Genomic DNA, 56,643 nt, shown 5'->3' on the forward strand with positions numbered 1-56,643 from the left:
CTCAGCGGCCGGCGGCCGCCCCGCGCCGGCACGAACGGCGCCGACCGCGCGGACTGGTGGGCCGCGGCGATCCAGTTCGCCGGCACCCTGTGCTTCAACGTGAGCACGTTCGTCGCGCTCCTCGCGGCCATCGCCGACCCGACGCGGCTCGGGGCGGGCTGGCGACCGGACGCGTGGGGCTCGATCGCCTTCCTCGTCTCGAGCGTGCTCGCCGTGGTCGCGACGAAGGACCGGGGCGAGCTCTGGGACGCCGACTCGCGCACCTGGCACGGCACGTGGCTCAACCTGCTCGGCTCGATCGCGTTCGCCGTCTCGGCCGTCGGCGCCTACGTCGACCCGGACACGGAGAGCCTCGTCAGCACCTTCTGGGCGAACCTCGGCACCCTGGTCGGCGCGCTGTGCTTCCTCGCCGCCGCGCTGCTGTCGCGCCGCACGATCGACGCCGAGGCGGATGGCGCGGGCGGACCGATCGGGGCGGATGCCGCGGACCGGTGACCCGCGCGACGCACTCGTTTCGGCCGACCGGGGCGGTTCTGGTAGGATCGTCGTTTGGCTGGGCGCTTCCACCGTCCAGACCGTGGATGGATCCCCCTGTATCTACCGCGCAAGCGGAGGGGCTCGTCTGCAGACAAGTGACCTTGGGAGGGGCCGTCCGGCCCCTCGGTATTGGAGGAAAGACCAATGGCAGCAGTGTGCCAGGTGACCGGAGCCGTCCCCGGCTTCGGACACAACATCTCGCACTCGCACCGCCGGACGAAGCGCCGCTTCGACCCGAACGTGCAGAAGAAGACGTACTACGTGCCCTCGCTTCGTCGCAACGTCACCCTGAACGTGTCCGCCAAGGGCATCAAGGTGATCGACGCCCGCGGCATCGAGGCGGTCGTCCGTGACATCCAGGCTCGTGGGGTGAAGCTCTGATGGCGAAGCAGCAGGACATCCGCCCGATCATCAAGCTCCGTTCGACGGCCGGCACCGGGTACACGTACGTGACCCGCAAGAACCGCCGCAACAACCCCGACCGCCTCGTGCTCAAGAAGTACGACCCCGTGGTGCGCAAGCACGTCGACTTCCGAGAGGAGCGCTAAGACATGGCGAAGAAGAGCAAGATCGCGCGCAACGAGCAGCGCAAGGTGGTCGTCGACCGCTATGCCGCCAAGCGCGCCGAGCTGAAGAAGACGCTCGTCGACCCGAACGCCACCGAGGAGGCCCGCGAGGCCGCCCGCGTCGGCCTGCAGAAGCTGCCCCGCAACGCCTCGCCGGTGCGCGTGCGCTCGCGCGACGCCATCGACGGTCGGCCCCGCGGCAACCTCTCGAAGTTCGGCATCTCGCGCGTTCGCTTCCGCGACATGGCGCACCGTGGCGAGCTGCCCGGCATCACGAAGTCGAGCTGGTAGGCACGCACCCGCTTCCCGAGAGGGGCGTCCCGGATCATCCGGGGCGCCCCTCTCGTCGTCCGTTCCCCCTCGTCGTTCCCGGGGATCGCTTCGCGACATCCGTCAACCCCCACCCGAACCGCCGCCGATACCCCGGAAATCCGCGTGTTTCCGCGGGACTCTGCTACATTCGAGGCGGCCTGAACGGCCACGGGGGCGATCGACAGGTCGACTCCGCGTAACCATACGAAGCTGTAGACACACAGCGGAAGGTCCGAGGAGGACATTCAATGGCTGACAAGTCGCTCAACAAGTCCGAGCTCGTTGCCAAGATCGCTGCGGCGACGAACCAGAGCCAGAGCACCGTCGACTCCGTGCTGAACGGGTTCTTCGACACGCTGGCCGACTCGGTCGGCTCGGGCACCAAGGTCTCCATCCCGGGCTGGCTCGCCGTCGAGCGCACCCACCGCGCCGCCCGCACGGGCCGCAACCCGCAGACGGGCGAGACCATCCAGATCGCGGCCGGCAACTCGGTCAAGGTCACCGCGGGCTCGAAGCTCAAGGCTGCCGCGAAGTAACTCGCCCGCGTCGCACGACGCATCCGAGACTCCTGAAGGGGCGCCCGGTTCCATCCGGTGCGCCCCTTCGGCGTGCCCGGGCCCGAGCGGCCGGGCCGAGCGGATGCCGCGGCGGGGGAGTGCAGGGCGGCCCGCGAGCCGCTTCCCAGCCCGCGAGTCGTAGGCTCGTACGGTGACCCGTTCCGTCCGCGTGCTCGGCCCCGCCGCCCTCGTCGCCGTCGCGCTCGTCGCGATGATCGCGGCGCTGGCGTTCGGCGGGGGAGCGGAGCCGTACCCCATCCAGGACCCGGGTCCGGTCGCGCGCTGGGGCGTCCCCGTCGCGAAGCTGTTCGTGAACCTCGGTGCAGCCGGGATGATCGGCGCGCTCATGCTCGCGATCTGGGCGCTGAGCCCCAAGCAGCGCGAGTTCGACCTCGCGCTCGACGTGGCCGCGGCATCCGCTGCCGTGCTCACCGTGGCGAGCGCCGCCACCGGCGTGCTCACCTTCGTGCTCGTCACCGGCGCGCCCTTCGAGTTCAGCGACCGGTTCGGCGCGCAGCTCGGCCAGTTCGCCACGACGATCGAACTGGGCCGCGCCTGGCTGACGACCACGCTCGTCGCCGCGGCCGTCACGGTGCTGTGCTTCGCGGTGCGCAACCACACGGCGCTCGTGTTCGTCGGCGCGCTCGCGGTGGTCGCGCTCGTGCCGATGGCGCAGCAGGGCCACGCGGCCGGAGCCGCCGGCCACTCCGAGGCGATCACCGCGCTCGGCCTGCACCTCGTGTTCGTGGCGGCGTGGCTGGGCGGGCTCCTCACCCTGGTACTGCTCGAACCGCGGCTCGCCGGCGACCGCCTGCCGGTCGTCCTGGCCCGGTACTCGACGGTCGCGCTCGTGTGCTTCATCGTGGTCGCGATCTCCGGCTACGCGAGCGCGGCGCTGCGCATCGGCACGTGGGAGCAGCTGACGGGCCAGTACGGCCTCCTCGTGATGGCGAAGGTCGGTGCGCTCGTCGTGCTCGGCCTGTTCGGCGCCGCCCAGCGCCGCGTGATGATCGGCCGGATCGGCCGGACGCTGCGCCCGGGCTCGGCGCAGGAGGCCCGGCCCGGGGCATCCGCCGGCCGGACGTTCTGGCTGCTCGTCGTCGTGGAGCTGGCGTTCATGGGCATCGCGTCGGGCGTCGCCGCGGCGCTCGCGCGCACCGCCACGCCGGTCGCCGAGGAGACCTCGGGCGGCCTCGCCCGGACGCCCGCCGAGCTCCTGACGGGCGAGCCGCTCCCGCCGCCGCCGGACGCCGTGCGATACCTCACCGAGTGGAGCCCCGACCTGCTGTGGCTGCTCGCCTGCGGGTTCGGCATCTTCTTCTACGTCGCCGGCGTGCTCCGGCTGCGGCGCCGCGGCGACGCATGGCCCGTCTACCGCACGGTGCTGTGGGTCGCGGGCATGCTGCTGCTCGCGTGGGTCACGAACGGCGGCGTGAGCGCCTACGAGGAGTACCTCTTCTCGGCGCACATGCTCGCGCACATGATCCTCACGATGGGGGTGCCCGTGCTGCTCGTGCCCGGTGCGCCCGTGACGCTCGCCGCGCGCGCCATCCGGCCCCGCAAGGACGGCAGCCGGGGCGGCCGCGAGTGGATCCTCCTCGCGGTCCACTCCAGGTTCGCGGGCATCATCGCGAACCCGATCGTCGCGGCCGTGCTCTTCGCCGGATCGCTCTGGGTGTTCTACTACTCGCCGCTGTTCCGGTGGACCATGGAGGACCACATCGGCCACACCTGGATGGTCGCGCACTTCCTCATCACCGGGTACCTCTTCGTGCAGTCGCTCATCGGCATCGACCCGGTGCCGTACCGGCTGCCCTACCCGTTCCGCCTGGTGCTGCTGCTCGGCACGATGGCGTTCCACGCGTTCTTCGGCCTGTCGATCATGATGAGCTCGGGCCTGCTGCTCGCCGACTGGTACGGCGCGATGGGTTGGGGGGCCGACGCGCTCGCCGACCAGCAGCTCGGCGGCGGCATCGCGTGGTCGATCGGCGAGATCCCCACGGTGGCGCTCGCGATCACGGTCGCCATCCAGTGGGCCCGCAGCGACGCCAAGGAGACCCGGCGCCGCGACCGGCACGCCGACCGCACGGGCGAGGCCGAACTCGAGTCGTACAACGCCCAGCTCGCCGCGCTCGCCGCGCGCGACGGCAGGGGCGAGTGACGGATGCCGCGGACTGAGCATCCGACGCACGGCGGTACGCGCCGCATCGTGGTGATGGGCGTCGCGGGGTCCGGCAAGACGAGCGTGGGCGTCGCGCTCGCCGACCGGCTCGGCCTCGACTTCGTCGACGCCGACGACCTGCATCCTCCGGCGAACGTCGCGAAGATGCGCGCCGGGCGGGCGCTCGCGGACGCCGACCGCATGCCCTGGCTCGACGTCGTGGGCGCGGCGCTCGCCGGGGCCGCCCCTCCCGGGATCGTGGTGGCGTGCTCGTCGCTGCGACGCGCCTACCGCGACCGGCTGCGGGCGGCCGCCCCGGATGCGGTCTTCGTCGCGCTCGAAGGCGACGAGGCGCTGCTCGCCGAGCGCATCGGCGGCCGGGTCGGCCACTTCATGCCGGCGTCGCTGCTCGCGTCGCAGCTCGCCGCGTACGAGGCCCCCGATGCCGACGAGCGCGCGGTGCGGGTCGACGTGACCGACGGGGTCGACGAGATCGCGGCGGTCGCGGCATCCGCCCTCGACCGGCTGGACGAGCCGACGCCTACTTGAGCTGGATCGCGATCGAACCGTCGGGCCGGACGCGCGCGTCGAGGGCGAGCATGAAGCCCTCGTCCTGCTCGAACGTGTAGAGGCTCCCGTCGAACAGCGACTGCGCCTCGAACGTGACCCGGGCGACGCCGGGGGTCGGCGGCATCTCGAACGCCGTCTCGCCCGGCACGAGCGTCACGGCGGGCGACTCGACGATGGTCCAGACCGGCTCGCTCACGACGCGGTCGTCGACGTCGACGCCGAACGGGCAGCCCGCCGGCTTCAGGACGGGCTGCGTGGCGCACTGGTCGTTGAGGTACTCGTCGACCTTGGCCTGCACGCGCTCGACGAACTCCTCGGTCGGCAGGGCCTCGACCGTGGCCTCCGCGGGAGCGCCGGGCGTCGTGACGAGCGTGGTCGGCACGGCCTCGAGCAGGGTGGACTCGTAGCCGACCTCGTAGACCCCGGGCGCGATCGCGAGGTAGGGGGCCTGATGGGTGAAGGCGAGCAGTTCGTCGCCGGTCGTGTTCGCGCGCGTGTCGAGCGTCAGCGAGCCGACCGTGAACAGCGGGTTGTGCGCGGCGGTCACCTGCACCACGGCGAGCGGGCTCGAGGCGAACTCCCACCGGTTGAGGACCCCGTAGAGCGGTTCGATCGGCTCCACCTCGAACGTGGTCTCGACGATCGACGACTCGAGCCGGTAGCTCACCGTCACGGAGTGCGCGCCCCGGTCGCCCGTCGGCCGGTCGTCGAGGACCCGCACGTCCTCCGGTCCGGACCGGAGCACGCCCGATCGGAGCATGGCGGTCGAGGTGTCCTCGGGGAGCCCGGCGCCGGCGAGGTCGGCGGGGTCCAGGCGCACGCCCGGGGTGGCGAGGGCGCTCAGGATGTCGTCGCGTGCGATCGCGTCGAGGTACCGCTCGACGAATGCGGCGGGACCGTAGAGGCTCTGGTTGAGGCCGCCCAGGGCGGCGAGCATGGCGCCGCCGAGCAGCATCGCGAGCGCCGTCCACCCGGCGATCGCCGCGGCGGACAGGCGCCTGCCGACTCCGCTCGCGCTCCCCACGCCGCAAGTCTATGCAGCGAGCCCGCGCGGTCCGCGTCGTCCACAGCGCGACGGGCGGGCGAACGGATGCCGCTCCGGCGGGCGCCGGCCGCGATGCGCCGGTCTACAGTGAAGACGCCGACGCGCCGCGGGGCGCCCGCGACGCGGCATCCGATCACCCACCCGCACTGAAGGACGACCGTTGCAGCCCGTGACCCTGACCGCCGAGCAGCAGGCGGTGTTCCGGGCGATCGAGCACACGCGCGAGCACGTGTTCGTGACGGGTCGCGCGGGCACGGGCAAGTCGACGCTGCTCCACCACCTCAACTGGAACACCTCGAAGCAGATCGTGATCTGCGCGCCGACCGGCGTCGCGGCGCTGAACGTCGGCGGGCAGACCATCCATTCGCTGTTCCGCCTGCCGATCGGCGTGGTCGCCGACGCCGGGATCGACCAGAACGACGCGGTCCGAAAGATCCTCAACGCGATGGACACGCTCGTCGTCGACGAGGTGTCGATGGTGAACGCCGACCTCATGGACGCGATGGACCGATCGCTGCGGCAGGCGCGGCAGCGACCGCACGAGCCGTTCGGCGGGGTGCAGGTCGTGCTGTTCGGCGATCCCTACCAGCTCGCGCCCGTGCCGGGTTCGGGCGACGAGCGCCGCTACTTCGCCGACACCTACCGGTCGATGTGGTTCTTCGACGCGAAGGTCTGGAACGAGGCCGACCTGTGCATCTACGAGCTCGGCGAGATCCACCGGCAGCACGACGACGCGTTCAAGCACATGCTGAACGCGGTGCGGCACGGCCAGGTGACCGCCGAGATCGCGGGCGTGCTGAACGACACGGGCGCGCGGCGTCCGCTGCCCGAGCAGGGCGCGATCACCCTCGCGACGACGAACGAGACCGTGAACCGCATCAACCGCACCGCCCTGCACCGCCTCCCCGGGCACTCGCTCGCGAACGAGGCCGACGTGAACGGCGAGTTCGGCGGGCGCGGCTATCCCGCCGACGAGAGGCTCGAGCTCAAGGTGGGCGCGCAGGTGATGTTCCTCCGCAACGACACCGGGGGCTGGGGCGAGGCGCCGCGGTGGGTCAACGGCACGATCGGCACGGTCACGTCGCTCGACCGCGAGGTGCGCGTCGAGGTCGACGGCGAGGAGCACGAGGTCGAACCCGCCACGTGGGAGAAGTACCGCTATACGTGGGACCCGGTGGCGAAGAAGCTCGAGCGCGAGATCGTGGCCGAGTTCACGCAGTTCCCGCTGCGGCTGGCGTGGGCCGTCACCATCCACAAGTCGCAGGGCGCGAGCTACGACGCCGCGATCGTCGACCTCGGCTCGCGCGTGTTCAGTCCGGGGCAGACCTACGTCGCCCTGTCGCGGCTGACGTCGCTCGAGGGGCTCTACCTGGCACGACCGCTCGTGCCGCGCGACATCATCGTCGACCGCGACGTCGAGCGGTTCATGTCGGGCGCGGCGCGCGACCTCGGCACGGCCGACGAGCTGCCCGGCTGACACGGCCCCCGGCCCGTCACCGCGGGCGGAGCGGGGGAAGCGGCCGGGGGCGTCATCGCCACGCGCCCCCGGCCGCGGTCGAGGCGGGTCAGTGCGCGTGACCCGGGTCGTGGGCGCCGTGCTCGCCGTGCGGCACGGCGAGCTTCCCGGCGTCGGTCGCCGCGAGCGCCGGGGTGGCGATCGCCGAGACGAGTGCGGCGCCGAGGGCGAGCCCCGCGAGCGCGAGGCGGGGGTGCGTCTCGCCGGCTGCAGGTGCCGCGGGCGCGGCCGCCCGGGCGGCGCGGCGACGGCGGAGGTCGAGCGCGGCCGACGACGCGACCGCGCCGATGAAGACGGATGCCGCGGCGAGGGGGGCGGCCGCGACCCCGGCCATGGCGCCGGCGGCGACCGCGGCGCCGCCGGCGAGCAGCGCCCCGGTTGCGATGCCGAGCACGGTACGCGCTGCCACGGGTCGGCCCGCCCGGAGCGACAGGCCGGCCCAGCCGAGCGCGGCGACGCCGAGCCCGGCCAGGACGACCCGCATCGCACCCCCGGCACCGGCGGCGAGGGCCGCGAGCACGAGCCCGGCGCCCAGCGCGCCGAGCATCGGCCAGCTGCGCGTGATCGCCTCCAGTGCCTTCATGGCGGGCTCCCTAGGCCGTCGCCACGCGTGCGGAGCGCTCGGCTCCGAGGCCGACGCCGAGCAGCACGATCGCGCTGGCGAGGTGGAGGAAGTGGTCGGCGGTGTTGAGCGCCAGGATGTTGGCGGCGGTGCCGGCGATGAAGAAGCCGACGACGCCGAGCAGCAGGTACGCGGCGCCGACGGTGGTGTTGGTCGCCTTCGCGGCCGCGACGTTCGTCAGGCCCGCGATGAGCAGTGCGGCCCCGATCGCGAGGTGCGCGATGTTGTGCAGCGGATTGACCGCGAAGATGCCGAGCAGCAGCCCGCCCTCGGTGGCGATGAAGTCGACCCCGCCGGTGACGGCGAAGCCGAGCAGTCCCACGAGGACGTAGACCGCGCCGAAGACGGTCGCGGCGATGCGATTGGGTGAGTTCTTCATGGCGATGCCTCCTTGTCGTCGCGCGGCGTTCGCCGTGCTGGGAGTGGTTCGGCGCAGCGGGGCGGGCGGATTGGCCCGGGCCCCGCGCGGGACCCGCACGCGCGCGGGCCGTTCGGGGGACAGGCACGGAGCGTGCGCCGCGCGGCGTGGCCGAACCGTGACGTGGCGACGATGGCGGCGCGGGGCCCTCGGGTTACAATCGCTGCGGACACACGGCGGGGGGCACGGTGGCTGCAGGAGCAGGTCGCGTTCGGCGGCGGATGGCCGCGGCGATCGCCTCGGCCTGCGCGGCGCTGCTGCTCGCAGGCTGCACGACCCCGTCGCAGGCCATCACCGGCTACGACCAGGTCGAGGCCGAGTTCGCCCCCGAGGTCGTGGAGCGCCTCGACGCGACGCTGCAGGAGGCCGTCCGCCTCAGCGGCTCGAGCGGCGCCGTGGCGGGAGTGTGGGCGCCGTGGGCGGGCGCGTGGACCGCCGGCACGGGCACGGTCGAGTTCGGCGAGGGCGCTGCCGAGGCGACGGCCGACACCCGGTTCCAGCTCTCGACCGCGACGGGTGCGATCACGTGCGCCCTCATGCTGCGCCTCGTCGACGCCGGCGTCGTCGAACTCGACGACCAGGTGGGCACGATGGTGCGCGGCGTCCCCGGTCTCGGCGGCGTGACGCTCGAGCACCTGTGCCGCAACCAGTCCGGCATCGCCGACTACTACCCGACGCTCAGCCGCTTCTTCGTCGGCAACCCCGAGCGCGTGTGGCCCGCCGCCGAGCTCGTGGCGAGCGGGATGGCGGCGAGCCGCCGGTTCGACGCCGGCGCCGGATGGGCCGAGTCCCGCACGGGCATCATGCTCCTCGCGACCGCGCTCGAGCAGCACACCGGCCGCACGTGGGCCGACCTCGCCGAGCAGTACGTCTTCGAGCCGCTCGACCTCGAGGCCACCGGCATCCCGCCCGCGGAGACCACCGAGCACGAGGGGGCCCTGGGCGGCTACGCCGCGGGCGTGCTGCCCGACGGGAAGATGGACTGCGCCGCCGTCGCGGACGTCTCGGACCGGTCGAGCTCGATCGGCGGCACGGCGGCGGGCGCGTACTCGACCCTCGACGAGGCCAAGCGGTTCAGCGAGGCGTACGCGAACGGCACGCTGTTCAGCGAGAACACCGCCCGGCGCGCCTGGACGACGACGCCGATCGGCGGTGATGCGCCGGCCTGGCATTCGCAGGGGATCGGCGCACAGCAGTACGGGCCGATGCGCGGGGTGGCCGGCGTCACCACGGGCGCGCTCACGGCGGTCTTCACCGAGCCCGAGACCGGCCTCACGGTGGTCGTGGCGCTCAACAACTCGTCGTCCGGCGCCGAACTCGTGCGCGAGGCGGCGTTCGCGCTCGCGTCGATCGCGTCGAAGGCGACGGCCTCGGGCGAGGAGACGCCGCCGCTCATCGAGCTGCCCTGGTCGTACGACCAGGCGGTGGAGCGGATGACGGCGTCCGCCACCTGCCCGCTGCCCGCCGAGGAGGCCTCCGCCGACGAGGCCCCCGCCGAGGAGCCCGCGAGCGACGGCTGACCGGCGGCATCCGCGAGGCGGGGACTTTCGGCCCGGTCGCCGCCGCCCCGAGCCCAGCAGACTGGCGCGCAGCGACGCCGGGCGTGGGCCGCGGCGGAGGGAGGGCGCGCTCATGTGCCGATGGCTGGCGTACTCGGGGGAACCGCTGCGGACCTCGGCGGTGCTGCTCGACGCGACGCATTCGCTCGTGGCCCAGTCGCTCGACTCGCCCCTCGGGGCCGAGACGGTCAACGGCGACGGGTTCGGCATCGGCTGGTACCCGCCCGGCGCGGTGGCCGGCAGCATCCCGGCGGTGTTCCACAGCACGGAGCCGGCGTGGAACGACGAGAACGTCCGCGAGCTCGCGCGGGCGATCGAGAGCCCGCTCTTCTTCAGCCACGTGCGCGCCGCGGCCGGGCCGCCGATCCAGCGCACCAACTGCCACCCGTTCCGCTGGGAGAACTGGCTGTTCATGCACAACGGGTTCCTCGCCGAGTTCGACAAGGTCAAGCGCGACCTCGCGTTCGCGATCGACCCGTCGCTCTACCCGCACCTGCACGGCACCACCGATTCCGAGATCGTGTTCCACCTCGCGCTCACCTTCGGACTCGCGGACGACCCGGTCGGGGGGCTCACCGCCGCCGTCGACCACGTGGAGCGCGTCGGGCGCGACAAGGGCATCCTCTTCCCGATGCAGGGCACGATCGCCGTCTCCGACGGGGCCACGATCTGGGCGCTGCGGTACTCCTCGCAGGGGCGGTCGCGGAGCCTGTTCCACTCGGTCGACATCCCCACGATCCGCGAGATGTACCCGGACGCCGAGCGGCTCGCGCAGTTCGGCGATCACGCGCACGTCGTCGTGTCGGAGCCGCTCAACGACCTCCCCGGGGTATTCGTCGAGGTACCCGAGTCGACCATCGCCGTCCTCGACCGAGAGGGATACCACCATGAGCCCTTCCGATCCGCAGCCTGACGCGGCATCCGCCCCGCCGGGCGATGACACCGCGGCCCCCGGCGGCCGGACGTCGTGGACGGTGGTCATCGCCCTCTCGGCTGCGCAGTTCGTGATGGTGCTCGACAGCACCGTCATGAACGTCTCGATCTCGCAGGTCGTCCAGGACCTCGACACGACCGTCTCGGCGATGCAGGCGGCCATCACCTTCTACACGCTCACGATGGCGGCCCTGATGCTGGTCGGCGCGAAGCTCGGCGACGTGTGGGGCCGCCTGCGCGCGTTCGTGATCGGGTCGATCGTCTACGCGCTCGGGTCGCTCACGACGGCGCTCAGTCCGAACATCGTCGTGCTCTTCCTCGGCTGGTCCGTCGTCGAGGGGATGGGTGCGGTGCTCGTGATCCCCGCCATCGCCGCCCTCATCGCCCAGAACTACACGGGCCGTGCGCGCGTCACGGCGTACGCGATGATCGGGGCGGCCTCCGGCGCCGCCGTCGCCGCGGGACCGCTCATCGGCGGCTACCTGACGACCTACGCCTCGTGGCGGTTCGTGTTCATCGGCGAGGTCGTCGTCATGGCCGTCGTGGTGCTGTTCTCGCGCCGCATCGTGGACCGGCAGGAGCCCGTCGCCATGCGGATCGACGTGCTGAGCGTCGTGCTCTCGTCGGCCGGACTGGTCCTGATCGTCCTCGGCCTGCTGCAGAGCAAGACGTGGGGCTGGATCATCCCGCTGAACTCGCCCGAGGTGAACGGGTTCCCGATCCAGCCGTTCGGGATCTCGCTGACCACCTGGCTGATCCTCGCGGGCAGCGTCCTCGTCGCGTGGTTCTTCCGCCGGCAGCGGCGCCTGATCGACGCGGGTCGCCCGCCCCTGCTGGATGTCACGCTCTTCTCGATCGGCCGGCTGCGGAGCGGCCTCGGCGCGTTGGGCGCGCAGTACGCGGTCACCGCCGGCCTGTTCTTCATGATCCCCGTCTACCTGCAGATGACGCTCGGGCTCGACGCGCTCCAGACGGGGCTGCGCATCTTCCCGCTGTCGGTGTCGCTCATCCTGTTCTCGTTCGCGGGAACGCGGCTGTCGACGGTCTGGTCGCCTCGCACGATCGTCCGGATCGGCCAGATCGTGCTCGCGGCATCCGCCGTGGTGCTGCTGGCCGCGGTCGACGTGGAGCTCAAGGTGCCCGCCTTCGGCATCGGCATGTTCACGGCCGGAGCCGCGCTCGGGCTGCTCGCCTCGCAGCTCGGCAACGTCAACATGTCGAGCGTCGGCGTCGAGAAGTCGAGCGAGGTCGGGGGGATGCAGGGCGTCTTCCAGAACCTCGGCTCGTCGCTCGGCACGGCGCTCATCGGCTCGGTCCTCATCGGCGCCCTCGCGACCTCCTTCGCGGGGACCGTCGCGGCCAGCACCCTGCCCGACGACGTCAAGCAGCAGGTCGCCGAGGCGACGGAGGGCGGCGTCGAACTCGTGCCGGCGGCATCCGTGCAGAAGATCGGCGAGGACGCCGGGCTGTCGGACGACGAGGCCGAGGAGCTCCAGCAGGCCTACGGCGACGCGCAGCTCCAGGCACTGCGGATCGCGTTCGTCGGGCTCATCGCGATCGCGCTCGCCGCGCTGCTCTTCTCGAGGGGCATCCCCGCCGAGGCGCCCGAGCGGCGGAAGAGACGCCCGAAGCCCGAACGCGTCGCCGAGACGCAGGAGGTGACCCCGTGACCGATCCGGACACCCGGTTCGACCCGGCCCCGCGCAACGACTTCGCCGCCCGGGCGGAGGCCGGACGGGCCGCCCGGGCGCGCGTCCCGCGCTCGTCCCACGCGGGGTGGTCGCCGCCGTCCGACCGCACGGACCCCGTCGCGCTGCTCGAGGAGCAGGCGGTGACGCGCGTGCCCGAGCTCGTCCCCATCCGCTACGCGCGCATGCTCGTGTCGCCCTTCACCTTCTACCGGGGCGCGGCGCTCATCATGGCCGCCGACCTCGCGGGCACGCCGTCGTCCGGGCTCGAGGTCCAGGTCTGCGGCGACGCGCACCTGTCGAACTTCGGCGTGTTCGCCACGCCCGAGCGGGCCCTGATCTTCGACATCAACGACTTCGACGAGACCCTCCCCGGACCGTGGGAATGGGACGTCAAGCGCCTGGCGGCGAGCTTCGAGGTCGCCGGGCGCCACCGCGGCTTCACGCCCGCCGAGTGCCACCGGGTCGTGCTCGCGGCCGTCGCCGGCTATCGCGAGCGGATGCGGCGCGCAGCGGAGTCCGGCGTGCTCGAGGCCTGGTACGACCGGCTCGACGCGGACCGCATCGAGGAGTGGATCCGCGCGGAGCGCGAGGCGAGCCGGGTCGGGGACAAGCAGGTGAAGCGGACGACCGCCACGCTCGCGAAGGCCCGCACGCGCGACAGCGTGCGCGCGTTCACGAAGCTGGTCGAGGTGGTCGACGGCCGGATGCGGATCCGCTCCGACCCGCCGCTCATCATGGCGGTGGAGGACCTCGACCTCGCGCCCGGTTCGGGGGAGCGGGTCGAGGACTGGATGCAGGGGATGCTGCAGGAGTACCGCTCGACGCTCCCGCTCGAGCGCCACCCGATCGAGGAGTTCCGGTACGTCCACCTCGCCCGCAAGGTCGTCGGCGTGGGCAGCGTCGGCACGCGCGCCTGGATCGTGCTGCTGCGCGGCCGGGACGACGCCGACCCGCTGATCCTGCAGGCGAAGCAGGCCGAGGCGTCGGTGCTCGAGCGGTTCCTGCCCCCCAGCCGGTACGCCAACCACGGCGAGCGCGTGGTCCGGGGCCAGCGGCTCATGCAGGCGGCGAGCGACGTGTTCCTCGGCTGGCAGCGCATCCTCGCCCCGGACGGCGTGGAGCGGGACTTCTACCTCAGGCAGCTCAACGACTGGAAGGGCTCGGCCGACGTCGAGGTCATCCTGCCGCGGGGCGCGGAACTCTACGCACGCGCCTGCGGCGAGACGCTGGCACGCGCGCACGCGAGGGCGGGGGATCGCGTCGCCATCGCCGCCTACCTCGGCGGCTCGGACCGGTTCGACCGTGCGGTCGCCGAGTTCGCGGTCGACTACGCCGACCAGAACGAGCGCGACTACGCGGCGTTCCGGGAGGCCGTGGCATCCGGCCGGCTCGTCGCCGCCGACCGGGGCTGACCGGCGTCGACCCGGCCCGCGGCGCATGGCCCACGACGGCGCCCCGCACAAGACGTCGCGCCGACGGAGCGGGAGCCGTAACGTGTCGGCATGAGCTCGAAGCCCGACACCGACGCCGCCGACGTCCCCGCCTCCGCCCGCGAGGGCCGGCAGGGTCGCCTCCGACGCTTCCACGAGCGGTTCATGGTCGAGGAGCGCTACCTGAGCGCGCGCGGCAAGCGCACGCTCTACCTGGTGGCCGCAGCGCTCATCGTCGCCGGGCTGGTCGGCTTCTTCATCGTGCTCGACTCGATCATCGAGGCCGACGACCTGTCGTTCATCGACGCGCCCGTCGAGGCGTGGCTCGACTCGGGGCGGGCCGACTGGCTGACGACCTTCATGATCATCCTGGCGATCGTGTTCGGCCCCATCGCGATGCCGATCATCATCCTCGTCACGACGGTCACGTGGGGCGTGGTCGCCAAGCACGCCTGGCGGCCCATCCTCCTCGCCGGCGGCATGATCCTGGGCGTGATCATCGTGCAGCTGCTCGCCCCGATCATCGCGCGCGACCGCCCGCCCGCCGACGAGATGCTCCACGGCTACGATCCGACGTCATCGTTCCCGTCGGGGCACGTCATGGGCGTGGCCGACTTCCTCTTCATCGGCACCTACCTCGTCTTCTCCCGCCACCGGCGGCCGCTGGTCACCGTGCTCGCGTTCGCCGCCGCGGTGGCCGTCGTCCTGCTCACCGCCGCGTGCCGGATCTACCTCGGCTACCACTACGCGACCGATGCGCTGGGGTCGATCTTCCTGTCGCTCGTCGTGCTCGGCATCGTCATCGCCGTGGACACGTGGCGAACCGTCCGCGTCGGCACCCGCGAGCAGGTCGAGGCCTCGGATTCGAGGCTCGAGGCGTGGGGTCGCGATGAGCACTGAGCCGCACGGCGAGGAGGTGGCGGGCGCTTCCGCGGGCGCCGCGCCGTCCGGGTCGGAGGAGCCGCGCGACGACCCGACGCACCACGCCCCGGCGCCCGTTCGGGTCAGCCGCCACCCGTGGCTGTGGACGGGCGTGATCGCGCTCGCCGTGGTCGCCGCGCTCGGCATCGTCATCGTGATCAACCAGGCGCGCGAGCCGTTCGAGTTCGAGTCGGCGCTCATGCGCGCGATCGTCGCGGCGCGCACGCCGGGGGTCACCGCGGCCGCGGCCGGCTTCGACTGGCTCGGCAGCGGGCGCGTATCGAGCTTCCTGATCCCCGCGATCGTCGTGGTCGGCCTGCTGCTGTGGCGCCGGCCGTGGGCGGCGGGCTTCTTCGCCTCGGCCGTCGCGGCGAGCGGACTCGTGACGCAGGCCGTGAAGATCAGCGTGGGCCGCGTCCGTCCCGAGGACATCCTCGTGCACCCGGACTTCGGCTCGTTCCCGTCGGGCCACGCCTCGAACGCCGCCGTGATCGCGACGGCGCTCGGCCTGATCTTCCTCCGCACCTGGGTGTGGGTCGCCGGGGCCGCCTACACGCTGCTCATGATGGCGAGCCGCATGTACCTCGGAGCCCACTGGGTGTCCGACGTCGTCGGCGGCATGCTCGTCGGGGCGGGTGCGGCGCTGGTCGTCTGGGCGGCGTTCTCCGAGCGGTTGTACCGCGAGAACCGCCTGCCGCACCCGCCGGTCTGGCAGAAGGTCGAGCGCACGCACGGTGGCTGAGCGGATGCCGCGCTGGGTGCCGCCCGGCATCATGACCGCGCGGCACTACCGCCGGGAGTGGCTGTGGCCCGACGTGCGCGCCGGGATCGTCGTCACGGCGCTGCTCATCCCCGCCGGCATGGGCTATGCGCAGGTCGCGGGGCTGCCGCCCGAGACGGGCCTGTACGCCACCGTCGTGCCGCTCATCGCCTATGCGCTGGTCGGGCCCTCGCGCATCCTCGTGCTCGGCCCGGATTCGGCGCTCGCGCCGGTGATCGCGGCGGCGATCCTGCCGCTCGCGCTGGGCGACGACGATCGCGCGGTCGCGCTCGCGGGCCTGCTCGCCCTCATGGTCGGCGCGATCCTGCTCCTCGGCGGCGTCCTGCGCCTGGGGTTCGTGACCGACCTGCTGTCCAAGCCGATCCGGGTGGGCTACCTCAACGCGGTGGCGCTCATCGTGATCATCTCGCAGCTGCCCACCCTGCTGGGCTTCTCGACCGACGCCGACTCCCCGTACACCGAGGTGCTCGCGATCTGGAACGGCGTGGCGGGCGGCGAGGTGCAGCCCCTGGCGCTCGCCTTCGGCCTCGGCTCGCTCGCGGTCATCGTCCTGCTGGTCGTGGTCAGGTCGCGCGTGCCGGGCGTGCTGGTCGCGGTCGTCGGGGCGATGCTCCTCACCGGCGTCCTGGGCCTCTCCGACGAGCTGCCGGTGGTCGGGGCGCTGCCGCAGGGCCTTCCCGCGCCCGCGCTCGGGGGCCTGCAGTGGTCGGATGTCGCGGCGCTCGCGCTGCCCGCGGCCGGCATCGCGCTCGTCGCGTTCACCGACTCGGCGGTGCTCTCGCGCACCCTCGCGGCGCGTCGCGGCGAGACCGTGAGCGGGAGCCGCGAGATGGCGGCGATCGGCACGGCGAACCTGTCGGCCGGGCTCCTCGGCGGGTTCCCGATCTCGGCCTCCTCGTCGCGGACCCCCGTGGCCGAGCAGGCGGGGTCGAAGTCGCAGCTCACGGGCCTGGTGGGCGCGGCGCTCATCGTGCTGTTCATGCTCCTCACCCCGGGACTCACCGAGCTGCTGCCCTCGGCGACGCTCGCCGCGGTCGTGATCATGGCCGCGTCGCGGCTCATCGACGTCTCGGGGTTCGTGCGCCTGATGCGCATGGACCGGGTCGACGCGGCGCTGTCGGCCGCGGCGTTCGTGGGGGTGTTCGTCTTCGGCGTGCTCGAGGGCATCGCGGTCACGATCGGGCTGTCGCTCCTCGCGTTCGTGAACCAGTCGTGGCGCCCCTACCGCGCCGAGCTCGGCCGGGTCACGGGGCTGCGCGGGTACCACGACCTGTCGCGATACCCCGAGGGCGACCGCATCCCCGGTGTGGTGATCGTGCGCTTCGACGCCCCGCTGTTCTTCGCCAACGGCGGGCTGTTCGACGACTTCGTGCGCTCGCGCGTCGAGGCCGCCGGTCCCGGCATCCGCACGGTGATCCTCGCCGCCGAGCCCATCACCGACATCGACACGACCGCCGCCGACGAGCTCGTGGACCTCGACGACTGGCTCGGCGCCCGCGGCATCCGGCTCGTCATCGCCGAGATGAAGGACCCCGTGCTCGACGTGCTCCGCGACTACGGCCTGACGCGCCGCTTCACGCCCGACCGGTTCGCGCCGACCGTCGGCGCGGCCGTCGACGACGTCACGGGCACGCTGCGCGGCGACCTCGAGGGCACCAAGTGGGAGGGCGAGCCGGGCGATCCCGAGCGGGACGGCGGGTGATCGCCAGGTCTCCCCGGGTTGCGGGTGACGGCGTCGGGTCGAGCCGGCGGCGTCGCACCGGCTCACGGGCCAGGCTCCCCGCCGGGAGGCGCCGGAGGCCGGGTCCTCCGACCGACGGATCCCGCGGCCCGGGTGCGGTGGGGGTGTGCCGGGCCGCCGGATGTGACACGTTGGACGCATGGCCGAGGCGACCACGCACACCGCGCGCTACCGCGAGATCGCGACCGTGCTGCGTCGGCACAGCCTCGGATTCATGGTCGGGCTGCTCGGCATCGGCCGGTTGGTGCCGTTCCGCCGCGGCAACGGCGGGCGGAACGGCGCGCGTACGCGCGCGATCGACACGGGGACCGCGGCGCAGTCGAACGGCGAGACGTCGCCGGAGCACCTGCGGCTCGCCCTCGAGGAGCTGGGGCCGACCTTCATCAAGCTTGGCCAGCTGCTGTCGACGCGGTCCGACCTCCTGCCGCCGGCGTATGTCGAGGAGCTCGCGAAGCTGCAGGATGCCGCGCCGCCGGTGCCCGTCGCCGACATCCGCGCGGTGATCCGACGCGAGCTCGGATCCGAGCCCGAGGAGCTGTTCGCGACGTTCGACGACCGCCCCCTCGCCTCCGCGTCGATCGGCCAGGCCCACGCCGCGACGCTCGACGACGGCACGCCGGTCGTGGTGAAGGTGCGGCGCCCCGGCGCCGTCGCTCGTGTGCTCGAGGACCTCGAGATCCTGCAGAACCTCGCCGCACGCGCGAGCCGTCGCTGGGGGCCGGCGCGCGACATCGACGCGGCCGGCGTCGTCGACGAGTTCGCCCAGACGCTCCGCGCCGAGCTGGACTACCTGCAGGAGGGTCGCAACGCCGAGCGCTTCGCCGAGGACTTCGCGCACGAGGCCGATGTCGTGATCCCCCGCGTGTTCTGGGAGCACACCACCTCGCGCGTGCTGACGCTCGAGCGCATGCGCGGCATGAACGTCGGCGACGCGGTGGCGCTCGACGCGGCCGGCGTCGACCGGAAGCGGGTCGCGCGTCGCGGGGCCGAGATCGTGCTGAAGATGACGTTCGAGGACCGCTTCTTCCACGCCGACCTGCACCCCGGCAACCTGTTCATCCACGACGACGGCACGATCGCGCTCATCGACTTCGGCATGGTCGGCGCGATCGGCGAGGAGCTGCGCGGGCACCTGAGCACCCTGTTCGTGGCATTGGTCCGCGGCAATCCCGCGATGCTCGCCGGCGCGCTCACGAGCCTGTCGGTCGCGGGCAGCTCCGTCGACCGCGAGCTGCTCCGCGAGGACCTCCGGGTGTTCCTGGCCAAGTACCGGCTGCGCTCGCTGCGCGAGACGCCGTTCGCCCGCATGATCGCCGACCTCTTCGCCATCCTGCGCGCCAATCGCCTGCACCTGCCGCGCGAGATGGCTCTCCTCTTCAAGGCGCTGCTGCTCATCGAGGGGCTCGCGCTGCGGCTCGACCCGGAGTTCCGCCTCGGCGAGTCGCTCGAGCCGTACGCCGAGCGCCTCGCGCGCGAGCGCATGAGCGCGTCGGCCATCGCGCGACGCATGGCGCGGGCGAGCGCCGACCTCGGCGAGCTCGCCCTCGAGGCGCCCGGCGTGCTCCGCCGCCTGTTCGACGCGGCCGACGGCAGCGGCTTCGAGGTGCACCTCCGCGCCGCCGAGCTCGAACCCCTCGTGGCGCGGACGGAGCGGATCGGGAACCGACTCGTGGCGGGCATGATCAGCGCCGCGCTGATCTCGGGGGTCGGCGGGATCGTGACGAGCGGGCGCCGGTTCCGCAAGTGGGAGGGGACGCTGCTCGGCACGGGCCTCGGCGTCCTCGGCACGCTCGGCGGCTACCTCGCCTACACGTCGGCGCGACGACGCCGCCGACCGCGCTGAGTCGCGGCTCGCGCCTCGGCGGGCCCTTCGGCCCGGGGCGGGCGGATGCCGCGGCGTAGCCTCGGCGTCGGAGGTGCGACATGGGCGACAGGGGTTCGAACGCCGGCGTGGCGGGCGGCGGCGCGATCTACGGCTTGGGGATCTTCGGAGCCTGGGTGTACTTCTGGCAGCAGGCCGACGCGTTCTGGGAGTACGTCTGGGCGATCTTCCAGGGCCTCTTCTGGCCGGCGTTCATGGTCTACGAGCTGTTCGCCGCACTCGGTGGTTGATCGGCCACGCGGGTCCGTTCATAATACCCCCGGGGTATCCGGTACGATGGGTCCATGACTTCCCAGCGGTACCTCATCATCGGCGGGGTCGCCGGCGGCATGTCCGCCGCGACCCGGCTGCGCCGGCTCGACGAGCACGCCCGCATCACCGTGCTCGAGCGGGGCGGCCACGTCTCGTTCGCCAACTGCGGCCTGCCGTACCACCTCGGCGGCGTCATCGAGGAGCGCTCGAGCCTCCTGCTCCAGACGCCGGAATCGCTCCGCACCCGTTTCGGCCTCGACGTGCGCGTGCGCACCGAGGCGATCGCCGTCGACCGCGCCGCCCGCACCGTCACCGCGCGCGACCTGGCCACCGGCGAGGAGTCGGTGCTGCCCTACGACGCGCTCGTGCTCTCTCCCGGCTCGGTCCCCGTCCGCCCGCCCATGGAAGGCGGCGAGCGGATGCTCACCCTGTGGAACATCGACGACGTCGACGCCGCCATGGAGCGGCTCGAGGTGACGCCGCGCACCGCGCTCGTCATCGGCGCGGGGTTCATCGGCCTCGAGGTGGTCGAGAACCTCGCGCACCGCGGACTCGACGTCACCCTCGTCGAGCTGGGCGAGCAGGTCCTCGCTCCCATCGACCCCGAGATGGCCGGGCCGGTCGCCCGGCGCCTCATCGACGCGGGCGTCGACGTGCGGCTCGGCACGAAGGTCGTCGCGATCGGCGCCGACACCGCGACGCTCGACGACGGCTCCACCGTCGCGGCCGAGTTCGTGCTCGGCTCGGTCGGCGTGCGCCCCGAGACGTCGCTCGCCGCGGCGGCCGGCCTCGAGCTCGGCGAGCGCGGCGGCATCCGCGTCGACGACCGGCTGCGCACCAGCGACCCGCACATCTGGGCGATCGGGGACGCCGTCGAGAAGGTCGACGCGATCACGGGGGAGCACCGCATCGTGGCCCTCGCCGGCCTCGCGAACCGCCACGGCCGACTCGCGGCCGACGCCATCACGGGTCGTGACATCCGCGTGCGCGACGCGCTCGGCACGGCCGTCGTCGGCGTCATGGGGCTCACGGTGGCGACGACCGGATGGAACGAGAAGCTGCTGCGCTCGCGCGGACGCGACATCCGGGTCCTCCACACCCACCCCGCCTCGCACGCCGGCTACTACCCGGGCGCCGAGGGCATGTCGCTGAAGCTCCTCGTCGACGCCGAGACGGACGCGATCCTCGGCGCGCAGGGCGTCGGCGGCGAGGGCGTCGACAAGCGCATCGACGTCATCGCGACCGCGATGGCGGGCGGCCTCACCGCCTCCGAGCTCGCCGAGCTCGAGCTGGCGTACGCCCCGCAGTACTCGTCGGCGAAGGACCCGGTGAACATGCTCGGGTACGTCGCGATGAATGCCGCCGACGGACTCACGCCGTCGATCCAGTGGCACGAGCTCGACTCGGCCGTCGAGGCCGGTGCGACCGTGCTCGACGTCCGCAACCCGGACGAGGTCGCCGACGGCGCGATCCCGGGCTCGCTGCGGATCCCGCTCGACGAGCTCCGCGACCGCCTCCACGAGCTGCCCGGGGGCCGGCTCGTCGTGCACTGCAAGGTCGGCCAGCGCGGCCACACCGCCGTGCGCCTGCTCGCGCAGCACGGCCGAGACGCCGTCAACCTCGACGGCGGCTACCTGACCTGGAGGGCCGCCACCGAGGCGCGCGAGCTGGTCGCCGAGACGGCCGAGCTCGCGGCCTGAGCCCGCCGGTCGAGCAGCGCCGGCGCTGTTCCGGCTCAGGCGCCGATGCGGGAGCGGACCGGCGCGGCCGTCTCCGTCGGGCCGGGGGCGGAGGACGGAGCGAGGGCGACCAGCGCGCCGCGGACCAGGAACGCGCACCAGGCGGCGAACCCGAGCACCTTCGCGCCGTCCTCGACGAGCACCGAGGCGACGGTGGGCGGCGCGGCGAACGCGTCGACGAGCGCGGACGTGCCGAGCGCCAGCATCGCGATCGCGAGGAGCCCGACATCGAGGTTCCGCACGATCTCGACCCGGAACCGCCACAGGAACACGGCGAAGCCCAGGCCGTAGGCGAGGACGACGAGCTTCGACATCCACGCGGTGACCGTGATCGACTCGTGCAGCAGGAGGAGGTCGTCGAGCGCGAGGACGAGCGAGATCCCACCGCCCCAGCCGACGGCGCGCCGCAACCGGTCGCCGCGCGACGGCCCGGCGGCCGCACCGAGCAGGGCCGCCCCGGCTGCGAGCGCCATGGCGAGGATCACGATGTTGGAGACGAGCCCATGCGACGCGTGAGGCGTCCCGCGGAGCACCGCGACCGCCTGGCCGTCCCGCACGAGGTCGGTCGGCGCCACCCAGGGCTGGGTGACGACCGCGATGACCAGGACCGCCGCAGGAACGACCGCGGCGGCGTACACGAGCCGCGGGGTGCGGTCCGCGGCACCGGCGAGCACGCGCGAGAGGCGGCGGGCGGTTCGGACGGCGCCGGAGTACGGCGCGGGATCGGGCTGCACGGCGGATCCTCTCGTCGGGTCGAGCGGTGCGCGGCGGGTCCTCCGGTGCAGGGGGCGGCACCGGAAGGTGTCCAAGTGTATCGGCGTGCTCACCGAGGAGGTCCGTCAGCTGGGTAACCCCCGGGGGTGATTCCGCCGGTGCATCCGATTCTGCTATGAAGGGAGGATTCCCGACCGCCCGATGATTGGACCAGCGTGACGAACCCCGAACGTGACGAGCAGACCGAGACCCCGGCGACCAGCGACTACGACGCGGTCGGCGGCGGACCGGCGATCGCCGGCGTCGTGGACCGGTTCTACGCGCTCGTCCTCGACGACGACCGCCTCCGGGGGTACTTCGAGGGCATCGAGATGGCCCGACTCAAGCGCCACCAGGTGGCACTCGTGTCGCAGGTCATGGGCGGACCCGTCGGCTACGAGGGGCGCGAGCTGCGCGCCGCGCACGCCGGCATGGGCATCTCCGCCGAGGACTTCGGCGCGGTGGCCGGTCACCTCGTGACCGCGCTGACCGAGGCGGGCGTGCCGGCCGAGATCATCGACCGAGTCGTGACCACGATCGCCGGGACCCAGCCCGACATCGTCGAGACCCCCGCGGCGGCCGGGTGACGCGGTGAACACCGCCGCACTGAAGGAGACCTGGGCGCTGGCGGGCAGCCTCGGCGACGAGGTGCCGCTGTTCTTCTACTCGCACCTGTTCCTCTCCCATCCCGAGCTGCGGAGCATGTTCCCCGTCTCGATGGCGACCCAGAGGGACCGGCTGGTCGGGGCGCTCGGACGCATCGTGTCGAACGTCGACCAGCTCGACGAGGTGACCGAGTTCATCCAGCAGCTCGGTCGCGACCACCGGCGCTTCGAGGTCATCTCCGAGCACTACGACGCGGTCGGCGCCTCGCTCCTCGCCACCCTCGAGCACTTCCTTGGCGAGGGGTGGACCGAGGAGGTCGCCTCGAGCTGGGCCGAGGCCTACGGCGTGATCGCCTCGGTCATGGTGCAGGCCGCCGAGGCGTCCGAGCGGACCAGCCCGGCGTCGTGGAACGCGCAGGTGACCGCAGTCGAGCGGCGGGGCCTCGACATCGTGGTCGTCCAGGTGCGACCCGAGCCCCGCCTCGAGTTCGAGCCCGGCCAGTCCGTCGCCGTCGAGATCCCGGCGCGGCCGCGCCTCTGGCGGTACCTCAGCCCGGCGAACGCGCCCCGCGAGGACGGCAGCATCGAATTCCACGTCCAGCTCGTCCCCGGCGGCCAGGTCAGCAGCACGATCGTGCGCGACCTGCGTGCCGGCGAGACGATCCGCCTCGGGGCACCGGTCGGCCAGGAGCTCGTCCTGAACGACGAGGAGCGCCGGCGCGATCTCATCATGGTCGCGGGCGGCACCGGGCTCGCCCCGCTCCGCGCCCACCTCGAGCGCATCGACCAGGGCTGGAAGGCGACCGGGCAGGCCCCGCGCGTCCACCTGCTGCACGGCGCCCGGATGTCGGTGAGCCTCTACGAGCACCGGCTCCTGCAGAACCTCGCCGGGCGGCCGTGGTTCACCTACACCCCCGTGGTCTCCGACGACCCGAGCTACCCCGGCCGGAAGGGCCTCGTCGGCGACGCCGCCGCCGAAGCCGAGCCCCTGCACGGACGACTCGCCCTGGTGTGCGGCTCGCCCGAGATGGTCCGGCACACGGTGTCCCGCCTCCGGGCCGGCGGCATCGCGGCGACGGATGTCCGCTTCGAGCAGTTCGCGACCCTCGACGAGGACAGTCACGACCTGCACCACCACACCCACGACCCGCAGCCATCCGGGCTGCTGCAAAGCGAATAGGGGGACCACGCATGATGCAGAACGGGACCGACCCCGACAGCCTTGCTGCCGCGCCAGTCGCCGTACCGGCCGTCGCACCGGGTGCCGAGCCCGACGCCTCGCCCGGCTCCGCGTCCGACGCCGCCGCCGGCACCCCGACCGAGGCGGTGCCCGGTGCCGGGGCCGACGCCTCGCCCGAGAACGCCCTGTCCGTCGCCGTGAACCACCTGCCCGACACCCGCTCGGTGGACTTCACGATGAAGGTCCGGGGCGGCGCCTACGACCGGCTCGAGGTCGACACGTTCCTCGGCCAGCTGGCGCAGGCGATCACCGAGGTCCGCGCCGCGGCATCCGCTGCCGGCCAGGAGATCGCCACCCTCCGGGCCGAGAACGCGAAGCTGCGCTCATCCGGTCCCGACTCCGAGGACGAGATCACGGCCGGTGCCGTCGGACTGCTCACCCAGGCGCAACTGATCGCCGACAAGGCGATCGCCGACGCCGAGCAGTACGCGCGCGACCTGGTGCTCACCGCCCGCAACCAGTACCGCGAGATCCTCGAACGCGCCGAGAGCACGGCGAGCCAGGCGTCCGCGACGCTGACCACGCCGACGCAGGGACCCCCGGTTCCCGAGATCGAGTACGTGCGGACCTACGCCCAGGTGGCGCAGATCCAGCTCCGATCGGTGCTCGACGCGCTCACCGAGCAGGTCGATCGCCTGGGCAGCCTGCCCCAGCCGGCCGAGGAGGCGGAGCCGTCGGAGGCGGAGCCGGACGCCGAGCCCACGGGCGAGCCCGAGTGGCAGCCCTCGACGTAGGCCGTCTTCCCGGGGGCGCCCACGGTAGGGTCAGGCGCTCGCGGCCGTCTCGGCCAGCGCGCGCTCGAGCAGCGCGCGCAGCACGCCGCGGTCCACGTCGGCCAGCCTCGTGAGGTAGAGGCAGACCTTGCTCGCGCGGTACGCGCCGAGTCCGGCCAGGAGGTCGGGCCAGCGTTCGGAGAAGTCCGCGGGCAGGTAGACGGTGTGGTGCTTCGGCCCGGGCGCGAAGGCGAGCCGGGGAGAACGACCGCTGCGACCGCTGTCGTGGCGGTACTCGTCCTCGCCGAAGCCGATGATGCGGCCGGCCCAGACCACGGGCGGCTCGCCGGTGAGGTCGCTGCAGAGCGCGACCAGCTCGTCGGCCTCGGCGCGGCGCGGGCCGGTGGCGCGGCCCAGCACCTCGTCGACCGGCACGTCGGTCGGGCGCATCGCGGGCGATTCGGCGGCCATGGTGCTCCTCGGGGGTCGTGCCTCCCGCTCAGGGTAGCCCCGGTGCCGCCGCGACGCACCGGGAGCGGTCGGTTCGTCGGATCCAGTCGAGCGCGAGGTTCCCGACCGCCGCCGTCACGTGCGGCCGCCGCTCGAGCGCGCGATCCGCGCATGTCGGTCCGCCCGGCGGATGACCCACGCCGGGCTGCGAGATCAGCGCGGGTCGGATCGCATCCCGGCCGAGCCGAGCACCCGCTCCACGGTCAGCTCGAGCACGACCCGCTCGGGGTTCGGGCGCGGCTGACGATAGCGGGCGGCGTAGAGTTCGACGGCGTACGCCACCGACTCGGCGTCGGAACGCACGCGCACGGGGCCCTCGAAGCTGATCCACCGGGCTCCGTCCACCGTGTTGACGCTCGCGCGCCCGCTCCGCTCGGCGTTCACGAACTTCTGCGAGCCGCGGCTCCCGATGATGCGCACCACGCCGTCCCGGTAGGTGATGCCGACGGGAACCGAGTGGATCCGGCCCGTCCGGCCGAGCGTCGACAACGTCGCGAGATGGCGCTCGGCGAGGAACTGCCGCGCGGCGTCGGTGATCACAGCTGGGACTCCCTGTCGGCGGCCGGTCGGCGTGCCGCTCGAGCACCAGTCTTCCATCCGCTCGTGTGGGAGTCCCGAGGGTCCGGCGGCAACCGGGCCGGGACGTTGGACCTCCCATCCCGGGCCGTCCCGGCCTACCCTGCACTCGAACCCAGCCACTGCCGGAGGGGAGCGACCATGCGAACCGCATCTCGGCACATCCGCCACCGGCCCGGCCGCGCTCGCCCGGTCGCGGCGGCCGCGCTCGTCGTCGCCGCGGCGACGTGGCTCTCGGGATGCGCAGCGGAGGAGCCCGCGCCGGGCCCCACCGCGACGGAGCCGTCCGGATCGGCGACGCCGGGCGCGCCGAGCGACACGGCCAGACCCACCGAGCCGGATCCCGCGGAGTGCCCGGACCCGGGCGGGGTCGACCGCGTCGAGGACGGCTTCCCGGGGCGGCTCTCCACCATGGTCGGGCTCGAGGTCCGCACCGGCGGCCATCCGCCGTGCTTCGAACGCGTCGTGATCGAGTTCGCGGGATCGGGCGAGCTGCCCGGGTATCGCGTGGAGTACCGGCCGGACCCGATCGTCGATTCGCCCAGGGGCGAGCCCGTCGACGTCGCGGGCGATGCGACGCTCGTGCTCTCGGCCGGCGCGTGGATGCCGAATCCCGAGGGCTGCGGCTACGACGGACCGCGCGAGCTCGTGCCGACCAACGTCGAGACGATCCTCGAGTTGGAGCAGATCGAGAACTTCGAGGGGATGACCGCCTGGGCGATCGGGCTCGACCGGGAGCGCGACTTCACCGTCGCGGCGCTCGAGGATCCGACCCGCATCGTCGTCGACATCACCCTCGACTGAGCCCGCCTGCGCTGCTCGGAGGGGGAGGCGAGCACCGGCGTCCGTCCGGCTAGAACTCGTCGAGCGACGGATGGTCGGCGTCGTGGTCGCCGTGGTCGTCCGACGACGGACCCGCCCGGAGCGCGCGGATCCGGCCTCGGAGCTCCTCGACCGCGCGCTCGTCGACGAGTTCCTCGTGCTCGACCTCGACCGCGCGGGCGATGATCTGGCTGGCCGGCCCGATCAGCAGCGTCGTCTCCAGGATCGACCCGTCCTCGCCGAGCGAGGGGAACGTGACCTGCGCCGCCTCGTCGTGCCGGGCCAGGGCTTCGGCGAACTCGAGGACGGCCTCGGCGATCGCGTCGCCCGTCAGCACCTCGCCGCCCGCGTACGTCAGTTCCTTCATGACCCCAGCGCAGCAGATCGCTCGCGGTGCGGCAACCCCCGTGCGCTCGGGCCGGGAGTCGCCCGCGAATCCGCGCGCATCCCATCGACAGGCCGGGCGGACCGGTCGCTATCGTGAGTGGCGGGGGCCCGCGCTCCGCGCGGCCGGATGGGAACGGGATGTCAGGCGAGGGCGCGCCGGGGGCGAAGCCGGCGACGGAGCACACGAGAGCGGCGAACCGGGCGGCGCGGGAGCGCCTGCCGCTGTCGGATCGACGGGACTACGACGACACCGTCCGAGGATTCGTGGGAACCCTCGACGATCCCGTGATCCGGCGGGCGGAGGGGACCCCGGTCATCGACATCTCGGCGCACGCGTTCGTGCACGAGTCGGACGACGCGCCCGACGAGGTGCACCCGAGCCTGTGGCGGCACGCGCAGGTGACCGCGCACCACGGCCTCTTCGAGGTCGTCGAGGGCGTGTACCAGGTGCGCGGGTTCGACCTCGCGAACATGACGCTCGTGGAGGGCGAGACGGGCGTCATCGTGATCGACCCGCTGTCGTTCACCGAGACGGCCGCCGCCGCGCTCGGCCTGTACCGAGCGCACCGCGGTGACCGCCCGGTCTCCGCGGTGATCTACACGCACAGCCACGGCGATCACTACGGCGGGTCGCGCGCGATGGTCGAGGGCGCCGGGGCCGTGCCCGTCATCGCGCCCGACGGCATGGTCTCCGAGGCGGTCGCCGAGAACATCTACGCCGGAACCGCCATGCTGCGCCGGGGCATCTACATGTACGGTCCCATGCTCCCGACCGGTGTCCGGGGGCAGGTGAACGCCGGCCTGGCCAGCGCGCTGTCCACCGGCGGGAGCGCGACGCTCGTGCCGCCGACCGACCTCATCACGCGCACGGGCGAGACCCGCACCGTCGACGGCGTCGAGATGGTGTTCCAGATGGCGCCGCACACCGAGGCGCCCGCCGAGTTCCTGGTCCACTTCCCGCAGCGCCGCGTGCTCTGCGCCGCGGAGGACGTGAACCACCTGATGCACAACCTCTACACGCTGCGCGGCGCCCAGGTGCGCGACGCGGCGAAGTGGTGGAAGACGCTGAACGAGACGATCCGCCTGTTCGGCGACCGCACGGACGTGATCCTCGGTCAGCACGGCTGGCCGCGATGGGGCGCCGACGACGTCCGCGAGTACCTCCGCGACCAGCGCGACCTGTACAAGTTCATCCACGACGAGACGCTCCGGCTCGCGAACCTCGGCGGAACGATGACCGAGATCGCCGAGCAGCTGCGGCTGCCTGCGGGCCTCGACCGGCAGTGGTACAGCCACGGCTACTACGGTTCGCTGAACCACAACGCCAAGGCGGTCTACCAGCGGTACCTCGGATGGTACGACTCGCATCCGGCGCACCTGCATGCCCTGCCGCCCGCCGAGTCCGGCCGGCGCTACGTCGAGGCCATGGGCGGGGCGGACACCGTCGTCGAGAAGGCGCAGGCCGCATTCGACGCGGGGGACTATCGCTGGGTCGCCGAGGTGCTCACGCACGTCGTGTTCGCGGAGCCCGCCAACCGGGCCGCCGCCGAGCTGCAGGCCGACGCGCTCGAGCAGCTCGGCTACCAGGCCGAGAACGCGACCTGGCGCAACGAGTACCTGATGGCCGCGGTCGAGCTTCGGCACGGCGTCCGCGACCTCGGGAGCATCGACCTCGCCACGGCCGACGTGTTCGCGGCGATGACGACGGAGATGATCCTCGACTACGCGGGCATCAAGCTGAACGGCGACCTCGCCGGCGACCTCGCGGCGACCCTCGTCTGGACGGTCGAGGACGCCTCCGACGGACCGGTGGACTACCTCCTCGAGGTGCGCAACGGCGTGCTCGTGTACACCGCGGACGCGCGGCATCCCGAACCGGATGCGACGGCGCGGTCGACGAAGGCGGCGCTCGCCGAGGCGCTCTTCGGCGGTCGACCGCTCGAGGAGCTCGTCGCGGCATCCGACATCGCCGTCGACGGCGACGCCGACGTGCCGGCACGGATCTTCGGCCTGCTCGACGAATTCCCGCTGTGGTTCGAGATCATCCGGCCGTGAGGCAGCGGCCGTTCGCCGGCCTGACGCGACGGAACCTCGGCACCGAACTGCTGGCCGGCGTGACGCTGCTCGCGATCGCGGTGCCGCTGAACATCGGGTATGCGCAGATCGCGGGACTGCCGCCGACGGCGGGACTGTACGCGCTGGTCGTGCCGACGATCCTCTACGCACTCGTCGTGTCGTCGCGCCAGGTCGTGGCATCGCCGGATGCCGCGGCTGCGGCCCTCGTCGCGTCGTCGATCGGCGGCCTCGCGGTCGCCGGCTCGGCGGACTACGCCGCGCTCGCCATGGCGCAGGCGATCATCAGCGGCATCCTTTTCGCCGCGCTGGCGGTGTTCAAGCTGGGGTTCCTCGCGAACTTCCTCTCGAAGCCGATCCTCGTGGGGTTCGTGGCCGGGCTCGCGCTCGACATCCTGCTGAGCCAGGTGGCGAAGATGCTCGGCGTCGGGATCGACTCCGGGGCGGAGTTCCCGGGAAAGCTCGCCGAGCTGGTCACGCGGCTCGGCACGACGAACGGATGGTCGGTGGTCATCTCCGCGGTGGCCGTCGCGGTGCTCCTCGCCGGGCGGCGATGGGCGCGTGCCGTGCCGTGGGCGCTCGTCGTGCTCGTCGCCGCGACGCTCGCGGTGGTCGCCGGTGGCCTCCGGGCGCGCGGCGTCGCGGTGCTCGGCGAGGTGCCGGCCGGCCCGCCGACCCTCACCTGGCCGATGCTCGACTGGTCGACGTGGCTCGCGCTCGTGCCGTCGGCGATCGCGCTCACCCTCGTGACCACGGCGGAGGGGCTGCTCGTGTCCCGGTCGTACGCCGAGAAGCGGGGCTACCCGTTCCGCGCGAACCGCGACCTGCTCGCGTTCGGCGTCGCCAACGTCGCGGCGGGCGCGCAGGGCAGCTTCGCGATCGGCGCCTCGACGTCGCGCACGGCGGCGATGGACCAGGCGGGGGCGCGCACCCAGCTGCCGTCGGTCGTGCTCGCGGCCGGCGCGCTCCTGCTCCTGCTGTTCGGCACCGCGCTGCTCGCCGACATCCCCTCGCCGGCGATCGGGGCCGTCGTGGCGGTCGCGATCGTCCCGCTCCTCGGCATCGCCGAGTTCCGCGACCTCTGGCGCCGCGACCGGTTCGAGTTCCTCATCGCCGCGACGTGCTTCCTCGCGCCCCTGCTCGTCGGGCCGATCGCCGGGATCCTGGTCGCCGTGGTGCTGGCCCTCGTCAACCTCGCCAAGCGCGCCGCGAATCCCGCGATCGACGTGCTCGAGGCCGGCGGCGAGCCGACCGACTCGCTGCTCGACGCGGCACCCCGCGGCTCGGTCACGGCGCCCGGCGTGATCGTCATCCGACTCGCGGCGCCGCTCTTCTTCGCCAACGGCAGCGTGTTCGCCGACGCCGTGAAGCGCGCGGTCGACGCGGCCGAGCAGACGGGCAACGGCCCGGTCCGGCACGTCGTCGTCGACCTCGAGGCGGTGACCGATCTCGACGTCACCGGGGCCGAGAGCTTCGAGTCGCTGCTCGCCTGGCTCGGGAGACGCGAGATCGGCGTCGCGCTCAGCCGCGTCCGTCCCGGCATCCGACGGCGGCTCGACGACCTCGGCGTAGCGGGGCGTGTCGACGTCTACGCCACCAACCGTGCGGCGATCGCCGCGCTCGCACCCACCCGCACGGAGGACGGAACGTGAACCAGGTCATCGGCGACATCCTGCCGCTCGCGCTCGGCGTGGCCATCAGCCCGATCCCGATCATCGCGGCGATCCTGATGCTGCTCGCGCCCCGGGCGCGAGGCACGAGCGTGGGGTTCCTCGCCGGGTGGGTCGTCGGCATCGCGGTCGCCGTGACGGTGTTCACCTTGCTCGCATCGGTGATCCCCGAGGAGGATCCGGATGCCTCGAAGCCGGTCGCCGGCACGATCAAGATCCTCCTCGGCCTCGTGCTGCTGTTCCTCGCGCTGCGTCAGTGGCGGGGGCGCCCGACAGCCGGGGCGCAGGCGACCCTGCCGAAGTGGATGGAGGCCATCGGCGACATGACCGCCGGTCGCGCGTTCCTGCTCGCGTTCGCGCTCGCGGCGGTCAACCCGAAGAACCTGATCATGGCCGCCGGCGCAGGCGTGCTCATCGGCAGCGCGGGCGCGGGCGTCGGCGAGTCGAGCGTCTCGATCGCGGTGTTCACCGTGCTCGCGGCGAGCTCGGTGGCGATCCCGGTGATCGCGTACCTCGTGGCATCCGAGCGGATGTCGGCCCCCCTGGAGGCCCTCCGCGCCTGGCTCGTCGACCACAACGCCGCGGTCATGGCCGTGCTGCTGCTCGTGATCGGGGTCGTGATGGTCGGGAAGGGCATCGGCAGCTTCTGATCGGCGCGCTCAGGACGGGATCAGGTCGGGCAGGGTCCAGGTCTTCTCGCGCAGCGCCGGAGTCGGCTGGTAGAACCGGAACAGCACCTCGAAGTCCGCGCCGGCCCGCGTCGGAATCCAGTTGACGTCTCCGTCGTCGGGTCGCTCGGGACCGAACGTGAGGGTGACCGAGCCGTCACCGTCGGTCCGCAGCCCGGGAGTTCCGGATGAGCGGCTGGACCACGGGGTGTCGCGAATGAGGGTGTGGGTCTCGCGGTCGTAGGCGGTCGCCGACCAGAACGCCTCGACGGGCGGGTCGGCCGGAACCGTGAGCGTGTACCGCCGGCCGCCGTCGAGCGGGTTCCCGGGCGCGTCCGAGATCGACATGAGGTAGAACTGGCCGGTGCCGAGGTGCCGCGCCGAGAAGAACCCGAAGTGGAACGGCACGGCTCGCGCGTCGATCGGGTAGGCGTCCGGACCGGAGAAGCCGTCCGCGGTCGCGCGGAGGTACGCGGGCTCGATGGGGACGGCCCATCGGGCGCCGTCCGCGAACGGGACGTTGAGCTCGCGGTACCTCGCATCGAGCCATTCGTGCGCTTCGCCGGCCGCCTCGTCGAGGAGGCCGGCCAGGCGCTCGTCGGGCTCGAACGCGTGGCCCTTGCGAATGCCGATGCTGCTGAGATGGTCGATCATCACGCGATCCCGTTCGAGCCACGGTTCCCGCTGCACGACCTCGTCCAGCACCTCGAAGAACCGACGGTCGTACGGGATGGCCGAGTCGAAGAGCTGCCCGTGCAGGTCGACGAACACGGTCTCGGGCGGGTCGCCGGCGGCGCTCAGGGGGTGGAGCCGGATCTGCTTCGCGTACGCGACCGCAGTGGCCACGTCGTCATCGCTCGCCGAGCGGAGCAGCGCGCGGAGCAACGCATACACCTCGAACGTGTCGGACGGCATCGGGATGTACCCGTCGGGGACCCCGTCGGAGTACCCCGGCGGAAGGATCAGGTACCTGCCGCCCCGGCCCTCGTCGACTCCGGCCGGGCCGACGTCCTCGATCGGCGCCTGCCAGGCGTTCATCACGGAGCCGTTGACAGCGCCGCCGTCGGCGGGCGGGATCTCGAGCACCATCGGGCCGGTCGTGGTGGTGTCGATGAACGGCATGAGGTAGACGACATCCGGGTTCGGGGTCAGCGTCTGGTTGCGCCAGTCGAACAGCCGCGACCAGTACGCGATCTTGGTTCGGGGCGGCGCCGAGCGCCTCGGCAGCGCGCGCCATCAGACGGTAGTTCACGTACGGGATGCCCCAGAGCGCCGCTTCGATCGCTCGGCGCAATTGGGCCTTCTGCCATGCTCCAGCCATGCGGCGATCGTAGCCATGGCGGCCGCACGGCGAAACGTCCCGAGCCGCGGGTCGCGTCCCGTCCCGCCGTGGCCGCACCGGCACGGCGATGCGAAGCGGGACCTTCGTCCCGGGACCTCCGCGGCGGCGCGTGTTTCGCTGGCAGCCGGCGAAGGGGGCAGCATGGCCGACGCAGACCCGAGGCTCGGCGACGCGGATGCCCCACCGCCGTCGGCCGGGGACGTGCTCGTGATCTTCGGCATCACCGGCGACCTGGCCCGTGTCATGACGTTCCGGTCGCTGTACCGGCTGGAGCGTCGGGGCCTGCTCGACGCGCGCGTCATCGGCGTGGCGGCCGACGATTGGACCGTCGCGCAACTCGTCGAGCGCGCACGCACCTCGATCGTGTCAGCGGGCGAAGCACTCGACGACGAGGTGTTCGCGCGCCTCTGCCGCCGGCTCTCGTACGTCTGCGGCGACTTCACGGACCCCGGCACCTACGCACGCGTCGCCGCGGAGATCGGCGCGGCCCGGATGCCGGTCTGCTACCTCGAGATCCCGCCGGGTCTCTTCGGTCGGGTGGTGCGCGGGCTCGCCGAGGCGGGCATCGTCGCACGAGGCCGACGCGGACGCGTCGTCGTCGAGAAGCCGTTCGGACACGACCTCCCCTCGGCGCGAGCGCTCGCCGCGGAGCTGCACGGCTCGGTCGACGAGGCGCAGCTGTACCGGATCGACCACTACCTCGGCAAGATGGGCCTCGACGAGATCCTCTACCTCCGGTTCGCGAACACCATGCTCGAGCCGGTCTGGAACCGCAACTACGTGGACAGTGTGCACATCACCATGGCGGAGGACTTCGGCATCGAGGGCCGGGGATCCTTCTACGACCCGGTCGGCGCGCTCCGCGACGTGGTCGTCAACCACCTGATGCAGGTCGTCGCCGCCGTGGCGATGGAGGCGCCGTCGCGCGGCGATCCCGGGACGATCCTCGACATGCAGACCGCGGTGTTCCGTGCGATGCCCGCGGCGGAGCCGCGTCATCTCGTCCGCGGCCAGGTCGAGGGGTACCGGGCGGTGCCGGGCGTGGCGCCGGACTCCACCACCGAGACGTACTGCGCGCTCCGCCTCGAGATCGAGAACTGGCGCTGGTCGGGGGTGCCGTTCTTCATCCGCACCGGCAAGCTGCTTCCGGTGACGGCGACCGAGGTGCGCCTGGTCTTCGCGCACTCGCCGGGGCTCGGCTTCGGCCTCCGGACGCCGGAGACCGAACCGGACCAACTCGTCATCCGGCTCGATCCGTCGACGGGCCTGCGCATCGTGCTCAACGCACAGCGTGCGGATGCCGCGCTCCCCGGTTCGATCGAGCTCGACATGACGTTCGCGGAGAAGGGCGGTGAGGGGCCGACCCCGTACGAGGTGCTGCTGCTCGCCGCCCTCGAGGGCCGGAGTGCGCGCTTCGGTCGGCAGGACACCATCGAGGAGGCGTGGCGCGTCATGCAGCCGCTGATCGACGAGCCCAGCCCGGTCCGCCCGTACGCGCCGGGATCATGGGGTCCGGCTGAAGCGGACGCGCTCGCGGCGGAGTACGGCGGGTGGCGCCTGCCCTGGGTGTGACGCCGAACCGGCCTCGCCTCGATGTCCGGCTGCGCGATGGCGACCGCCAGCCGAGTCGGTCGACCTGAAGGGGCGGGACTTTCGTCAGGTCCGCCGGGGCGGCCATCCGATTCGATGGTGCGGAAAGGCCGCCAGATCCCGCCCGGTGGGCGCCGGTGGCTCATGACCGCGGCGAGGGCAGGGGTGCGGATGTCGGAGACGAAGTCGGCGAAGCGGATGACGGTGACCCAGGCGACGTTCATCGGCGTCGGGTCCATGGTCGGCGCGGGCATTTTCGCGCTGCTCGGGTCGGCCGGCGCCGTGGCCGGCGCGGCGGTGTGGCTCTCGTTCCTCATCGCGGGGGTGATCGCCGCGTTGCAGGGGTACTCGTTCGCGAAGCTGGGGTCCACGTACCCGTCGGGCGGCGGGCTGCTCACCTATCTGTCCAAGGGGTTCGGCGAGGGGCACGTGACCGCGATCGGCGCGTGGCTGTTCTACACGGCGGGGTCCATCGTGACGGCGATGGTGGCGGCGTCGTTCGGCGGCTACGTGAGCACCGCCTTCACGGGCGACGATCCGACGTGGGCGACGGTCTTCGCCATCCTGCTCGTCGTGGTGATGACCGGGCTGAACGCGATCGGGTCGCAGGCCGTCGCGCGCGTGCAGTCGGTGATCGTGAAGATCGTGCTCGTGATCCTGTCGGTGTTCGCGGTCGTGACGATCGCGAACCTGGATCCGGCCTTGCTCGCCCCGGCGCAGTACCCGGGGGTGCAGCAGATCATCGCGAGCGTCGCGCTGACCTTCTTCGCATTCCTCGGGTTCGGCGTCATCACGTTCACGGCTCGCGACCTGCCGGATCCGAAGCGGCAGCTGCCTCGAGCGATGTACCTCGCGATCGCGATCGCGACGACGATCTACGTCGCCGTCTCGCTCGGCGTCTTCGGCACCCTGACCGCCGATCAGGTCGTCGAGTACGGCGAGACCGCGATCGCGGAGGCGGCCAAGCCCGTCCTCGGCGACCTCGGATACTCGCTGATCGTCGTCACCGCGATCTTCTCGACGATGGGGGCGGTGAACGCCGGCCTCTACCCGTCGGTCGGCATGACGCAGCACCTGGCGACGGTCGGCCTGTTCCCGACGGCGTTCTCCCGCTCGATCGGCCGGGTGCCCGTCGGTCTCGTGGTGATGGCGGCGCTCACCATCGTCCAGCTGCTGCTGCTCGACCTGAACGCGATCGCGTCGCTGGGCAGCGCGGTCGCGCTCATCGTGTTCTCGGCGGTCACCATCGCGCACTTCCGCGTCTATCGCGAGACCGGCGCACGTCTCATCGTCCTGATCATCGCGCTCATCACGACGGTGGTGACCTTCGTCGTGTTCTGCACGACCACCCTCGTCGAGCAGCCGCGGACCGCGATCGCCCTGCTGGCGATCATCGGGCTCGCGGTGCTGCTCGACCAGCTGTGGACCCGCGTCCGCCGACGGCGCGAGCGCGCATCGGCGTGAGGGGACGCAGTACGTCGATCGATCCAGGCGGGCTGCTCGGGAGGCGATGGACTCGTTCGCGAGCGACGTGGCGTCAGTCGTCGGCGGATCGAGGACCGTCGGATGGCGGGGCGCCCCGGACCTGCGCCCGGACCGCCCTGGCCACGTTGCCGTGGATGTTCTCGGCGCCGATGCGCCGCAGGACCCCGTCGCGGTCGAGCGTCGCGCGGACGGCTCGCTTGAGGCGGGCGAGGCGGAGCGTGATGCCGGAGTCCCGGGCGAGGGTGACCACGTCGTTCATCTTCGCGGCGCCCTGGGAATCCATGAAGTTGATCCCGGCGCAGTCGAGCACCACTCCCGTGAGGCCGGACGTGGAGTGGATGATCTCGCGCACGCGGTCCTCGAGCGCGTCGGCCGTGGCGAAGAACAGCCCTCCGTCCATCCGGATCACCGCGACGCCCGGGGTCGGCTCGCCATCCGGGAACTCGCTGATGTCCCGGAAGACCTCGGTGCCGGGCTCCCGGGCGAGCGTCGGGATATTGGGGTGGGTGGCCACCCAGATGAGCCAGAGGAGCGACAGGCCGATGCCGATCATGACCCCCGCGAGCACGCCGAATGCGAGGGTGCCGAGGATGGCGGCGACCGCGACCCAGAAGTCGAACGGCTGCACGCGGGCGAGCCGGCGCATCTCGGGGATGTTGATCATGCCCAGGACCACGGCCTCGATGATGAGCGCGGCGAGCACGGGCTTGGGCAGCGCCGAGAACAGGGGTGCGAGGACGAGCAGCGTCAGCAGCACGGTGACGCCGGACGTGAGCGACGCCAATCCGGTGCGCGCACCCGAGTGGTCGTTCAGCGAGCTCGCCGAGAGGCTCGTCGAGACGGGCATGCCCTGGAACAGCCCGGCTCCGGCGTTCGCCAGTCCCTGCGCGACCGACTCCTGGTCGATGTCGACCTGGTAGCGGTGCTTCGCCGCGAACGCCCGCGCGTCGCCGGCGGTCTGCGAGAAGCCGATCAGCACGAGCGCGACGGCCGCGATCGCCGTGGTCGACGCGTTCTCCCACATCAGCCCGAGATCCGGTACCGCGAACGCCGGCAGCCCCCGCGGCACGTCGCCCACCAGTGCCACGCCGAGGTCGCCCAGATCCAACAGGGCGGAGGCCAGCAGCCCGCCGACCACGAGCACGAGTGCGCCGGGAAGACGAGGCGCGATCCGTCGGATCCCGAAGACGACGACGAGCGACACGACGCCGACGACCAGGGTCGTCCGATGGGTGTCCTCCAAGGACCCGAACCAGCTCCAGAGCTCCTGGAACGAGTTGGCACCGCCGGCCTCGGTTCCCGTGAGCTTCGGAAGCTCGGAGATGACCACGTCGATGGCCGCCCCGAAGAGGAATCCGGTGACGACGGCACGCGAGAGGAACTGCGCGATCCATCCCATCTTGAACAGGAAGAGGATGAGGAAGAGCACCCCGGACGCCAACGTGATCCCGGCGACGAACGAGGCGACGTCGGCCTGGTCGGTCAGCCCCGTGACCAGCACCGCGCTCGCCGCGACGGCGGCCAGCGCCGAGCTCGGGCCCATCGAGATCTGGCGACTGGTCCCGAAGATCGCATAGAGGATGGCGGCAGCCGCTGCCGCGTACAGGCCGTTCTCCAGCGGGATCCCGGCGATGCCGGCGTAGCCGAGGTTCTTGGGCACGATGAGCGCCGCGACCGTCACCCCGGCGATCAGGTCGCCGCGCAGCCACCGTCGATCGTAGGTGCGGACCCAGGCCAGCATCGGGACCAGGTCGGCGGCACGACGCTTCCGGCTCACGGCGTTCGGCTTCTTCTCGACATCCGGCCCCGCCCTTCCGCCTGCGTGGGACGCGCGCTCCGACGTGCCCCGAGACCCGACGTTCCGCGGCCGAGCGGGCGACATCCTCCCACCGACGGGCCGGCGCTGAACGGGACCCAAGTCCCTCGGGGCGCCGCCGGCGCTCGGTCACGGCGAATGGGAGGGCGATGCGGAGGCGCGGTCCGCACGGGTCTCGAGGGCTGCGGAGGGGTCGGTCGCGGCGTCAGCCGGCGCCATCCACCACTCCGCGGCGTTCGCGGTCGCCGAGTCGGCGGCGAAGCCGGCGCACCTCCGCTTCGAGCTCATCCACGTACGCCAGCAGGTGGACCTCGGCGGACAGCGCGCGCCGCGAGAGCTCGGCGATCTCGGACGCCCGCGCGCCCGCGTCATCCGGCCTGCTCGTCCGTCGCTGATCGCCGTTCCGCGATCCGCCCGACGACTCGCCCTCGACGGGTGCATCGCCGTTCCCCATACGGTCCATGCTTTCCCCTCGCGATCGCGGGCTCCTGCACTCGAAGGATATGGGGGACGGGAAACGGAGTCGAGTCCTCCATCTAGGGGACACCCCGCCCGGCCGCGCGCCCACAGGTCGGACTGCCGCGCCGACGCTCAGCCCCGCAGCCGCTGGTGGCGTCGCCCCACGTGACGGCGCGAGCGCTGCGATCGGATGATCAGTTCCTCTCGTCCGTCGACCCGGCTGCGTCCGATGCGGTGTCGTCTCGGCGGCGGGTCGTGATGTCGGGATGCCGCCCCGCCGTCTCGAACCACGAGAGTGCCGCGTCGACCATCCGCTCCGGTCGTTCCAGATGGGGGAAGTGACCGACGTCGGGCCAGAGCTCGCGGCGGTAGCGGCCGGAGAAGTACTGTTCCTGCCCCTGCGACATCCGCGGGGAGATGCACCGGTCGTCGCGGCCCGCGACGAACAGGGTGGGCGCCTCGATCCGAGCGTCGCCGATCGTGAAGCCGCCGCCGCGGTACATGGCGACGGGAGCGGGCATGCTCCGGGCGATGGTGCGCTTGACCCTGGCGCGGTGCACGGCATCGGGCACCCGACCCGGCGACCATCGATCCCACAGCCGGTCGAGGTAGGCGAAGTCGTCGCGAGCGACCGCCCGGTCGGCGCGGGACCCGAGCTGGAAGGAGACGATGTACCGGCTGAACCAGAGCTGGCGGAGGTCCCGTCGCCCGTTCTTCCGGATCGCGTCGGGGTGTGCGCCCGAGACCAGCACCGAGGACCGGAATCGGTGAGGGTGCCGAGCGAGGGCGGCGAAGGCGAGCTGCGCCCCGTAGTCGTGTGCGACGAGATGGATCGGCTCGCCGAGCGAGACGGCGTCGGCGACCGCCGCGAGGTCGTCGGCCATGCCGTCGAGCGTGAAGGGGCCATCGGTGACGGACGGCGCGTACCCGCGGAGGTACATCGAGGCCACCGTGTGCCCGTGCGCGGCGAGGCCGGATGCCAGGCCGTCGAACGTCGAGGCGTCGTCGGGGAAGCCGTGCACGCAGAGCACGGTGGCGGGCGCCCCGCCGGCACCCGGATCCGGCGGGGGAGCGGTGCGGATGCCGAACCGGCCGCGCGGGGTCATGATGACGGTCTCCGTGAGGCTCACGGCGCGACCTCCCCGCCGGCTTCCTGCTCGACCGCTCCGGTCGGCGTCGGCCCCGAGGCCGTCGAACCCGTCGACCGTCCCGGTGCGATCGCCGCGCAGGCGACGCCGGCGACGGCGAGGAGCACGGCGCCCACCCACAGAGCGGCGCTGAAGCCGGCGGCGAACGCCTCCCGTGCGGCGTCGGCGACGGCGGCGCCGGCCGGCCCGAACGCCTCGGCGGCGCCGATGGCGGCGGCCGCCCCGGAATCGACGATCTCGCGCGCCGCCGCGGGCAGGGAGGCGATGGACGGCGCGATGTCGTCGCGGTAGACGTCGAGCAGGATGCTCGAGAGGATCGCGATGCCGAGGACGCCGCCGACCTCGCGGGTGATGTCGTTGACCGCGCTCGCGATCGACCGGCGTTCGGCGGGGAGGCCTTCGATGATGAGCTCGGTGCCCGGCGTGATGCCCATGCCGAAGCCGACGCCGTAGACGACCAGGCCCGCGGCGAGCACCCAGATCGTGGCATCCGCTGCCTCGGTGAGCCCCCACGCGCAGGTGGCGAAGCCGGCGCCCATGAGCAGCAGGCCGAGCGAGCCGGGTGCCCGTTGCCCGAATCGCTTCGCGAGAGCGACGGATGCCCCGATGCCCGCCCCCACGCCGATGGGCAGGACGAGCAGGGCGAGCGCCGCGCCCAGCGGGGTGAACTCCTCGACGAGCTGGAGGTACTGCGGTGCGAGCACGAACAGGCCGAGCGAGGCGAAGAACTGCACCGTGACGATCAGCGACCCTGCGGCGAGCCCGCGGTTCCGGAACAGCCGGACGTCGAGCGACGGCGTGCGCGCCCGCAGCTGATGGACGATGAACCCGATCAGCCCGACGACGCCGAGCGCCATCGTGCCGATGGTGAGCGGGTCGTCCCACCCGCGCTGGGGGCCTTCGATGATCGCGAAGACGATGCCGCCGAGCGCGAGGATCGACCACACCGCGGCGGGCAGGTCGGCCGACAACGACCGGTCGCGTCGCTGCGCCACGAGCACGAGCGCCGGGACGATGAGCAGCACCGCGACGCCGCCGAACAGCAGCTGGACGCTTCCCCACCAGAACGCCTCGAGCAGCACGCCCGCGACGATGGTGCCCGCCACGGCTCCGGCCGAGCTCACGCCCGACCACACCGCGATCGCGAACGTGCGCCGCTCGGGCGGGTACGCGTCGACCAACGCCGAGAGGGTGACCGGGAAGATCGCCGCGGCGCCGATGCCGGAGATCCCACGGAGCGCGATGAGCCAGCCGGGGTCGGGTGCGAACGCCGAGGCGACGGATGCCGCGCCGAAGACGGCCAACCCGACCACGAGCACCGATCGACGGCCGAGCTTGTCGGCGGCGAGGCCCGCCGTGAGCAGCAGCGCGGCGAAGGTCACGGCGTAGGCGTCGATGATCCACGTCAGCTCGCTCTGATCGGCCCCCAGGTCGTCGGCGATGTCGGGCAAGGCGATGGCGAGCGCCGAGTTGCCCGCGACCACGAGGGCGAGCGCCGCGCACAGCGTGATGAGGATGGCGCGCAGTGCGCCATCGGTCAGCGAGTTCGGGTCGGCTCCGCCCCGATCGGTGCCGGCCTTCCTGCGCCCGGTGAGTTCTTCCATGGTGGCCCTCCCTCAGAATCGCTCCGATACGGAGTGTTTCCGATACCGAGTGAAATGTCAAGTACACTGAGCACATGGACCTGGAAGCGGCCGAGCGCCTCGAGCGCTCCCGCGTCGACGCCGACGCGCTCTCCTGGCTGCTGCGCATGAACCACCTCACCGCCGAAGAGGTCGATCGCGCCCTCGGCACGCGGATGGGACTCCGGCCGCTCGACTACGAGGCGATGGGCGCCATCCTCGACAGCGAGTCGTCGCCGCTCGGGCCGGTCGAGCTCGGCCACCGTCTCGGGATCAGCACGGGGTCTGCGACCGAGCTCGTCGATCGGCTCGAGCGAGCCGGTCACGTCGTGCGCGAACGCAGCGCACAGGACCGCCGGCGCGTGCTCGTGACGCCGCATCCGAACACCGTCCGCCGCGTCATCGGCGAGCTCTCGCCGTTGCTCGCCGACCTCGACGACCTCGCGACGAGCTTCACCGCGGAGGAACAGGACGTCATCGGCCGGTACCTGCGTGCGGCGACCGAGGTCATCGCCCGGCATGCCGAACGGATGGCGTCCGACGCGCCCGGTGAGAACTCGGATGCTCGGGCCTCGAATTGACGGTACGGCCGGCGAGGGCGGCTCCGCGCAGCCTCACCGCAGAGCACGCCCTCACCGTCAGGGCGTTCCCGGCGGCCGACCGTCCGGCTCGCTCGGGATGCGCTGCGTCGTCAGCGGCGCTGGCGGAGGCTCGTCAGCAGCACCCCGCCGAGGATCGCCGCGACACCGCCGGCGACCAGCGGTGCGGTGGGAGCGGCTCCGTCCACCAGGACACCTCCGATCACCGCGCCGACGGCGACGGCGAGATTGGCCATCGTCACGATGACGCCGCCGATCTGCTCGAGGCGGTTCGGCTCGACCCGAGCGCCCCAGCTGAGCGCGGTCGTCGGGATACCGCCGAAGCCGAAGCCCCAGAGGACTGCGGCGATGAAGAGGCCGACCGTCGTGCTTCCGGCCAGGAGCATCACCAGCATCCCGATCCCCAGTACCGTCGGGAACAGGAGCACGCCCATCCGCGGTGCGCGGTCGGCGAGGGGTCCGGCGAAGGCCGTGCCGAGGAAGTTGGCGACACCGAACGCGAGCAGCAGCAGTGCGAAGCCGCCCGGATCGATGTCCGACAGCGCCTCGACCGCTGGGCGGATATAGGTGAATCCGCCGAAGTGACCGCTGAAGATCAGCAGGGTCGCGAGCAGGCCCGCGAGGACCAGGCCCGAGCGGAGCACCGATCCGAGTGCCCGCAACCCACTCCCTGCGGTTGGCGTCACGCGCGGGAGGGACGCAGCCTGCACGCTCAGCGCGAGCAGCGCCAGGCCGGCCGCGAGCACGAAGACCCCACGCCATCCCCAGACCTCGCCCAACCACGCCCCGAGCGGGACTGCCGCAACCGTGGCCAGCGCGACGCCGGAGTTGATGACCGTGAGCGCCCGCCCGACGTGGTCGGCGTGCACGAGGTGCGCGGCCATCGCGGTCGCCATCGCCCAGAACCCGCCCAGGGCGACGCCGAGCAGGAGTCGCGCCGCGAGCAGGATCCAGAGGTCGGGGGCGAATGCCACGATCAGGTTGGAGACGACGGCGAGCAACGTGAGGACGATCATCACACGTCGGCGATCGGCGTGCGGCACGACCACTGAGATGAAGAGCGCCGAGAGCGCGGCTGCGAACGCCGTGACGCTCACCGCCTGCCCCGCTGCGCCTTCCAGCACGCCGAGGTCGCCGGCGATGCGTGGGAGCAGGCTCGCGGGCATGAACTCGGACATGACGATGGCGAAGATCCCGAGGCCGAGGGAGACGACACCCGCCCAGGATCCGTGCGTGGGTGCGTTCGGCGTGGCTGTTGTTCGAATCGTGTCTGTCAAGAATCATCCTTGGGTCGTGGTTTTCGAGATCGGCCGCGTTCGGAATGCGACCGCGTGATGAGCAACGCGACGCTCGGCGCACTGATGTCACCGCCCCAGGGTCCCCTTCAGCCGGAGTCGTGACGGGACCCCCTCTCCTCGGCCGCGCCGGCCGAGGGTGAGGAATTCGCCGCCCGTCCGCGTCGTTTCACGACGGCATGCACCCGCAATCGCCCCAGTCAGGCCCCGCGACCGCCGGTGGCATCCCACGTGCCCCTGGTGATCGCTTCGATGCGACACACGCCGGCGTCGTGAACGAGACGACGAACCCCCTTGGTGCCTATCTGCGGGCACGCCGCGACCAGGTGACGCCCCGGCAAGCCGGTATCCCCGATGGAGGGGTGCGCCGTGTGCCGGGGTTGCGGCGAGAGGAAGTCGCCATGCTCGCCGGTATCAGCGCCGACTACTACCTGCGGTTGGAGCGTGGCCGCGATCGGCACCCCTCCGTGCAGGTACTGGAGTCGATCGGTCGCGTGCTGCACCTCGACGACGACCACATGGCGCACCTGATGTCGCTGGTCGCAGAGGTTCCCCGGCAGCGCACACGCCGGTTCCGGAAGGAGATCGTGCCGTCAGGCGCACTCAAGCTCTTGGACACGCTCGACCAACCCGCGTACATCGAGGGACGATACTTCGACGTCCTGGCCTCGAACAGGCTCGCCGAGGCGCTCTCTCCCCGTTTCGCCGTCGGACGCAACCAACTGCGGGACATGTTCCTCGACCGGGCCGAGCAGGAATTGCAGCCGGACTGGGACGACGTGACCGAGTGCTTCATTGCGAGCCTGCGGCAGGTCGTGGGCACCGACATCGACGACCCTCGCTTCATCGAGCTGACCGGAACGCTCGCTCTTGCCAGCCCTCGATTCCGCCAGCTCTGGGCGCGCCATGAAGTGAGACGCCAATGGGGCACGCGGATCCGGTTCAACCATCCTGAAGTCGGGGAGATGACGCTCAACCGTGACCGGCTGAGCATCGGCGGCGCCGAGGACCTGATGCTCGTCGTCTACCACGCGGATGCCGGTACCGCCGATGCGGAGAAGCTCGCCCTTCTGGCATCAGCGACGCTTCCCACCCGAGGCGCCGCAGACGTACTGCCTGATCGACCCGCAATCGAGGAGAGCAGCACATGACGACCATCGGGATCCTCGGCGCCGGTCAGGCAGGAAGCACGCTGGCGCGAGTCGCCATCGCGGCAGGCTACGACGTCGTGATCGCGAACTCGCGCGGGCCCGAGACGTTGAGTCGTCTGGTCGGCGATCTGGGTCCTCGCGCGCGCGCCGCGTATGCAGCGGATGCCGCAGCCGCGGCCGACTTCGCGGTGACGGCATTCCCCTACACCCCCGACGATGAGCTTCCCGTCGAAGAACTCGCGGGGAAGGTGGTCATCGACCCCAACAACTACATGGCGTGGCGGGATGGGAACCTCCCCGAGGTCGACTCCGGCCTCACGACGATTCACGAGCTGCGCCAGGAACAGCTCCCCACCTCGAAGGTCGTGAAGGCCTTCACGCACATCCAGTTCCACGAGCGCTTCCAGATCCGTGTCCCGAGCGACACGCTGCCCGCCGTGTCGAGGCTCGCCAGGCCAGCGGGCGCGCCCGACCGCACGGCGCTGGTCGTCTCGAGCAACCACCCGGAGGCCGTCGACCTGGTCACCCGGTTCTACGACGATCTCGGCTTCGACGCCGTCGACAACAGCCCGTTGAGCGAATCCTGGCGCAGCGCTCCCGGTACGCCGATGTGGCGCCATCACGTCGACGGACAGGGCCGCGAAGACCTCATCCGAAACCTGCAGCGCGCACGACCCGTCATCCTCTGAGCCTCGAGGGGAGTGCCCCGGGCGGAGGAAACCCTCATCCGGCTGCGCGTCGGACCGTCACGGACGTCCGGACCTGTGTTCTCCAGGTCGGTCGGGCCGAGCCGTATCGAAGGCGCGAGCGGCGGCCGAGTACACGGCGTCGACGTCGGCATCGGGCGGGAAGCGTCGGGTCAGTTCGAGCTCGATCAGGCCGTTGATGGTCGCCCATGCGGCGCGGGCGAGGTCGAGGTCGCCGCCGGTGGCGACGATCAGCGGCTCGGCGGCGCGGTCCTCCAGTCCGCGCGGAATGCGGCTGCGATCCACGGGATGCGTGTTGAGGAGGCGATAGAGGTGGGGGTGGGCCAGGGCCCAGGCGCGGTACGCGCGCGACACGTCGGTGAAGGTCGCGGGTACGCCTCGGACCACTTCGGACAGCTCGGTCAGCCCTTCGATGGCCACTGCGATCTCGATGGCTGCCTTGTCGGGAACATGTTTGTAGAGGGAGGGGCCGCGCATCCCGAGGGCAGCTCCGAGTCGGCGGATGGTGACCGCTTCGACGCCTTCCGTCTCGAGGAGGTGTCGTGCAGCGGCGACGAGTTGGGTCTTGCGCGCGGAGCTCCTCCCCGTCTCGGGCATCCCCGTCGCTGTCGCGGCGCTCGCGCCGGCTCGGTCGGCGCGACCGGAAGGGGCCCCGGCCTCACTCGGGAGGGTCATCTCGAGGTGACCCGTTCCGCCCGGTCCTTGAGGGCGCGATTGAAGGCGTCGAAGCCGTCGTCGGCGTTCTTCGTGGCACCTCCCATGAGGCTGACCAGGATGCCGCTGAACTTCTCGCCGTGCGTCATCCGGGTGCCTCCATCGCCGTCACGATCCAGGAGAAAGAAGTGCTCGCCGTCGAACAGGCCGCCGAAGCCCAGCTTGCCGAGCCAGCGCAGCTCGCGTCCGGGGGCGGCGGCGAGGACGGTCGGCTTGAACGTCATGCCGCGGCCGCCCGCGGGGGAGAGACGGATGACGAGCCTGCTGCCGACCTCGGGAGTGCCCTCGACCCGGCTCATGAACGGGTTCCACTCCGAGTAGGACGCGAAGTCGGTCAGCACGGTCCAGACCGTGTCCGGGTCGGCGGCGATGTGGATCGTGGTCGTGATGGTGGTGCTCATGGCATTCTCCTCCGGTCGGGCGCTGAAGCTGTCAGTGCGAGCCAATTCAGCTAACGCTGATAGCCGGAGCTGCATTCCCGCCCTCCTGCGCGGTATGCCCCGTCGCGACGACCGGAGCGAAGCTCAGTCTCCGTCGTTCGGGGTCCATCCGAACCAGCCGTCGGCCGCCTTCATGACGGTCCAGTCATCGCAGACGTGGATCCTGCTGTTGTTCGGTTCGTAGACGTCCGGGGCGCCGTCGACACTGAGAATGGGGGCGGACCGGCGTTCGGCTTCGACGCACGACTCGGGGAGCTCCGAGTCGGAGACGAGGAGGATCACCGCGACGTCTCCCGCGTTCTCTGCTGGCGTGCGCAGGGTGATCTCCGTGGCGTCGAGGGGGATCCACCCCGCATCGACTGAGGCATCGGCGCCGAAGTGGTCCGCGTCGTCGTAGGTGTGGGTCGCCTGGCGATTGACCAGGTCATCGACGGCGGCGCATCCCGTGAGGGCGAGCGCTGCCGCCGTGAAGAGGACGGCTGCGCTTCTTCGAATCGGAGTCGTGTTCATCGTCTTGGTTCCTGTCGTCGGGCTGGTCAGCGGAGGGATGAGCCGGGGCGAGGTCGACGGGCTCATTCCCGGCGAGTGTGTTCCGGGGATCGGGTGATCGTGTTGCCGACGCGTGCCGCGAGCATGATCGAGGCCACCACCATCAAGCCGGTGGCAGCGAGCGCGAGTCCCAGAAGAGGGTCGGGCCAGCTGAGCGACCGTCCGGAGAGGCTCGTGATCAGCATGTGCGCGGTGAGCCATCCGAGGAGGACGGTGGGCGCCAGGATGCTGAGCAGCGGGACGAGGGTCTCCCACGAGATGATCCTCGTCAACGTGCTGCGGTGCATGCCGATGAGTTGCAGCAGGCTGAGCGTGCGTTGGCGGTCGTAGAGCGCAGCAATGGTCGCGATAGCGAGGACGGCGGCGGCGAGGAGGGTGACGATCACGATCGCCAGGCGCCCGATCTCGGTGAATTGCGTGGCGAGGTCGCTGTCGGTGTCGGCCACGAACTCGGCACGCGTCCACGCGCCTGCCGACCGGTCGACGCCCGGCGAGGTCAGGAGTGCGGTCCGGGTCTCTTCGATCGAGGACGCCCGACCGTCGGTGCGCACGATGATGTCGCTCATGCGCATGCCATCGAGCGTGGGAATGGTTGCTTCCTGCACCGCCGGGCCGTCGGGAGTGAGCGAGTAGATGCCGCCGGTCACTTCGCCGATCTCGGCTGCGAAAGCGTCGTCGGTCAGCGTCTGCGCATCTTCACCCGCGATGTAGGTCCCTTCGCCGTCGGTGTACGTGAAGTACACCCCGGTGATTCCGGAGACTCGACTGAGTCGCTCCTCGACGGACGCGACGGTGAGGTGGGTGTCCGGGTCGATGTGCGCAGCGACGGCGTCCTCGGGCAGGAGGGGCTCCGAGGTGTACGCGCCCGCGCTCACGCCGGCGGATGCAGAGAACGCGAACACGGTGATCACGAACGTCGCTGCGACGATTCCCGCAACCGACCGGAATCCGGCCCGGGGTGTGCGGACGATGCGACGGGAAGCGACGACGGCGTCCCCGGTCCGGGCGAGGCGCGCGAACCACGTCCCTGCCAGCCAGGTGAAGTACGGGCCCGCGATCAGGAGACCGATCGCGATCAGAGCGAAGCTGGCGACGACCGGAATGGCGAGCGGCACCGGAATCCGATCAGCGAACGCAGTGATCAGCACGAACAAGCCCCAACCGGCCAGCAGCGGGATCACCCGCGCGACGCTGGGGGTCTCCTCGAACACCGCCTGCGACGTCGCGCTGCTCCCGGCGCGCCGAGCGCTCCGTGAAGCTGCGAGGACCGAGCCGATCACCACGGCGACCGCGACGACGAGGACCACCGTGTTCGACACGGTGACATCGTTCGCGACGAGTCGTTCGCCGGCGACGGGGAGGAGTGCGAGCACCGGGCGCAGCGCGAAGAATCCGCCCACGCCGAGTGCCGCACCGAGGATGGCGGTTCCTGCCGCCTCGGCCAGCGCGACCCGCTTCACGAATCCTCTGGACGCCCCGATGGTTCGGAGCGTCTGCCACCGCTCAGCTCGCGCCGCCGACCCCAAGGTGGTGGACACGGCGACGAGCAGGAACGCGGGGATGAGGATGGCCAGTGCGCCGACCAGCGCGAGCGTCTGGTAGTTCTGGTTGCCCCCATAGGCGGCGGGTTCGCGGCTCACCGCGACTCCCGCGGACGACAGCGCCGAAACCTCCTCGGGTGTGCCGCCGACGACGACGACGAGCGAGTCCGGGCTGGCCAGGAGGCGCTCCGGGATCGTGCCCGCCGATTCCCCGTACCGGTCCTGGAGTTGCAGCGGCGGCGCGTTCTCGATGAGTTCAGCGAGTGCGGGCGAGGCCATGTAGGTGCCCGGGGCCGGGGCCTCCATGCCGGGGATGATCGAGTGTCCGCGAGCCGGTACGGCGATATCGAGTCGATCGATCCGCTTGCCGCCGAAGATGTCGTCCGATCGTGCCGCGATCGTGTTACCGGACGTCGCGGTGCTCAGCTCGGTCACGGACGGTTGGAGCAGGGAAGATCGGATGTCACGCGTCTCGAGCGCGTTCGCACCCGCGACGAGCATGAGCGCGAGCAGTACGCCGATGCCGACTCCGACAGCGACGCCGGCGAGGCGCCGCCAGTTGCCGCGCGTGCCGAAGACGAGAAGACCGAGCGGTCCCATCACGCGGCTCCTTCGAGAGCCGGGCTCGTGGCGCGGCCGTCACGGATGAAGATCTCCCGGTCGCTGTAGGACGCGACGCGAGCGTCGTGTGTGACGATGACGAGCGTGGTGCCCGCGCTCCGCACCACCTCCGTGAGGGTCTCCATCACTCTTTCCGCAGTCAACGAGTCCAACGCGCCCGTGGGCTCGTCTGCGAACAGCACCGCTGGTGCGTTCACGAGGCCCCGGGCGAGGGCGACGCGTTGGGCCTGCCCGCCGGAGAGTTCCGACGGAAGACGGCGTTCCATGCCTTCGAGCCCGAGACGTGCCAGCCACGAGTGCGCCTGCGCCAATGCTCGCGCACGCCTGGTGCCTGCGAGCATGAGCGGCAGGGCCACATTGTCTTGCGCGCTGAGTTCCGGCAGCAGCTGCCCGAACTGGAACACGAACCCCAATCGGGTCAGTCGGAACCGGGAGCGCTGATCTTCGGGCAGGGCGCTGACCTGCGTCCCATCGATGGTCACCTCACCGGCATCGGGGGTGATCACTCCCGCGAGGCAATGCAGCAGCGTCGATTTCCCGGACCCGGAAGGGCCCATCACGGCAACGATCTCGCCCTGGCGGATGGTGACATCCACGCCGCGGAGCGCATGTGTCCGCCCATGATGCTTCTCGAGCCCGCGGGCGGTGACGAGCGCCGGCCCCGCGTGCGGGGTGCCTGCGTGTGCGAGGTGTGTCATGACAGAGATTCCTTCACATCTTTGAGTCGCGCTTCCGCCAGGTCGATCCAACGGATGTCCGCTTCGGCGCGCAGCAGTGCGTGGTCGTACGCGAGCACGTCCAGCAGCGCGGCGTTCTGCTTGGCGCGAGTGAGTCGCCTCATCGCGTCCAGCAGGGCAGTGCGTTGAGCGTCCAGGATTCGCGCGGCGTCCTCGTCCAGAAGAAGAGCGATGACCACCTTCGCGAAGAGGTTCGTGCGCGACGCGCTTGCATCCGCGTCCGTCGTCGCCAACCACTCGATGACGCGCTTCCGACCTTCGGGGAGGCCTTGGTACTGCTTCCTCGATGGACCCGATCCGTCCTCCACGCCCACCATTTCGATCAGATGATCCCGGGCGAAGCGGGCCAGCATCGCATACACCTGTCCATACGCCAGAGGCTTCGCATTGCCGAAATGCTCGTCATAGAGCTGCTTCAGCTCGTATCCGTATCCCGGCCGAGCCTCCACCAGGCCCAGGAACGCCAATGAAGTGTCCACGGGATGACTATACACTGTGCGTATACGCCGAGTTCATAGTCGTGAGGGCGCCGTGAAGGGCGTGCGTGCAGCCCGGCGAGTCGACGCGGCCACTTGGAGTGAAGACCATGTTCCGGGGACCGGGTCAAGTCGGCCGAGGAACGTCCACTCAGGCCGTTCGGGGTCGGCGCCCCATCCTGTGTCACCGCCTCGGCGATTCAGCGGCAGCGGACGTTCGCGTGAACGGCGTGAGCGATCGGTGTCGAGCCCTGATTGAGCTCGAGGATCTGCCGTCGTATCCGTGGCTCATGGACCAGTTCCGCCAGCGTGGCGGCGACGTCCTCGCGCGCGATCTCGTCGTGCGGCTGCGCAGGTCCGAGGGCGACTCGTCCCGTTCCGGCGCAATCGACGAGCCTGGACGGCCGGAGGATCAGCCAGTCGAGGTCAGCGGCACTGACGGTGACATCGACGAGTTTCTTCACCGCGAAGTAGAACTCCTCATCATCGGAGAGGTGCTGCCCACGCCCCGCCTCGGGGAGCACCGAGACCAATGCGAAGCGGTTCACGCCGGCCAGACGCGTCGCCTCCAGAGCCGTCACCGCCCCCTCGCCGTCGATGGCCGCCGTGATGGTCCGCGCCCCTCCGTTCGACCCGGCGGTGTACACGACGATGTCCACACCCCCGAGCATGGATGCCAGGTCCTCGGTGGCCATGTCCGCGAGCTCCCCGACGCGCGCGACGACTCCCTGCGACGCGAGGTCCGCTCTCTGGGCGTCGCGGCGGACCAGGCCGGAGACCTCATCGCCGCGATCGATCAGGACCTGCGCCAGAAGCCGTCCGATGGCCCCGCTGATTCCGATGATGAATACCTTCATCGATCGCTCCGCTTCCTCGCCGTCGTTCGTCGTTGCCCGCCGACGGAGTCGTCACGGGCGATTCCGTGCACGTCCTCAGGCTCGCACCGGAGACGGCGGCTTCGCGTCGGTGAAGGACCCGTACTCAGGGGAGAGGCAGCTCCCGGAGCTCACGGCGAGACGTGATGCCGAGCTTCCGGAAGATGTTGCGCAGGTGGGCTTCGATCGTGCGTGGGCTCAGGAACAGCTGCGCGCCGACCTCCCGAGAGGTCGCCCCGGTCGCCACCAACCGTGCGATGTGCAGTTCCTGCGCGGTGAGCGCGTCGGTCGGTTGCGCGGTCCGCTTGCGCGGGTGCTCCCCGGTGGCGGCCAGTTCGCGGGCGGCGCGCGCGGCGAACCCCTCCGCGCCCATGTCCGAGAGGAGATCGTGAGCGGTGGACAACTCGCGGCGGGCGTCCTGACGTCGCCCCGCGCGGCGCAGCCATTCGCCGTACACGAGGTGGGCGCGGGCGGCTTCTCCGGCGATCAGGGACGCTCCGAGGTGGGCGATCGCCGCGCGGTACTGCTCCTCGGCCTCGGGGCCGGTCATCGTCAATGCTCGTGAGCGTGCCTCGAGCCCGAGCGCCCACGGCGTGCCGCTGGCGCGTGCTCGCGAACTCAGCTGCTCGAGCGCGAGCACCGCGCGATCCGCATCGCCCGCGCGCACCGATGCCTCGATGAGCTCGGGCAGCCCGACGGAGCTGAGTGCCGCCTCGACGGACTCGCATGCACGTTCTGCGGACTGCTGTGCGGCGGAGTACTCGCCGAGCCCGTTGTGGAGCACCGCGAGCGCGTACTGCGCCAGCGCGGCCTCGGTGCCGTTCTCCGGGAAACTGACGTCCCGACGGGTCAGGTCGTTCAGTTCGATCAGCTCGTCGCGGTCGCCTCGCCAGGCCGCCAGGATGATGTGGGCGTGGCGCAGCACCACACCACCTGTGGCCTCGGTGATCGCCGCCGATTCGGCAGCCAGCTCACCGGCACGGGCGAGCTGACCGCTGATCACCAGGACGCTCGACTGAAGCCTGAGCGCCGCGGGAAGCCCGGACATCGCACCGTCGGCACGCGCGAGGTCGACGTTGCGGGCCGCCAGCTCGTGGGCGAGGCGATCCTCCATGATTCCGACCGCGACCCGACCCGTCCTCCAGAGCCAGGACCGGCTCTCGCTCGCATGCAGGTCATCCTCGCGCACGGAGCCGCCCAAGGCCTCCAACGCGAGCCGGAGCGGTGGCGCACCCGCCGCGTACCCGCGGGCCACGGACATCGCCAGCCCGTTGAGAAGCAGCTCCACCGGCCGCGCGTGGACTCCCGGCCGGGGACCGGCGAGGACCGCTTCGGCCACCCGTGCCGCACCGGGCCCGTCGCCGTTGATGATCGCCGCATCGAGCGCGAGGAGGTAGGTCTCGCAGGAGAGCGCGGGGTCCAGTGGAGCGAGCGTCGCGGCGGCATCCAGGAGCATTCCCGGCACCTCCGGGCCGCGCGTCAGGTGGAACGCGATCCGAGCGCGCAGAAGTGCGAGTCGTGCTCGTCCCAGCGGGTCGAGCGGCCCGGCCGCCGCGACCGCGAGAAGTTCCAGTGCGGCCTCCGACGCGCCGGCCTCCTGCTTGGCATGTGCGGCCTCCAGCGCGCGCCTCGTCCGGTCGGAAGGCTCGGGCGTCAGCTCCGCCGATCGTTGGAGGAACGCGCCGGCGGCGGCGACCCCGCCACGGGAGCGGGCCCGCCCGGCCGAGCGCTCGAGCTCGGCGGCGACATCCTCGTCGGTGCCCACCACCGCATGGGCGCTGTGCCACGCCCGCCGGTCGGGGTCGAGCTGCGGGTCGGTGGCATCGGCCAGCGCGCCATGCGCGCGACGGCGGTCCGGGAGCGTCGTGGCCTGGTAGACCGCAGAGCGCACCAGCGGATGACGGAACCGCACCCGCGTGTCGATCTCGAGCAACCCGGTGTCCTCCGCCGGCGTGGCCGCATCGGGCGCGATCCCCAGCTGCGCGGCCGCGCGCCACAGCAGTGCGACATCGCCGGTCGGCTCGGCCGCCGCGATGAGGAGGAGGAGCCGCGTCTCGGTCGGCAGGCTGCTGGATCGGCGCCGAAAGCTCTCCTCGATGCGATTCGGAACGTCGAGCACCTCGGGCAGCTCGAACCCGCCGGCCCGTTGTGCCGGCTGCCAGCTCAGGGGCAGCTCCAGCAGCGCCAGGGGGTTCCCGCGCGCTTCGGCCACGATCCGATCGCGGACCCGCTCGTCCAACGGTGTGCGGACGGCGCCCGCGAGCAGCGCTCGTGCGTCACGCTCAACGAGCCCGCCGAGGCGCAGCTCGGGCAGTCCGGCGAATGCGGGAGCCTCGCCGTCCGGTTCGTCGCGCGCTGCGAGCACCAGGGCGATCCGTTCGGCCGCGAGCCGTCGGGCGACGAACGCGACCACTTGGGCGGATGCCTCGTCGAGCCATTGCGCATCGTCGACCAGGCAGAGCAGCGGCGCTTCTTCGGCGACCTCGGCCAGCAGGTTGAGGGTGGCCAGGCCGACCAGGAACCGGTCCGGCGCTGCACCGCCCTGCCGCCCGAACGCGACTCCGAGTGCGGACCGCTGAGGTTCGGGCAGCGCATCGGCGCGGTCCAGCAATGGCAGGCACAGTTGATGCAGACCGGCGAACGCGAACTGCGTCTCGGCGGCCACGCCGATCGAGGACTCCACCCGGAACCCTGATGAGTGTGCCGTTTCGCGGACATGGTCGAGCAGCACCGTCTTGCCGATGCCGGCTTGCCCGCGCACGACGAGCACCCCGCTGCGCCCGGCGCGGGCTCGGGACATCAACATCTCGACCGCTTGGCGCTCGGCGTCGCGGCCCAACAGATCGGCCAGGATCGCCCCCTTCAGGGCATGTCGGCTTCCTACTACGCAAGTCTCACCGATGCGAACGCCGCATTCAATCGAACATCGCTCCCGAGGCAGTCAACGCATCGGGGCTTCTACCGACGCGAAGGCGGGGTCGCTGATGAAACCCTGACGACGTGAGCAACCCGCCTTCTCCGCAATCGAAGGAAGCAGCCGTGCGATACGTCGTCATCGGGAACGAGCATCGTCCCCCGATCGGACGCGCGCCCGAGCATCGCGGTCGGAGCCGGCCGCTCGCTCGGCGCGGTCCTGCCCTGACGCGAGCTGCATCTGCGACCCACCGAGGGCACGTCACGCAGTCCGACGGCATCAGTCTCGCTGCCGTGCTCGGCGGCACCCTGCTGAGGTGGGGAAGGCGATCGCACGACGAGTCTCCGCGGCCGGTGACGGTTCGCCCGTGACGGCGACTCGCACCATCGCCGCCACGTGAGGAGGAAACATGGCTTGGAGCACCCGTGAGCTCGCCGAGCTGGCAGGTACGACGGTCAACGCGATCCGGCACTATCACCGGCTCGGCCTGCTGGACGAACCCGAACGCAGATACAACGGGTACAAGCAGTATGGAGTGCGTCATCTCGTGCGGCTGCTGCGCATCCGGCGGCTCGCCGACCTGGGCGTGCCCCTCTCCGACGTCGGGAGGGTCCATGCGGATGGGGCGAGCATGCCCGAGGTGCTCCGCGAACTGGAAGCAGAACTCGCGGCGAACATCACGCGCCTGCAGCAGGCTCGAGCCGACATCGCGGCGATCCTGCGCGATGACGCCCCGGCCGATGCGCCCCCGGGGTTCGCGTCCGTCGCCTCGCACCTCTCGGAATCCGACCGCTCGATCATCCACCTCTACGCGCAGTTCTTCGACGAGGAGGCGATGGCCGATCTGCGACGCATGGTGGAGGTGGATGCCGAGGCCGCCGCGGTCGGAGACGAGATCGACGCGCTCTCCGCAGACGCGGACGAGGGCGCCCGGCAGCGGCTCGCCGAACGGCTCGCGCCGACCCTCCTGCAGCACCTGATCGAGTATCCCTGGCTCTCGGATCCGGTGGGTCGTCTGTCGAAGAGCGAGCACGTGACGCGGCAGACCTTCATCGAGGCGGTGGCGGAGCTGTACAACCCCGCCCAGATCGACGTCCTCGCACGTGCCGGCATCCTCGCGGAGGAGCAGTTGCAGGCACGCCGTGCGACCAGTGCCGACCATGAGCGGCCGTCGCAGCCGTACGCGGCTTGACCCGGTTCCGAGAACACCGTTTCTACTGGGCACAGTCGAGATCGCTCGAATCCACAATCCGGCACGACGAAGGAATCCCCATCATGAATCCGCTTCAGGACCTCATCGACAACTTCCAGGACCTCGTCGCGCAGGTACCCGAGTTCATCCAGCCGTTCATCGTGATGCTGGCCGGCGCGATTCCCTTCATCGAGGGCGAGGGCGCAGCGATCATCGGCATCGTCGGCGGTCTCAATCCGATCGTCGCGGGCATCGCCGCGGCCGCGGGCAATTTCCTGTGCGTGCTCCTGGTCGTGCTCCTCACCAACCGGGCACGCACCGCCGTCGTGAACCGCAGCAGCGTGCGGATCGGCGCGACCGTGGGTGGCGCGGCACCCTCGGCAACGGACTACGAGGAGAAGGGCGCGGCGATCGAGGAGACCGCACCCGCCAAGCCGGAGTCGAAGGGCCGGCGTCGCTTCAAGCAGTGGCTCGTCCGCTTCGGCGTCCCAGGAGCGAGCATCCTCGGCCCGCTCGCCATCCCGACCCAGTTCACCTCCGCGATGCTCGTCGCCGCCGGGACCCCGCGAGCGTGGGTCCTCCTCTGGCAGGCGGTGGCGATCGTCATCTGGACGACCGTGGCCACGGTTTCGGCTTGGGCCGCACTCACCTTCGTCGTCGGGACGTGAATTCCGACGAATGATGAGCAACAAGATCGTGAAGGCCGGGGATGGCCATCGGCTTCCGCCGTATCGCTGGTGGCAGCTGTTCTCGCGCTCCCTCTTCCATCTGCGCCTCGTCGGCGAGGGTGGCGCACCGGAGATCTGGTCCGTCGACGTCCGGCACGGAGGCGACGCCGACGGCGAGGTGCGCGCGCGGCTCTACCGCGACGGCGTGAACCAAGCCCGGTCGAAGCTCCCTGCGGCGTTCGCGGTGCCGGGGGGCACCATCGAGGTCGTGGTCAGCGGCTTCGGGCTCAGGCGGTGCCACTACGTCACGCCCGACGGGTCGGAGCGGCAGCTCATGCCCGATCCCGCCTCGGCCGAGGGACGGCGTGCCCATCTCGAACGGACGAACCCGGGTCTGAGCCGCGCCATCGGCGTCGCATCGGTGAGCGTGCTCGCGGTCGCCCTCGTGCTCGCCGTGCCGCAGGTCATCGAGCAGGTCGCCCGAGTCCCGGCCATCGCGGAGCGCGTCGGCACGTTCACCAGCCCCGTCCACCTTCCGCCTTGGGCGAACATCTCGCTCCTGCTGGCGACGATCGCAGCGAGCACGGAGCGTGCACTGCGGCTGCGCTACAGCCGGATCCTCGACGGCGGCTTCTTCGACGGCGACGATTAGCGAAGCCGGCCGCCGACCCGTAGCCTCGCCCGGGAGATCGAGACCACCCCACGAGCCGCCGTGTACCGAGGAGGGACGACGTGTACGAAACGCGACCCGGCGACGTCACCGTTCCACGATCCGCGGCAGCGACGATTCGGCTTGCGGCCGCCGGGATCGCGGGGCTGCTCGTCGCGCTGCTCGCCGGCTGCGCCGGGATCCCGCAGGCCGTCCCGGAGGATCGTCGCACTGCCACCGCACCCGCCGAGAGATCACGGCCCGAGAGCGCGCCCGCCGGGGTGGAACCGCCGGAGCCCGGGTTTCCCGGGGTGAGCTGCGACACCCTCATCGACCCGGAAGCCGCCGGGGAACTCCTCGGGGCGCGCGTCGAGACGCCGCAGGTGCACGTGCCCGATCCGGCGATCGTGCAGGACAACGGCATCGAGTGCACCTGGGCCCAGGACAGCGTCGTCGACGGATTCGCCGTAGAACGGGACGCTCCGGCGGTCGTCCTCCGAGCGAGTCCCCACGGGGCCGACTACTGGCAGGGGTACGTGAGCGGGAGCGGCCACAATCAGTGGGATGACACGATCGGTGACGCCTCGGGCGTCGTGTGCGAACCCGGCGACCCGGTGGTGTGCACGTTGTCGGTCCTGGCGGGCGACATGTTCCTCGAGATCCGCGCGTTCGGCCTCGACGCGGCGCCCGAGCGGGCGACGGCCGCCCTCCGCGAACTGGGGGAGACGGCACTCCCGGTGCTGCTGGAGGGTTCGGCTGCAGTCGGCGCGAACCGACCTCGGTTGCGACACCGTACGGAACGG

The 56,643-nt window shown here is 71.7% G+C and carries 55 protein-coding genes (2 of these 55 running past the window's edge); 34 read left to right on the top strand and 21 right to left on the bottom strand.

Annotation, left to right across the window (positions count from 1 at the left end):
- The 7 genes from WBQ80_RS10450 to WBQ80_RS10480 all read left to right on the top strand — a co-directional run.
- A protein-coding gene (locus WBQ80_RS10450) for a hypothetical protein (protein WP_336572565.1) crosses the window boundary here: on the top strand, positions 1-495 show its 3' portion. The gene continues 195 nt to the left of window position 1, outside the view; the window shows 495 of its 690 coding nt (coding positions 196-690); its start codon lies off the left edge, out of view; its stop codon occupies positions 493-495.
- A 186-nt stretch (positions 496-681) separates the two neighbouring features.
- A complete protein-coding gene (gene rpmB, locus WBQ80_RS10455) occupies positions 682-918 on the top strand; it encodes a 50S ribosomal protein L28 (RefSeq protein ID WP_067945718.1) in 237 nt (78 codons plus the stop codon).
- On the top strand, positions 918-1,085 hold the full coding sequence (gene rpmG, locus WBQ80_RS10460; RefSeq protein WP_021760158.1) for a 50S ribosomal protein L33: 168 nt from the start codon (positions 918-920) through the stop codon (positions 1,083-1,085). The genes rpmB and rpmG overlap by 1 nt, the downstream gene beginning before the upstream one ends.
- 3 nt (positions 1,086-1,088) lie before the next feature.
- A complete protein-coding gene (gene rpsN, locus WBQ80_RS10465) occupies positions 1,089-1,394 on the top strand; it encodes a 30S ribosomal protein S14 (RefSeq protein ID WP_336572566.1) in 306 nt (101 codons plus the stop codon).
- A 269-nt stretch (positions 1,395-1,663) separates the two neighbouring features.
- Positions 1,664-1,951, top strand: a complete 288-nt coding sequence (locus WBQ80_RS10470) for an HU family DNA-binding protein (protein ID WP_204391098.1) — start codon at positions 1,664-1,666, stop codon at positions 1,949-1,951.
- Positions 1,952-2,183: 232 nt separating this feature from the next.
- Positions 2,184-4,133 (top strand): cytochrome c oxidase assembly protein, encoded by a 1,950-nt coding sequence (locus WBQ80_RS10475; RefSeq protein WP_442892714.1) that lies wholly within the window; start codon positions 2,184-2,186, stop codon positions 4,131-4,133.
- A gap of 3 nt (positions 4,134-4,136) precedes the next feature.
- Positions 4,137-4,682 (top strand): gluconokinase, encoded by a 546-nt coding sequence (locus tag WBQ80_RS10480; RefSeq protein WP_336572568.1) that lies wholly within the window; start codon positions 4,137-4,139, stop codon positions 4,680-4,682.
- On the opposite strand, the gene WBQ80_RS10485 is transcribed toward WBQ80_RS10480, so the two are convergent.
- Positions 4,675-5,727 carry a hypothetical protein gene (locus WBQ80_RS10485; protein WP_336572569.1) on the bottom strand — a complete coding sequence of 351 codons (1,053 nt, stop codon included), beginning with the start codon at positions 5,725-5,727 and terminating at the stop codon, positions 4,675-4,677. The two genes, WBQ80_RS10480 and WBQ80_RS10485, sit on opposite strands and share 8 nt — an antisense overlap.
- Before the next feature lie 181 nt (positions 5,728-5,908).
- Here WBQ80_RS10485 and WBQ80_RS10490 point away from each other — a divergent pair, with 181 nt between their 5' ends.
- Positions 5,909-7,225, top strand: a complete 1,317-nt coding sequence (locus WBQ80_RS10490; RefSeq protein ID WP_336572570.1) for an ATP-dependent DNA helicase — start codon at positions 5,909-5,911, stop codon at positions 7,223-7,225.
- 88 nt (positions 7,226-7,313) lie between these two features.
- Here the strand turns inward: WBQ80_RS10490 and WBQ80_RS10495 are convergent, their stop codons facing one another.
- Together WBQ80_RS10495 and WBQ80_RS10500 are read right to left on the bottom strand one after the other, a co-directional pair.
- Positions 7,314-7,847, bottom strand: coding sequence for a hypothetical protein (locus WBQ80_RS10495; RefSeq protein ID WP_336572571.1), 534 nt, complete (start codon positions 7,845-7,847; stop codon positions 7,314-7,316).
- A gap of 10 nt (positions 7,848-7,857) precedes the next feature.
- Complete coding sequence (locus tag WBQ80_RS10500) at positions 7,858-8,265, bottom strand: DUF4383 domain-containing protein (protein WP_336572572.1); 408 nt, start codon at positions 8,263-8,265, stop codon at positions 7,858-7,860.
- 260 nt (positions 8,266-8,525) lie between these two features.
- Here WBQ80_RS10500 and WBQ80_RS10505 point away from each other — a divergent pair, with 260 nt between their 5' ends.
- The 10 genes from WBQ80_RS10505 (at position 8,526) to WBQ80_RS10550 (ending at position 21,194) form a co-directional block, all read left to right on the top strand.
- Complete coding sequence (locus WBQ80_RS10505) at positions 8,526-9,824, top strand: serine hydrolase domain-containing protein (protein ID WP_336572573.1); 1,299 nt, start codon at positions 8,526-8,528, stop codon at positions 9,822-9,824.
- Positions 9,825-9,936: 112 nt separating this feature from the next.
- Positions 9,937-10,776, top strand: a complete 840-nt coding sequence (locus WBQ80_RS10510; protein WP_336573535.1) for a class II glutamine amidotransferase — start codon at positions 9,937-9,939, stop codon at positions 10,774-10,776.
- On the top strand, positions 10,751-12,466 hold the full coding sequence (locus WBQ80_RS10515; protein WP_336573534.1) for an MFS transporter: 1,716 nt from the start codon (positions 10,751-10,753) through the stop codon (positions 12,464-12,466). The genes WBQ80_RS10510 and WBQ80_RS10515 overlap by 26 nt, the downstream gene beginning before the upstream one ends.
- A complete protein-coding gene (locus WBQ80_RS10520) occupies positions 12,463-13,899 on the top strand; it encodes a DUF2252 domain-containing protein (RefSeq protein WP_336573533.1) in 1,437 nt (478 codons plus the stop codon). Before WBQ80_RS10515 ends, WBQ80_RS10520 begins: the two co-directional genes overlap by 4 nt.
- A gap of 90 nt (positions 13,900-13,989) precedes the next feature.
- Positions 13,990-14,817: a phosphatase PAP2 family protein gene (locus WBQ80_RS10525; RefSeq protein WP_336573532.1), complete on the top strand. Its 828-nt coding sequence runs from the start codon at positions 13,990-13,992 to the stop codon at positions 14,815-14,817.
- Positions 14,807-15,580 carry a phosphatase PAP2 family protein gene (locus WBQ80_RS10530; protein ID WP_336573531.1) on the top strand — a complete coding sequence of 258 codons (774 nt, stop codon included), beginning with the start codon at positions 14,807-14,809 and terminating at the stop codon, positions 15,578-15,580. Before WBQ80_RS10525 ends, WBQ80_RS10530 begins: the two co-directional genes overlap by 11 nt.
- 4 nt (positions 15,581-15,584) lie before the next feature.
- Positions 15,585-17,321, top strand: a complete 1,737-nt coding sequence (locus tag WBQ80_RS10535) for a SulP family inorganic anion transporter (RefSeq protein ID WP_336573530.1) — start codon at positions 15,585-15,587, stop codon at positions 17,319-17,321.
- Between the two features lie 178 nt (positions 17,322-17,499).
- Positions 17,500-19,203 carry an ABC1 kinase family protein gene (locus WBQ80_RS10540; RefSeq protein WP_337282545.1) on the top strand — a complete coding sequence of 568 codons (1,704 nt, stop codon included), beginning with the start codon at positions 17,500-17,502 and terminating at the stop codon, positions 19,201-19,203.
- 80 nt (positions 19,204-19,283) lie between these two features.
- A complete protein-coding gene (locus WBQ80_RS10545; protein ID WP_336571493.1) occupies positions 19,284-19,472 on the top strand; it encodes a hypothetical protein in 189 nt (62 codons plus the stop codon).
- 54 nt (positions 19,473-19,526) lie between these two features.
- Positions 19,527-21,194, top strand: coding sequence for an FAD-dependent oxidoreductase (locus WBQ80_RS10550; RefSeq protein ID WP_336571494.1), 1,668 nt, complete (start codon positions 19,527-19,529; stop codon positions 21,192-21,194).
- Positions 21,195-21,229: 35 nt separating this feature from the next.
- Here the strand turns inward: WBQ80_RS10550 and WBQ80_RS10555 are convergent, their stop codons facing one another.
- On the bottom strand, positions 21,230-21,967 hold the full coding sequence (locus WBQ80_RS10555; RefSeq protein ID WP_336571495.1) for a hypothetical protein: 738 nt from the start codon (positions 21,965-21,967) through the stop codon (positions 21,230-21,232).
- Positions 21,968-22,162: 195 nt separating this feature from the next.
- Between WBQ80_RS10555 and WBQ80_RS10560 the strand changes: the two genes are divergently transcribed.
- The 3 genes from WBQ80_RS10560 to WBQ80_RS10570 are packed head-to-tail and all read left to right on the top strand — an operon-like array spanning position 22,163 to position 24,565.
- The gene (locus tag WBQ80_RS10560; RefSeq protein ID WP_336571496.1) at positions 22,163-22,573 is read left to right on the top strand and encodes a group I truncated hemoglobin; all 411 of its coding nucleotides are present in this window, start codon (positions 22,163-22,165) and stop codon (positions 22,571-22,573) included.
- A gap of 4 nt (positions 22,574-22,577) precedes the next feature.
- Positions 22,578-23,771 (top strand): globin domain-containing protein, encoded by a 1,194-nt coding sequence (locus WBQ80_RS10565; RefSeq protein WP_336571497.1) that lies wholly within the window; start codon positions 22,578-22,580, stop codon positions 23,769-23,771.
- 11 nt (positions 23,772-23,782) lie between these two features.
- Positions 23,783-24,565: a DivIVA domain-containing protein gene (locus WBQ80_RS10570; RefSeq protein ID WP_337282546.1), complete on the top strand. Its 783-nt coding sequence runs from the start codon at positions 23,783-23,785 to the stop codon at positions 24,563-24,565.
- Between the two features lie 30 nt (positions 24,566-24,595).
- Here the strand turns inward: WBQ80_RS10570 and WBQ80_RS10575 are convergent, their stop codons facing one another.
- Positions 24,596-25,015 carry a DUF1801 domain-containing protein gene (locus tag WBQ80_RS10575; protein WP_336571500.1) on the bottom strand — a complete coding sequence of 140 codons (420 nt, stop codon included), beginning with the start codon at positions 25,013-25,015 and terminating at the stop codon, positions 24,596-24,598.
- Between the two features lie 192 nt (positions 25,016-25,207).
- Positions 25,208-25,594 carry a TIGR03618 family F420-dependent PPOX class oxidoreductase gene (locus tag WBQ80_RS10580; RefSeq protein ID WP_336571501.1) on the bottom strand — a complete coding sequence of 129 codons (387 nt, stop codon included), beginning with the start codon at positions 25,592-25,594 and terminating at the stop codon, positions 25,208-25,210.
- Between the two features lie 177 nt (positions 25,595-25,771).
- Here WBQ80_RS10580 and WBQ80_RS10585 point away from each other — a divergent pair, with 177 nt between their 5' ends.
- On the top strand, positions 25,772-26,434 hold the full coding sequence (locus WBQ80_RS10585) for an AMIN-like domain-containing (lipo)protein (protein ID WP_336571502.1): 663 nt from the start codon (positions 25,772-25,774) through the stop codon (positions 26,432-26,434).
- A gap of 49 nt (positions 26,435-26,483) precedes the next feature.
- On the opposite strand, the gene WBQ80_RS10590 is transcribed toward WBQ80_RS10585, so the two are convergent.
- Positions 26,484-26,819, bottom strand: coding sequence for a hypothetical protein (locus WBQ80_RS10590; RefSeq protein WP_336571503.1), 336 nt, complete (start codon positions 26,817-26,819; stop codon positions 26,484-26,486).
- A gap of 284 nt (positions 26,820-27,103) precedes the next feature.
- On the opposite strand from WBQ80_RS10590, the gene WBQ80_RS10595 reads away from it, so the two are divergent.
- Genes WBQ80_RS10595 through WBQ80_RS10605 form a run of 3 tightly spaced genes read left to right on the top strand, consistent with a single transcriptional unit; the run spans position 27,104 to position 31,232 of the window.
- Positions 27,104-28,894, top strand: coding sequence for an alkyl/aryl-sulfatase (locus WBQ80_RS10595; RefSeq protein WP_336571504.1), 1,791 nt, complete (start codon positions 27,104-27,106; stop codon positions 28,892-28,894).
- The gene (locus WBQ80_RS10600; RefSeq protein WP_337282547.1) at positions 28,891-30,564 is read left to right on the top strand and encodes a SulP family inorganic anion transporter; all 1,674 of its coding nucleotides are present in this window, start codon (positions 28,891-28,893) and stop codon (positions 30,562-30,564) included. The genes WBQ80_RS10595 and WBQ80_RS10600 overlap by 4 nt, the downstream gene beginning before the upstream one ends.
- Positions 30,561-31,232 (top strand): GAP family protein, encoded by a 672-nt coding sequence (locus WBQ80_RS10605; protein ID WP_336571506.1) that lies wholly within the window; start codon positions 30,561-30,563, stop codon positions 31,230-31,232. The genes WBQ80_RS10600 and WBQ80_RS10605 overlap by 4 nt, the downstream gene beginning before the upstream one ends.
- Positions 31,233-31,241: 9 nt before the next feature.
- On the opposite strand, the gene WBQ80_RS10610 is transcribed toward WBQ80_RS10605, so the two are convergent.
- On the bottom strand, positions 31,242-32,477 hold the full coding sequence (locus tag WBQ80_RS10610; protein ID WP_336571573.1) for a DUF1254 domain-containing protein: 1,236 nt from the start codon (positions 32,475-32,477) through the stop codon (positions 31,242-31,244).
- A 256-nt stretch (positions 32,478-32,733) separates the two neighbouring features.
- Here WBQ80_RS10610 and zwf point away from each other — a divergent pair, with 256 nt between their 5' ends.
- Positions 32,734-34,164 carry a glucose-6-phosphate dehydrogenase gene (gene zwf, locus WBQ80_RS10615; RefSeq protein ID WP_336571507.1) on the top strand — a complete coding sequence of 477 codons (1,431 nt, stop codon included), beginning with the start codon at positions 32,734-32,736 and terminating at the stop codon, positions 34,162-34,164.
- A 189-nt stretch (positions 34,165-34,353) separates the two neighbouring features.
- On the top strand, positions 34,354-35,646 hold the full coding sequence (locus tag WBQ80_RS10620; RefSeq protein WP_336571508.1) for an APC family permease: 1,293 nt from the start codon (positions 34,354-34,356) through the stop codon (positions 35,644-35,646).
- A gap of 73 nt (positions 35,647-35,719) precedes the next feature.
- Here the strand turns inward: WBQ80_RS10620 and WBQ80_RS10625 are convergent, their stop codons facing one another.
- The 4 genes from WBQ80_RS10625 to WBQ80_RS10640 form a co-directional block, all read right to left on the bottom strand.
- Positions 35,720-37,444, bottom strand: a complete 1,725-nt coding sequence (locus tag WBQ80_RS10625) for a SulP family inorganic anion transporter (protein ID WP_336571509.1) — start codon at positions 37,442-37,444, stop codon at positions 35,720-35,722.
- Positions 37,445-37,688: 244 nt separating this feature from the next.
- A complete protein-coding gene (locus WBQ80_RS10630) occupies positions 37,689-37,937 on the bottom strand; it encodes a hypothetical protein (RefSeq protein WP_336571510.1) in 249 nt (82 codons plus the stop codon).
- A 199-nt stretch (positions 37,938-38,136) separates the two neighbouring features.
- Positions 38,137-39,072: an alpha/beta fold hydrolase gene (locus tag WBQ80_RS10635; RefSeq protein ID WP_336571511.1), complete on the bottom strand. Its 936-nt coding sequence runs from the start codon at positions 39,070-39,072 to the stop codon at positions 38,137-38,139.
- Complete coding sequence (locus tag WBQ80_RS10640) at positions 39,069-40,694, bottom strand: MFS transporter (RefSeq protein WP_336571512.1); 1,626 nt, start codon at positions 40,692-40,694, stop codon at positions 39,069-39,071. Before WBQ80_RS10640 ends, WBQ80_RS10635 begins: the two co-directional genes overlap by 4 nt.
- Before the next feature lie 74 nt (positions 40,695-40,768).
- Here WBQ80_RS10640 and WBQ80_RS10645 point away from each other — a divergent pair, with 74 nt between their 5' ends.
- Positions 40,769-41,293 (top strand): MarR family winged helix-turn-helix transcriptional regulator, encoded by a 525-nt coding sequence (locus tag WBQ80_RS10645; protein WP_336571513.1) that lies wholly within the window; start codon positions 40,769-40,771, stop codon positions 41,291-41,293.
- Between the two features lie 110 nt (positions 41,294-41,403).
- On the opposite strand, the gene WBQ80_RS10650 is transcribed toward WBQ80_RS10645, so the two are convergent.
- Positions 41,404-42,588, bottom strand: a complete 1,185-nt coding sequence (locus WBQ80_RS10650; RefSeq protein ID WP_336571514.1) for an MFS transporter — start codon at positions 42,586-42,588, stop codon at positions 41,404-41,406.
- A 290-nt stretch (positions 42,589-42,878) separates the two neighbouring features.
- On the opposite strand from WBQ80_RS10650, the gene WBQ80_RS10655 reads away from it, so the two are divergent.
- Together WBQ80_RS10655 and WBQ80_RS10660 are read left to right on the top strand one after the other, a co-directional pair.
- Positions 42,879-43,757: a helix-turn-helix transcriptional regulator gene (locus tag WBQ80_RS10655; RefSeq protein WP_336571515.1), complete on the top strand. Its 879-nt coding sequence runs from the start codon at positions 42,879-42,881 to the stop codon at positions 43,755-43,757.
- Positions 43,754-44,446, top strand: a complete 693-nt coding sequence (locus WBQ80_RS10660) for an NADPH-dependent F420 reductase (protein ID WP_336571516.1) — start codon at positions 43,754-43,756, stop codon at positions 44,444-44,446. The genes WBQ80_RS10655 and WBQ80_RS10660 overlap by 4 nt, the downstream gene beginning before the upstream one ends.
- A gap of 57 nt (positions 44,447-44,503) precedes the next feature.
- On the opposite strand, the gene WBQ80_RS10665 is transcribed toward WBQ80_RS10660, so the two are convergent.
- The 8 genes from WBQ80_RS10665 to WBQ80_RS10700 all read right to left on the bottom strand — a co-directional run bounded on the left by WBQ80_RS10665 (position 44,504) and on the right by WBQ80_RS10700 (position 53,256).
- Positions 44,504-45,061, bottom strand: coding sequence for a TetR/AcrR family transcriptional regulator (locus WBQ80_RS10665; protein ID WP_337282548.1), 558 nt, complete (start codon positions 45,059-45,061; stop codon positions 44,504-44,506).
- 74 nt (positions 45,062-45,135) lie between these two features.
- The gene (locus WBQ80_RS10670; RefSeq protein WP_336571519.1) at positions 45,136-45,579 is read right to left on the bottom strand and encodes an SRPBCC domain-containing protein; all 444 of its coding nucleotides are present in this window, start codon (positions 45,577-45,579) and stop codon (positions 45,136-45,138) included.
- 123 nt (positions 45,580-45,702) lie between these two features.
- On the bottom strand, positions 45,703-46,128 hold the full coding sequence (locus WBQ80_RS10675) for a hypothetical protein (protein ID WP_336571520.1): 426 nt from the start codon (positions 46,126-46,128) through the stop codon (positions 45,703-45,705).
- Between the two features lie 62 nt (positions 46,129-46,190).
- Positions 46,191-48,308, bottom strand: a complete 2,118-nt coding sequence (locus tag WBQ80_RS10680) for an ABC transporter permease (RefSeq protein WP_336571574.1) — start codon at positions 48,306-48,308, stop codon at positions 46,191-46,193.
- On the bottom strand, positions 48,308-49,027 hold the full coding sequence (locus WBQ80_RS10685) for an ABC transporter ATP-binding protein (protein WP_336571521.1): 720 nt from the start codon (positions 49,025-49,027) through the stop codon (positions 48,308-48,310). The genes WBQ80_RS10680 and WBQ80_RS10685 overlap by 1 nt, the downstream gene beginning before the upstream one ends.
- Positions 49,024-49,545, bottom strand: coding sequence for a PadR family transcriptional regulator (locus WBQ80_RS10690; protein WP_336571522.1), 522 nt, complete (start codon positions 49,543-49,545; stop codon positions 49,024-49,026). The genes WBQ80_RS10685 and WBQ80_RS10690 overlap by 4 nt, the downstream gene beginning before the upstream one ends.
- Before the next feature lie 197 nt (positions 49,546-49,742).
- The gene (locus WBQ80_RS10695; protein WP_336571523.1) at positions 49,743-50,399 is read right to left on the bottom strand and encodes an NAD(P)H-binding protein; all 657 of its coding nucleotides are present in this window, start codon (positions 50,397-50,399) and stop codon (positions 49,743-49,745) included.
- 124 nt (positions 50,400-50,523) lie between these two features.
- Positions 50,524-53,256: an ATP-binding protein gene (locus WBQ80_RS10700; RefSeq protein WP_336571524.1), complete on the bottom strand. Its 2,733-nt coding sequence runs from the start codon at positions 53,254-53,256 to the stop codon at positions 50,524-50,526.
- A gap of 484 nt (positions 53,257-53,740) precedes the next feature.
- Here WBQ80_RS10700 and WBQ80_RS10705 point away from each other — a divergent pair, with 484 nt between their 5' ends.
- From WBQ80_RS10705 to WBQ80_RS10720, 4 genes are all read left to right on the top strand, one after another.
- A complete protein-coding gene (locus WBQ80_RS10705; protein WP_336571525.1) occupies positions 53,741-54,523 on the top strand; it encodes a MerR family transcriptional regulator in 783 nt (260 codons plus the stop codon).
- An 83-nt stretch (positions 54,524-54,606) separates the two neighbouring features.
- Positions 54,607-55,191, top strand: coding sequence for a small multidrug efflux protein (locus WBQ80_RS10710; protein WP_336571526.1), 585 nt, complete (start codon positions 54,607-54,609; stop codon positions 55,189-55,191).
- 10 nt (positions 55,192-55,201) lie between these two features.
- Positions 55,202-55,843, top strand: a complete 642-nt coding sequence (locus WBQ80_RS10715) for a hypothetical protein (RefSeq protein WP_336571527.1) — start codon at positions 55,202-55,204, stop codon at positions 55,841-55,843.
- A 308-nt stretch (positions 55,844-56,151) separates the two neighbouring features.
- Positions 56,152-56,643, top strand: partial view of a hypothetical protein gene (locus tag WBQ80_RS10720; protein ID WP_336571528.1) — the 5' portion only. Its footprint extends 387 nt past the window's final position; 492 of the gene's 879 nt are visible here — the first part of the coding sequence; it begins with the start codon at positions 56,152-56,154; its stop codon lies off the right edge, out of view.

Source organism: Agromyces sp. CCNWLW213, from assembly GCF_037199545.1.
Lineage (GTDB): Bacteria > Actinomycetota > Actinomycetes > Actinomycetales > Microbacteriaceae > Agromyces.

Coding starts and splice junctions, on each gene's coding strand:
- rpmB (WP_067945718.1), top strand. CDS start 682: ATGGCAGCAGTGTGCCAGGTGACCGGAGCCGTCCCCGGCTTCGGACAC.
- rpmG (WP_021760158.1), top strand. CDS start 918: ATGGCGAAGCAGCAGGACATCCGCCCGATCATCAAGCTCCGTTCGACG.
- rpsN (WP_336572566.1), top strand. CDS start 1,089: ATGGCGAAGAAGAGCAAGATCGCGCGCAACGAGCAGCGCAAGGTGGTC.
- WBQ80_RS10470 (WP_204391098.1), top strand. CDS start 1,664: ATGGCTGACAAGTCGCTCAACAAGTCCGAGCTCGTTGCCAAGATCGCT.
- WBQ80_RS10475 (WP_442892714.1), top strand. CDS start 2,184: ATGATCGCGGCGCTGGCGTTCGGCGGGGGAGCGGAGCCGTACCCCATC.
- WBQ80_RS10480 (WP_336572568.1), top strand. CDS start 4,137: ATGCCGCGGACTGAGCATCCGACGCACGGCGGTACGCGCCGCATCGTG.
- WBQ80_RS10495 (WP_336572571.1), bottom strand. CDS start 7,847: ATGAAGGCACTGGAGGCGATCACGCGCAGCTGGCCGATGCTCGGCGCG.
- WBQ80_RS10500 (WP_336572572.1), bottom strand. CDS start 8,265: ATGAAGAACTCACCCAATCGCATCGCCGCGACCGTCTTCGGCGCGGTC.
- WBQ80_RS10505 (WP_336572573.1), top strand. CDS start 8,526: ATGGCCGCGGCGATCGCCTCGGCCTGCGCGGCGCTGCTGCTCGCAGGC.
- WBQ80_RS10510 (WP_336573535.1), top strand. CDS start 9,937: ATGTGCCGATGGCTGGCGTACTCGGGGGAACCGCTGCGGACCTCGGCG.
- WBQ80_RS10515 (WP_336573534.1), top strand. CDS start 10,751: ATGAGCCCTTCCGATCCGCAGCCTGACGCGGCATCCGCCCCGCCGGGC.
- WBQ80_RS10525 (WP_336573532.1), top strand. CDS start 13,990: ATGAGCTCGAAGCCCGACACCGACGCCGCCGACGTCCCCGCCTCCGCC.
- WBQ80_RS10530 (WP_336573531.1), top strand. CDS start 14,807: ATGAGCACTGAGCCGCACGGCGAGGAGGTGGCGGGCGCTTCCGCGGGC.
- WBQ80_RS10535 (WP_336573530.1), top strand. CDS start 15,585: ATGCCGCGCTGGGTGCCGCCCGGCATCATGACCGCGCGGCACTACCGC.
- WBQ80_RS10540 (WP_337282545.1), top strand. CDS start 17,500: ATGGCCGAGGCGACCACGCACACCGCGCGCTACCGCGAGATCGCGACC.
- WBQ80_RS10545 (WP_336571493.1), top strand. CDS start 19,284: ATGGGCGACAGGGGTTCGAACGCCGGCGTGGCGGGCGGCGGCGCGATC.
- WBQ80_RS10550 (WP_336571494.1), top strand. CDS start 19,527: ATGACTTCCCAGCGGTACCTCATCATCGGCGGGGTCGCCGGCGGCATG.
- WBQ80_RS10570 (WP_337282546.1), top strand. CDS start 23,783: ATGATGCAGAACGGGACCGACCCCGACAGCCTTGCTGCCGCGCCAGTC.
- WBQ80_RS10575 (WP_336571500.1), bottom strand. CDS start 25,015: ATGGCCGCCGAATCGCCCGCGATGCGCCCGACCGACGTGCCGGTCGAC.
- WBQ80_RS10585 (WP_336571502.1), top strand. CDS start 25,772: ATGCGAACCGCATCTCGGCACATCCGCCACCGGCCCGGCCGCGCTCGC.
- WBQ80_RS10590 (WP_336571503.1), bottom strand. CDS start 26,819: ATGAAGGAACTGACGTACGCGGGCGGCGAGGTGCTGACGGGCGACGCG.
- zwf (WP_336571507.1), top strand. CDS start 32,734: ATGGCCGACGCAGACCCGAGGCTCGGCGACGCGGATGCCCCACCGCCG.
- WBQ80_RS10620 (WP_336571508.1), top strand. CDS start 34,354: ATGTCGGAGACGAAGTCGGCGAAGCGGATGACGGTGACCCAGGCGACG.
- WBQ80_RS10630 (WP_336571510.1), bottom strand. CDS start 37,937: ATGGGGAACGGCGATGCACCCGTCGAGGGCGAGTCGTCGGGCGGATCG.
- WBQ80_RS10640 (WP_336571512.1), bottom strand. CDS start 40,694: ATGGAAGAACTCACCGGGCGCAGGAAGGCCGGCACCGATCGGGGCGGA.
- WBQ80_RS10645 (WP_336571513.1), top strand. CDS start 40,769: ATGGACCTGGAAGCGGCCGAGCGCCTCGAGCGCTCCCGCGTCGACGCC.
- WBQ80_RS10660 (WP_336571516.1), top strand. CDS start 43,754: ATGACGACCATCGGGATCCTCGGCGCCGGTCAGGCAGGAAGCACGCTG.
- WBQ80_RS10665 (WP_337282548.1), bottom strand. CDS start 45,061: ATGCCCGAGACGGGGAGGAGCTCCGCGCGCAAGACCCAACTCGTCGCC.
- WBQ80_RS10670 (WP_336571519.1), bottom strand. CDS start 45,579: ATGAGCACCACCATCACGACCACGATCCACATCGCCGCCGACCCGGAC.
- WBQ80_RS10675 (WP_336571520.1), bottom strand. CDS start 46,128: ATGAACACGACTCCGATTCGAAGAAGCGCAGCCGTCCTCTTCACGGCG.
- WBQ80_RS10680 (WP_336571574.1), bottom strand. CDS start 48,308: ATGGGACCGCTCGGTCTTCTCGTCTTCGGCACGCGCGGCAACTGGCGG.
- WBQ80_RS10685 (WP_336571521.1), bottom strand. CDS start 49,027: ATGACACACCTCGCACACGCAGGCACCCCGCACGCGGGGCCGGCGCTC.
- WBQ80_RS10695 (WP_336571523.1), bottom strand. CDS start 50,399: ATGAAGGTATTCATCATCGGAATCAGCGGGGCCATCGGACGGCTTCTG.
- WBQ80_RS10705 (WP_336571525.1), top strand. CDS start 53,741: ATGGCTTGGAGCACCCGTGAGCTCGCCGAGCTGGCAGGTACGACGGTC.
- WBQ80_RS10710 (WP_336571526.1), top strand. CDS start 54,607: ATGAATCCGCTTCAGGACCTCATCGACAACTTCCAGGACCTCGTCGCG.
- WBQ80_RS10715 (WP_336571527.1), top strand. CDS start 55,202: ATGATGAGCAACAAGATCGTGAAGGCCGGGGATGGCCATCGGCTTCCG.